At 72.3% G+C, this 48,562-nt stretch carries 49 protein-coding genes and 1 tRNA gene (1 of these 50 running past the window's edge); 26 read left to right on the top strand and 24 right to left on the bottom strand.

What is annotated here, in order from left to right; all coding sequences use genetic code 11:
- On the bottom strand, positions 1-105 hold the 5' portion of the coding sequence (locus ACIBSW_RS03035; protein ID WP_354722662.1) for a hypothetical protein. The gene continues 63 nt to the left of window position 1, outside the view; 105 of the gene's 168 nt are visible here — the first part of the coding sequence; its start codon is at positions 103-105; its stop codon lies beyond the left edge, outside the window.
- Between the two features lie 125 nt (positions 106-230).
- On the opposite strand from ACIBSW_RS03035, the gene ACIBSW_RS03040 reads away from it, so the two are divergent.
- Positions 231-791: a nucleotidyltransferase domain-containing protein gene (locus tag ACIBSW_RS03040; RefSeq protein WP_354722661.1), complete on the top strand. Its 561-nt coding sequence runs from the start codon at positions 231-233 to the stop codon at positions 789-791.
- Positions 788-1,708: a chlorophyllase/cutinase-like alpha/beta fold protein gene (locus ACIBSW_RS03045; RefSeq protein ID WP_354722660.1), complete on the top strand. Its 921-nt coding sequence runs from the start codon at positions 788-790 to the stop codon at positions 1,706-1,708. The genes ACIBSW_RS03040 and ACIBSW_RS03045 overlap by 4 nt, the downstream gene beginning before the upstream one ends.
- A gap of 4 nt (positions 1,709-1,712) precedes the next feature.
- Here the strand turns inward: ACIBSW_RS03045 and ACIBSW_RS03050 are convergent, their stop codons facing one another.
- The 3 genes from ACIBSW_RS03050 to ACIBSW_RS03060 all read right to left on the bottom strand — a co-directional run bounded on the left by ACIBSW_RS03050 (position 1,713) and on the right by ACIBSW_RS03060 (position 4,486).
- Positions 1,713-2,663: a zinc-binding dehydrogenase gene (locus tag ACIBSW_RS03050; RefSeq protein WP_354722659.1), complete on the bottom strand. Its 951-nt coding sequence runs from the start codon at positions 2,661-2,663 to the stop codon at positions 1,713-1,715.
- 66 nt (positions 2,664-2,729) lie between these two features.
- Entirely contained in the window at positions 2,730-3,965 is a 1,236-nt protein-coding gene (locus ACIBSW_RS03055) for an NADP-dependent malic enzyme (RefSeq protein WP_354722707.1), read from the bottom strand.
- Between the two features lie 212 nt (positions 3,966-4,177).
- Positions 4,178-4,486 (bottom strand): S26 family signal peptidase, encoded by a 309-nt coding sequence (locus ACIBSW_RS03060; protein ID WP_354722658.1) that lies wholly within the window; start codon positions 4,484-4,486, stop codon positions 4,178-4,180.
- 84 nt (positions 4,487-4,570) lie between these two features.
- On the opposite strand from ACIBSW_RS03060, the gene sodN reads away from it, so the two are divergent.
- Genes sodN through ACIBSW_RS03075 form a run of 3 tightly spaced genes read left to right on the top strand, consistent with a single transcriptional unit; the run spans position 4,571 to position 5,911 of the window.
- Positions 4,571-4,975 (top strand): superoxide dismutase, Ni, encoded by a 405-nt coding sequence (gene sodN / locus ACIBSW_RS03065; protein WP_354722657.1) that lies wholly within the window; start codon positions 4,571-4,573, stop codon positions 4,973-4,975.
- Positions 4,972-5,472, top strand: a complete 501-nt coding sequence (locus ACIBSW_RS03070) for a GNAT family N-acetyltransferase (protein ID WP_354722656.1) — start codon at positions 4,972-4,974, stop codon at positions 5,470-5,472. The genes sodN and ACIBSW_RS03070 overlap by 4 nt, the downstream gene beginning before the upstream one ends.
- A gap of 25 nt (positions 5,473-5,497) precedes the next feature.
- A complete protein-coding gene (locus tag ACIBSW_RS03075; protein ID WP_404799203.1) occupies positions 5,498-5,911 on the top strand; it encodes an ATP-binding protein in 414 nt (137 codons plus the stop codon).
- A 16-nt stretch (positions 5,912-5,927) separates the two neighbouring features.
- Here the strand turns inward: ACIBSW_RS03075 and ACIBSW_RS03080 are convergent, their stop codons facing one another.
- Together ACIBSW_RS03080 and ACIBSW_RS03085 are read right to left on the bottom strand one after the other, a co-directional pair.
- Entirely contained in the window at positions 5,928-6,608 is a 681-nt protein-coding gene (locus ACIBSW_RS03080) for a FadR/GntR family transcriptional regulator (protein ID WP_354722655.1), read from the bottom strand.
- Positions 6,609-6,691: 83 nt separating this feature from the next.
- A complete protein-coding gene (locus ACIBSW_RS03085) occupies positions 6,692-7,081 on the bottom strand; it encodes a hypothetical protein (RefSeq protein ID WP_354722654.1) in 390 nt (129 codons plus the stop codon).
- A gap of 54 nt (positions 7,082-7,135) precedes the next feature.
- On the opposite strand from ACIBSW_RS03085, the gene ACIBSW_RS03090 reads away from it, so the two are divergent.
- Both ACIBSW_RS03090 and ACIBSW_RS03095 read left to right on the top strand, forming a co-directional pair.
- The gene (locus tag ACIBSW_RS03090; RefSeq protein WP_354722653.1) at positions 7,136-8,086 is read left to right on the top strand and encodes a diacylglycerol kinase family protein; all 951 of its coding nucleotides are present in this window, start codon (positions 7,136-7,138) and stop codon (positions 8,084-8,086) included.
- A 413-nt stretch (positions 8,087-8,499) separates the two neighbouring features.
- Positions 8,500-8,754 (top strand): WhiB family transcriptional regulator, encoded by a 255-nt coding sequence (locus ACIBSW_RS03095; protein WP_023562201.1) that lies wholly within the window; start codon positions 8,500-8,502, stop codon positions 8,752-8,754.
- A gap of 913 nt (positions 8,755-9,667) precedes the next feature.
- Here ACIBSW_RS03095 and ACIBSW_RS03100 read toward each other — a convergent pair.
- The 5 genes from ACIBSW_RS03100 to ACIBSW_RS03120 all read right to left on the bottom strand — a co-directional run bounded on the left by ACIBSW_RS03100 (position 9,668) and on the right by ACIBSW_RS03120 (position 15,958).
- On the bottom strand, positions 9,668-10,447 hold the full coding sequence (locus ACIBSW_RS03100; RefSeq protein WP_354722652.1) for a CbiX/SirB N-terminal domain-containing protein: 780 nt from the start codon (positions 10,445-10,447) through the stop codon (positions 9,668-9,670).
- Positions 10,429-11,193 carry a phosphoadenylyl-sulfate reductase gene (locus tag ACIBSW_RS03105; protein WP_354722651.1) on the bottom strand — a complete coding sequence of 255 codons (765 nt, stop codon included), beginning with the start codon at positions 11,191-11,193 and terminating at the stop codon, positions 10,429-10,431. The genes ACIBSW_RS03100 and ACIBSW_RS03105 overlap by 19 nt, the downstream gene beginning before the upstream one ends.
- Positions 11,194-11,344: 151 nt before the next feature.
- Positions 11,345-13,039: a nitrite/sulfite reductase gene (locus ACIBSW_RS03110; protein WP_354722650.1), complete on the bottom strand. Its 1,695-nt coding sequence runs from the start codon at positions 13,037-13,039 to the stop codon at positions 11,345-11,347.
- Positions 13,040-13,336: 297 nt separating this feature from the next.
- Positions 13,337-14,884, bottom strand: a complete 1,548-nt coding sequence (locus ACIBSW_RS03115; RefSeq protein ID WP_354722649.1) for a histidine kinase N-terminal domain-containing protein — start codon at positions 14,882-14,884, stop codon at positions 13,337-13,339.
- A gap of 39 nt (positions 14,885-14,923) precedes the next feature.
- Positions 14,924-15,958: an SIS domain-containing protein gene (locus ACIBSW_RS03120; protein WP_354722705.1), complete on the bottom strand. Its 1,035-nt coding sequence runs from the start codon at positions 15,956-15,958 to the stop codon at positions 14,924-14,926.
- A gap of 196 nt (positions 15,959-16,154) precedes the next feature.
- On the opposite strand from ACIBSW_RS03120, the gene ACIBSW_RS03125 reads away from it, so the two are divergent.
- On the top strand, positions 16,155-17,783 hold the full coding sequence (locus ACIBSW_RS03125) for a tetratricopeptide repeat protein (RefSeq protein WP_354722648.1): 1,629 nt from the start codon (positions 16,155-16,157) through the stop codon (positions 17,781-17,783).
- Here the strand turns inward: ACIBSW_RS03125 and ACIBSW_RS03130 are convergent.
- Entirely contained in the window at positions 17,773-17,988 is a 216-nt protein-coding gene (locus ACIBSW_RS03130; protein ID WP_184989578.1) for a biotin/lipoyl-binding carrier protein, read from the bottom strand. The two genes, ACIBSW_RS03125 and ACIBSW_RS03130, sit on opposite strands and share 11 nt — an antisense overlap.
- A 142-nt stretch (positions 17,989-18,130) precedes the next feature.
- Between ACIBSW_RS03130 and ACIBSW_RS03135 the strand changes: the two genes are divergently transcribed.
- Positions 18,131-18,205: a 50S ribosomal protein bL37 gene (locus tag ACIBSW_RS03135; RefSeq protein WP_369814844.1), complete on the top strand. Its 75-nt coding sequence runs from the start codon at positions 18,131-18,133 to the stop codon at positions 18,203-18,205.
- A 70-nt stretch (positions 18,206-18,275) separates the two neighbouring features.
- Here the strand turns inward: ACIBSW_RS03135 and rsrA are convergent, their stop codons facing one another.
- The 5 genes from rsrA to ACIBSW_RS03160 form a co-directional block, all read right to left on the bottom strand.
- On the bottom strand, positions 18,276-18,554 hold the full coding sequence (gene rsrA, locus ACIBSW_RS03140) for a mycothiol system anti-sigma-R factor (RefSeq protein ID WP_354727624.1): 279 nt from the start codon (positions 18,552-18,554) through the stop codon (positions 18,276-18,278).
- A 5-nt stretch (positions 18,555-18,559) separates the two neighbouring features.
- Entirely contained in the window at positions 18,560-19,342 is a 783-nt protein-coding gene (locus ACIBSW_RS03145; protein WP_354727623.1) for a sigma-70 family RNA polymerase sigma factor, read from the bottom strand.
- A 121-nt stretch (positions 19,343-19,463) separates the two neighbouring features.
- Positions 19,464-20,066 (bottom strand): alpha/beta family hydrolase, encoded by a 603-nt coding sequence (locus ACIBSW_RS03150; protein WP_354727617.1) that lies wholly within the window; start codon positions 20,064-20,066, stop codon positions 19,464-19,466.
- 11 nt (positions 20,067-20,077) lie between these two features.
- On the bottom strand, positions 20,078-20,473 hold the full coding sequence (locus ACIBSW_RS03155; protein WP_354727616.1) for a WhiB family transcriptional regulator: 396 nt from the start codon (positions 20,471-20,473) through the stop codon (positions 20,078-20,080).
- A gap of 228 nt (positions 20,474-20,701) precedes the next feature.
- Positions 20,702-21,391 carry an SOS response-associated peptidase gene (locus ACIBSW_RS03160; protein WP_354727614.1) on the bottom strand — a complete coding sequence of 230 codons (690 nt, stop codon included), beginning with the start codon at positions 21,389-21,391 and terminating at the stop codon, positions 20,702-20,704.
- Positions 21,392-21,467: 76 nt separating this feature from the next.
- Between ACIBSW_RS03160 and aroA the strand changes: the two genes are divergently transcribed.
- From aroA to ACIBSW_RS03190, 6 genes are all read left to right on the top strand, one after another.
- Positions 21,468-22,751 (top strand): 3-phosphoshikimate 1-carboxyvinyltransferase, encoded by a 1,284-nt coding sequence (gene aroA / locus ACIBSW_RS03165; RefSeq protein ID WP_354727612.1) that lies wholly within the window; start codon positions 21,468-21,470, stop codon positions 22,749-22,751.
- Positions 22,724-23,806, top strand: coding sequence for a ribosome small subunit-dependent GTPase A (gene rsgA / locus ACIBSW_RS03170; protein ID WP_404799248.1), 1,083 nt, complete (start codon positions 22,724-22,726; stop codon positions 23,804-23,806). Before aroA ends, rsgA begins: the two co-directional genes overlap by 28 nt.
- Positions 23,807-23,843: 37 nt before the next feature.
- Positions 23,844-24,647, top strand: coding sequence for a histidinol-phosphatase (hisN, locus tag ACIBSW_RS03175; RefSeq protein WP_354727610.1), 804 nt, complete (start codon positions 23,844-23,846; stop codon positions 24,645-24,647).
- A 48-nt stretch (positions 24,648-24,695) separates the two neighbouring features.
- Positions 24,696-25,595 (top strand): hypothetical protein, encoded by a 900-nt coding sequence (locus ACIBSW_RS03180; RefSeq protein ID WP_354727608.1) that lies wholly within the window; start codon positions 24,696-24,698, stop codon positions 25,593-25,595.
- A 140-nt stretch (positions 25,596-25,735) separates the two neighbouring features.
- A complete protein-coding gene (locus ACIBSW_RS03185) occupies positions 25,736-26,509 on the top strand; it encodes an ATP-binding protein (protein WP_354727606.1) in 774 nt (257 codons plus the stop codon).
- Positions 26,510-26,519: 10 nt separating this feature from the next.
- Positions 26,520-27,077, top strand: coding sequence for a DUF5709 domain-containing protein (locus ACIBSW_RS03190; RefSeq protein WP_354727604.1), 558 nt, complete (start codon positions 26,520-26,522; stop codon positions 27,075-27,077).
- On the opposite strand, the gene ACIBSW_RS03195 is transcribed toward ACIBSW_RS03190, so the two are convergent.
- Both ACIBSW_RS03195 and macS read right to left on the bottom strand, forming a co-directional pair.
- The gene (locus tag ACIBSW_RS03195; RefSeq protein ID WP_354727619.1) at positions 27,074-27,703 is read right to left on the bottom strand and encodes a response regulator transcription factor; all 630 of its coding nucleotides are present in this window, start codon (positions 27,701-27,703) and stop codon (positions 27,074-27,076) included. The two genes, ACIBSW_RS03190 and ACIBSW_RS03195, sit on opposite strands and share 4 nt — an antisense overlap.
- A gap of 36 nt (positions 27,704-27,739) precedes the next feature.
- Positions 27,740-28,861 (bottom strand): MacS family sensor histidine kinase, encoded by a 1,122-nt coding sequence (macS, locus tag ACIBSW_RS03200; protein WP_354727602.1) that lies wholly within the window; start codon positions 28,859-28,861, stop codon positions 27,740-27,742.
- Between the two features lie 195 nt (positions 28,862-29,056).
- On the opposite strand from macS, the gene ACIBSW_RS03205 reads away from it, so the two are divergent.
- The 4 genes from ACIBSW_RS03205 (at position 29,057) to ACIBSW_RS03220 (ending at position 35,360) form a co-directional block, all read left to right on the top strand.
- On the top strand, positions 29,057-30,124 hold the full coding sequence (locus ACIBSW_RS03205) for a carbohydrate-binding protein (RefSeq protein WP_354727600.1): 1,068 nt from the start codon (positions 29,057-29,059) through the stop codon (positions 30,122-30,124).
- Between the two features lie 20 nt (positions 30,125-30,144).
- The gene (gene tnpB / locus ACIBSW_RS03210) at positions 30,145-31,524 is read left to right on the top strand and encodes an IS607 family element RNA-guided endonuclease TnpB (RefSeq protein WP_354727598.1); all 1,380 of its coding nucleotides are present in this window, start codon (positions 30,145-30,147) and stop codon (positions 31,522-31,524) included.
- 100 nt (positions 31,525-31,624) lie between these two features.
- Entirely contained in the window at positions 31,625-32,860 is a 1,236-nt protein-coding gene (locus ACIBSW_RS03215; protein ID WP_354727596.1) for a family 16 glycosylhydrolase, read from the top strand.
- A 130-nt stretch (positions 32,861-32,990) separates the two neighbouring features.
- On the top strand, positions 32,991-35,360 hold the full coding sequence (locus ACIBSW_RS03220; protein ID WP_354727595.1) for a transglycosylase domain-containing protein: 2,370 nt from the start codon (positions 32,991-32,993) through the stop codon (positions 35,358-35,360).
- Here ACIBSW_RS03220 and ACIBSW_RS03225 read toward each other — a convergent pair.
- Positions 35,357-36,607 carry a chitosanase gene (locus ACIBSW_RS03225; protein ID WP_354727593.1) on the bottom strand — a complete coding sequence of 417 codons (1,251 nt, stop codon included), beginning with the start codon at positions 36,605-36,607 and terminating at the stop codon, positions 35,357-35,359. The genes ACIBSW_RS03220 and ACIBSW_RS03225 overlap by 4 nt on opposite strands.
- A 23-nt stretch (positions 36,608-36,630) precedes the next feature.
- The gene (locus ACIBSW_RS03230) at positions 36,631-36,882 is read right to left on the bottom strand and encodes a hypothetical protein (RefSeq protein ID WP_354727591.1); all 252 of its coding nucleotides are present in this window, start codon (positions 36,880-36,882) and stop codon (positions 36,631-36,633) included.
- Positions 36,883-36,976: 94 nt separating this feature from the next.
- Here ACIBSW_RS03230 and malQ point away from each other — a divergent pair, with 94 nt between their 5' ends.
- The gene (gene malQ, locus ACIBSW_RS03235; RefSeq protein ID WP_354727589.1) at positions 36,977-38,923 is read left to right on the top strand and encodes a 4-alpha-glucanotransferase; all 1,947 of its coding nucleotides are present in this window, start codon (positions 36,977-36,979) and stop codon (positions 38,921-38,923) included.
- Positions 38,924-38,935: 12 nt separating this feature from the next.
- Here the strand turns inward: malQ and ACIBSW_RS03240 are convergent, their stop codons facing one another.
- The gene (locus tag ACIBSW_RS03240) at positions 38,936-39,325 is read right to left on the bottom strand and encodes a hypothetical protein (protein ID WP_354727587.1); all 390 of its coding nucleotides are present in this window, start codon (positions 39,323-39,325) and stop codon (positions 38,936-38,938) included.
- Positions 39,326-39,531: 206 nt separating this feature from the next.
- On the opposite strand from ACIBSW_RS03240, the gene ACIBSW_RS03245 reads away from it, so the two are divergent.
- From ACIBSW_RS03245 to ACIBSW_RS03255, 3 genes are all read left to right on the top strand, one after another.
- Positions 39,532-41,877 (top strand): polyketide synthase dehydratase domain-containing protein, encoded by a 2,346-nt coding sequence (locus tag ACIBSW_RS03245; RefSeq protein ID WP_354727585.1) that lies wholly within the window; start codon positions 39,532-39,534, stop codon positions 41,875-41,877.
- A 58-nt stretch (positions 41,878-41,935) separates the two neighbouring features.
- Positions 41,936-42,787 carry a fused MFS/spermidine synthase gene (locus tag ACIBSW_RS03250; protein ID WP_354727583.1) on the top strand — a complete coding sequence of 284 codons (852 nt, stop codon included), beginning with the start codon at positions 41,936-41,938 and terminating at the stop codon, positions 42,785-42,787.
- 146 nt (positions 42,788-42,933) lie between these two features.
- On the top strand, positions 42,934-43,875 hold the full coding sequence (locus tag ACIBSW_RS03255) for a translation initiation factor 2 (RefSeq protein WP_354727581.1): 942 nt from the start codon (positions 42,934-42,936) through the stop codon (positions 43,873-43,875).
- 12 nt (positions 43,876-43,887) lie between these two features.
- Here the strand turns inward: ACIBSW_RS03255 and ACIBSW_RS03260 are convergent, their stop codons facing one another.
- Both ACIBSW_RS03260 and ACIBSW_RS03265 read right to left on the bottom strand, forming a co-directional pair.
- Positions 43,888-45,093, bottom strand: coding sequence for a TerC family protein (locus ACIBSW_RS03260; RefSeq protein WP_354727579.1), 1,206 nt, complete (start codon positions 45,091-45,093; stop codon positions 43,888-43,890).
- Positions 45,094-45,167: 74 nt separating this feature from the next.
- A complete protein-coding gene (locus tag ACIBSW_RS03265; RefSeq protein WP_354727577.1) occupies positions 45,168-45,932 on the bottom strand; it encodes a pentapeptide repeat-containing protein in 765 nt (254 codons plus the stop codon).
- 183 nt (positions 45,933-46,115) lie between these two features.
- On the opposite strand from ACIBSW_RS03265, the gene ACIBSW_RS03270 reads away from it, so the two are divergent.
- The 3 genes from ACIBSW_RS03270 (at position 46,116) to ACIBSW_RS03280 (ending at position 48,289) form a co-directional block, all read left to right on the top strand.
- Positions 46,116-47,261 carry a lamin tail domain-containing protein gene (locus ACIBSW_RS03270; RefSeq protein WP_354727575.1) on the top strand — a complete coding sequence of 382 codons (1,146 nt, stop codon included), beginning with the start codon at positions 46,116-46,118 and terminating at the stop codon, positions 47,259-47,261.
- 30 nt (positions 47,262-47,291) lie between these two features.
- Positions 47,292-48,182, top strand: coding sequence for a DUF2199 domain-containing protein (locus ACIBSW_RS03275; protein WP_354727574.1), 891 nt, complete (start codon positions 47,292-47,294; stop codon positions 48,180-48,182).
- A gap of 33 nt (positions 48,183-48,215) precedes the next feature.
- Positions 48,216-48,289 (top strand) — tRNA-Met (locus tag ACIBSW_RS03280).
- Positions 48,290-48,562 lie beyond the last annotated feature (273 nt).

Raw genomic sequence — 48,562 nt, forward strand, 5'->3', positions numbered from 1 at the left:
GATCAGCGGGGTTTTGGACGGGGCTGGCGACTCCTGCGGAGTCTTCTGCGTGAAGGCGCGGAACGCCTCGGTGTTGCCGCTCGGGTCGACGGTGTTGTCAGGCATGCGCACGACCATAGCGAAGCCGGGCCCGCCCGCGACAGGCCGTCCTGCCCTTTAGCAGGGCGTTAGCGCTTCGGCCGGAGAATTCACCCGTCCGTGGGAGTGTCCCGGCTGCCTACGCTGACCGGATGGACGCCGAGCTTCAGCTGCACGCGATCGCCGAGATCGTCCGGGTCGCCGGGGCCGGGCTGTGGTTGCGGGGCGGCTGGGCGATGGACTTCTACCTCGGTGAGGTCACCCGGCCACACCTGGACATCGACTTCTTCTGCCGGGACACGGACGCGGACCGCATCGTCGCCGCCCTGCGCGGGCTCGGCTACCGCGAGGTTCCGGGCGGCGCCCCGGCAGGCCTCCAGCATGATCTGGAAACGCCGACCGGGCTGGACGTACAGGTCGCGCTGTTCGGCGAGGACGCCGACCGCTGCCCGACGGTGCCCGCCGGGCCCTATGCGGGTACCCGGTGGCCGGCGGATCTGCTGGCCGGACCGCCGGGCCGGATCGGGGCCGTGAGCTGCCCGATCGTCAGCCCGCGGGCGCAGATCGAGATCAAGGAGATGATGCCGGTCTGGGTTCCCGGTCTCGCCCGCCGGGAGAAGGACCGGCGGGACGTCGCCGTGCTCCGGGCCGCGATGGCGGCGCGCGAGATCACAGCGGGCCAGGGTTCGAACCCGGGCACAATGGGCGCATGAATCGCCGGACAGTCGCGCTGCTGATCGCAGTCGCGGCGCTGACCTCCTGCTCGGCCGAGTCGGTTCCGCCGCCTGCGGGCACCGCGCCGACCACCATCGCATCCGCGGCCGCGGAGACACCGGCGACCGGCGCACCGGCTGCGTCGGCCACGGCGGCAGCCGCCGGGAAGGCGCCGAGCGGAACCCTCCCGGTCAAGGTCAGGAAGCTGCGGCTCAGCCGCGGCGCAGACCGTCCGCTGCCGACCACCGTCTGGTATCCAGCAACCGGCAAAGGCCCGTTCCCGGTGATCGTGTTCAGCCACGGGCTCACCGCCCGGCCGGGCGACTACGAGCGGCTCCTCACCCGCTGGGCCGGTGCGGGCTTCGTCGTCGCCGCCCCGGCCTACCCGCACACCTCGGCCGGGGTCGCCGAATTCAATGCGATCGATGTGATCAACCAGCCCGCCGACGCCTCGCACGTGCTCACCAAAGTGCTCGCCCTCGACACCCGGGCCGGCGACGCGCTGCGCGGCCGCCTCGACGAGGCGCACGTCGCGGCGGCCGGGCACTCCGCCGGCGGCATCACCACGATCGGCATGCTCACCGGCGACCGCGACGACCGCCTCGACGCCGCCGCCGTCCTGGCCGCCCGCCAGGTCCTGCCGGTGCCGTTCTCCGGACCGCCCGTCTCCGTCCTCTTCGTGCACGGCAAACTCGACCGGACCATCCGGTACGCCGACGGCCTCGCCGCCTTCGAGGCCGTGCCGTGGCCCAAGGCGATGCTGACCATCCCGAACGGCGGCCACGTCACCACCGACGGCGGAGACTTCAACGTCGTCGCCACCGCCACCACCGACTTCTGGCGCTGGAGTCTCTACGGCGACCCCGCCGCCAAGCGCCGGCTCGAAGCCCGCAGAAACGTCGAGAGCGACCTTTAACTCGTCAGTGGAGGTGGTCGATGGCTACCTTGCCGAAGGCCTCGCCCGAGTTGAGCCGGGCGAACGCGTCACCGACCGCCGAGAAGCCGTACGTGGAGTCGATCACCGGGCGGATGTCGCGGTCCACGCAGAGCTCGAGCAGCGCGGCCAGCTCCTCCGCCGTGCCCATCGTGCTGCCGAGGATCTCGAGCTGCATCATGAAGACTCGGCGCAGGTCGACCTTGGGGAACGGTCCGCCGGTGGCGCCACAGACCACGATCCGGGCGCCGGGCGCCGAGCACTTCAGCGAGTGCTCGAACGTCGGTGCGCCCACCGACTCGATCACCACGCCCACCCGCTCCGGCAGCCGGGCGCCGGGTTCGACCGCCACGGCGCCGAGCTCGGCGACCTTCTCGCGCTTGGCGGCGTCGCGGCTGGTCGCGTACACGCGCTTGCCGAGCGCGACGCCGAGCACGACCGCCGCGGTCGACACCCCGCCGCCGGCGCCCTGCACCAGCACCGACTCGGCGTCGGCGACGCGGCCGCGGCTCATCAGCATGTGGTAGGCGGTCAGCCACGCCGTCGGCAGGCACGCCGCCTCGAGGAACGAGATGCCCGCGGGCTTGGGCACGAGGTTTCCCGCCGGCACGGCCACCCGCTCGGCCAGGGTCCCGGGCCAGCGCTCGGAGAGCAGCGAGAAGCGGCGCGGGTCCTGCGGGTCCTCGATCACCGGGTAGACGACGACCTCGTTGCCGTCGGCGTCCACTCCGGACGCGTCGCAGCCGAGGATCATCGGCAGCCGGTCGGGCGGCAGGCCGACACCGCGCAGCGACCAGATGTCGTGGTGGTTGAGCGAGCTTGCGCGGACGTCGACCGTCGCCCAGCCCTCGGGCGGGGACGGCTCGGGCAGGTCGCCGACCGTCAACGCGGCAAGTGGCTCGTCGGGCTTCGTCGCAGTGGCATAAGCGGCTCGCATACCGGCAGCTTAAGGCGAAGGCGGGCCGAGGCGCATCGAACGCCTCGGCCCGCCCTTTGCGGCCTGCTACAGCGAGGACGCCACGACCTCGGGTGAGATCAGCGACGCGGCGACGGACGGGCCGGCGGAGGGCGCCGGCGGGGGCGCCGCGGCGGCGGACGTCGCCGGCGGGGGCGGTGTGGTGGCCAGCCGTGCGACGCCGTCACGCTCGGCGGCGAGCGCGACCGCCTTCGCCACGGCGGGCGCGACCCGCGGGTCGAGCGCCGACGGGACGATCGCGTCCGGCCGCAGCTCGTCCGCGACGACGCCGGCGATCGCCTCGGCCGCCGCGACCCGCATCCCCTCGGTGATCCGGGTGGCGCGGGCGTCCAGCGCGCCCCGGAAGATGCCCGGGAACGCCAGCACGTTGTTGATCTGGTTGGGGAAGTCGCTGCGCCCGGTCGCGACGATCGCCGCGTACCGGTGCGCCAGGGCCGGCGGAACCTCCGGCGTCGGGTTGGCCAGCGCGAAGATGATGCCGCCCGGAGCCATCCCGGTCAGCGCGCTCTCCTCGATCTGCCCGCCGGAGACCCCGATCAGGACGTCGGCGCCGATCAGCGCCTCCTTGATTCCACCGCTACGCCCGGAGTAGTTCGTCGACCGCGCCAGCGTGATCTTCGTACCGGACAGCTCGGGACGCTCGGCGTGGATGATGCCCTGCGAGTCGCAGACGATGACGTTCGCGCCCTGGATGCCGGCCGCGATCAGCGTGTTCGTGATCGCAACGCCGGCCGCACCCGCACCGCTGATGACCACCCGCAGGTCGGCGAAGCGCCGGCTCAGCAGGGTCGCCGCGTTGCGCAGCGCGGCGAGCACGACGACCGCGGTGCCGTGCTGGTCGTCGTGGAAGACCGGGATGTCCAGCGCCTCGTCGAGGCGGCGCTCGATCTCGAAGCAGCGCGGCGCGCTGATGTCCTCGAGGTTGATGCCGCCGAACGACGGGCCGAGCGCCTTGACCACGGCGATGATGCCCTCGACGTCCTGGGTGTCGAGGCAGATCGGCACGGCGTTGACGCCGCCGAACTGCTTGAACAGCACGGCCTTGCCCTCCATGACCGGCATCGCCGCCTTCGGGCCGATGTTGCCGAGGCCCAGGACGGCAGAACCGTCCGTAACCACGGCGACCGTGTTACCGGTCCAGGTGTAGTCGGCGGCGAGTTCGGGGGAATCGGCGATCGCCTCGCAGACCCGGGCGACGCCCGGGGTGTACGCCAGCGACAGGTCGTCGCGGCTGGACAGCGGGACGGTGCACGAGATCTCCATCTTGCCCTGCTTGTGCAGGTCGAAGACGGGATCCGCGGCCAGGGCAGGGTCAAGCTCAAAACTGAAATAAGACACGAGGGCTCCAGACAACGCATCAGAACGTCGGTGTGCCAGCCGGTCGAAAGCGCGAGTCTGCGCGGACCGACGTGCGATGCGGGGGTCGCCCGGGATGTAGCAACCGCAAGACTTCGGTGTGCTGCGGTTACTGGAGGTTAACTTAGCCGACCGGGTCGCGGCCAGTAACGAAACACCACCAGACCGATGACATCCGCCACCCCGTACGCTCGCGAGTCGTCCGTGACGAACTCGTTGTCACCGCGTACCCACCATCCGCCGTCCTGCTGGTGCGTCGCGCGCTTCACGACCAGCAGGTCCGGCCGGGCCCGGAACCGGGCGACGACGACGTCACCCGGACGTGCCCGGGCCGAGCGCCACACCAGCAGGGCGTCGCCGGAGCGCAGGGTCGGGGCCATCGAGGGCCCACGCACCTGTGCTGCGAAGACCGGTAACTGCCAACTCATGGCATGACTCCCGCGTCGAGTGTGGGCAGATCGGAAAGGGGTAATGTCAGCATCGGATCATCGCAAACGTATGAAGGGGTCCTGATGCGACTTCCGCGTATTTTCACGCCGCGCACGACAGTCAGCGCGCACTGCGACCTGCCCTGTGGGGTGTACGACCCGGCGCAGGCACGCATCGAGGCGGAGTCGGTGAAGGCCATCGCTGAGAAGTACCAGGCGAACACCGACCCCGAGTTCCGCACCCGCGCCATCCTGATCAAGGAGCAGCGCGCCGAGCTGGTCAAGCACCACCTGTGGGTGCTGTGGACCGACTACTTCAAGGCGCCGCACTTCGAGAAGTACCCGAACCTGAACCAGCTCTTCAACGAGGCCACCAAGCTCGCGGGCGCCGGCGGCGCCAAGGGCTCGATGGACCCGGCGGTCGCCGAGCAGCTGCTTGGCAAGATCGAGGAGATCTCCAAGATCTTCTGGGAGACCAAGCAGGCGTGAGCTCCGCAACGATCCGGCCGGTACGTCGTGACGACGTGCCGGCCGTTGTCGCAATGGTGCACGAACTAGCCGAATTCGAACGCGCCGCCGACTCCTGCCACCTCACCGAGGAGCAGCTCACGGCCGCCCTGTTCGGCCCGCAACCGGCCCTGTTCGGGCACGTCGCGGTCGACGCCGACGACGTCCCGCATGGCATGGCGCTGTGGTACCTCAACTTCTCGACCTGGGAGGGAACCCACGGCATCCACCTGGAGGACGTCTACGTCCGCCCGCAGGCGCGGGGCACCGGCTCGGGTGGCGCCCTGCTCGCCGCGCTCGCCGCGGAGTGCGTGGCGCGCGGCTACCGGCGCCTGGAGTGGGTGATGCTGGACTGGAACCCGGCCGCGGAGTTCTACGCCGCGATCGGGGCGAAGGTGGTCGACGACTGGCTGCCGTACCGGCTGACCGGCTCCGCACTTCAGCGCCTCGCCGAGCGCTCCGCCCCCGTCAGGGGCTAGAGTTCCGGTCGGGAGGATGGGCTCGGTGACTCAGCTGCAGACAACGCATCCGGAGCCGGCGTTCGGTGACGACGTCGTGCTGCTGACCGTGCCCGCCGACGGCGGGTACCTCGGCGTGCTCCGAACGGCGACGGCCGGCCTCGCCGCGCGCCTGCACTTCGCGCTCGACGAGATCGAGGACCTGCGGATCGCGGTCGACGAGGCCTGCGCGATGCTGCTGGCCATCGCCACCCGCGGCGCGGAGCTCGAGTGCCGCTTCGCGGTCACCGACGACGCACTCACCGTCGAGGTCACGGTGTCGACGGTGCGCGGCGCGCGACTGCCGTCCGAGTCCTCGTTCGCCTGGAAGGTGCTGACCGCGCTGACGACGTCGGCCTCCGCGGAGGCGAACGGCCGGCACGCGACCATCCGCCTGCTCACCCGCCGCACGGAAGTCTGAACCCGCCGGGCCTGGCTCAGCGGGCGTTGGCCATCGCGATGAAGTCGAGGTGGCGGCGGCCCACGTCCATCGCGGCGTCCGAGTCGCGGCCCTTCACGCAGTTCAGCAGCTCGCGGTGGTCGGCGTCGACCCGGGCCCAGTAGCCGTCGGGCAGGCTCTCGACGACCTCCTCGCCGTACGTGACGTGGTAGAGCGGGCGGGTGACCAGCTCGAAGAGCGGGTTGCCGGTCGCCGACGCCACCGCGGAATGGAACGCGGCGTGCGCGGACAGCATGGTGGTGAGCTCGTCCAGGTCGGGGTCGAACATCGCCGCGCGCAGCTCGGCCAGGTTCGCGTCGGTGCGCCGCATCGCCGCCAGTCCGGCGGCCGGGACCTCCAGCGCCCTGCGCAGCTCGAGCAGATCGGCCAGGCCGACCTCGGCGGAGTTGCTCAGCAGCGTCAGCCCGGTGGACAGCGCCTCGGACAGCTGGTCGGCGTCGGGGTGCGCGACGAAACTACCGCCGGTGACCCCCCGGGTCGTGACGATGAGGTGCTGGCTGGCCAGCAGGCGTAGCGCCTCGCGTACGGTGCTGCGGCTCACGCCGGAGCGCACGCAGAGCTCGGGCTCGGGTGGCAGGCGCTCGCCCGGCTGCAACCGCCCCGACGTGATCTCCTCGCGGAGCTCGTCCGCGAGCAGCTGGTACGCCGGTGGACGCACGGTCGATCCCGCCACTACCCTCACACCCCCCTCGTGATCCGCCCACTCAGAGTAGGCCTTGAAACGCGAGCGGGTAGTGGCGTTCAGTCGAGTCCGAGAGCGCGGGTGGTCGGCGGAAGGACGCAGAGCAGGCCGACCGCGGCGCCGAGGGCCATCATCGGTGCGCCGATCCACGCGGTCCCGGTCTGCAGCAGGAAGCCGCCGGCGGCGATGACGAAGAGCTGCACCACGATCGCGGGGCCGCGGGCGTGCGACGAGCGGCGGGCGAGAGCCCGGGCGACGAGGAACACCGCGACCGCGCCGACGGCGGTGAATCCGGTCAGCGCCACCGCGACGGCCACGCTGGTGGAGTCCGCCGTGAAGTCCAGCACCAACAGGTACGCGGTGAGCAGCACGAGCGCGGCGGCCTCGGCGAAAAGCAGGCGTACCGCCCAGAGCAGCGTCGCCGGGGATTCCAGTTGGCGGGGAGTCACCCGCTGTACGATACCGGCCAGTTCGGGGGTCCTCCGAGAGGTACAGTGCCGCCCATGCGAGCGTTACTGGTGGTAAATCCCAAAGCCACCACGACGAATGAGCGCAGCCGCGACGTGCTGGTGCGGGCCCTGCGCAGCGAGGTCGACCTGACGGTCGAGTACACCCGCAAGCGCGGCCACGCGGCGACGCTGGCCAGGGCGGCGGCCGAGAGCGGCGTCGATCTGGTGGTGACGCTCGGCGGCGACGGCACGGTCAACGAGGCCGTGAACGGGCTGATGACCGCGGACGCCGGCCTCTCCACCGGCGGCACGTCCCCGGCGTTCCGGCTGCCGGCGCTGGCGGTGGTGCCGGGCGGCTCGACCAACGTCTTCGCCCGGGCGCTCGGCCTGCCCCGCGACTGGGTCGAGGGCACCTCGGTGATCCTCGACGGGCTGCGCTCCGGCCGGCACCGGGTCATCGGGCTCGGCCGGGCCGACGACCGGTACTTCACGTTCACCGCCGGGGTGGGCCTGGACGCCGCGGTGACCCGCCGGGTCGAGCAGGCGCGGCTGCGCGGGCGCAAGTCGACCCCTTCGCTCTACGTCCGCTCGATGGTCGGCCTGATCTTCTCCGGCGAGGACCGGCGGTCGCCGCCGCTCTCGATCGAGCGTCCCGGCGAGGAGCCGGAGACCGGGCTGGGCACGGTCATCGTCCAGAACACCGCACCGTGGACATACGTCGGCGACCGCGCGATCAACCCCAACCCCGACGCCTCGTTCGATCGAGGGCTCGACCTGCTGGCCGTCCGTAACCTGCACATCACCAGCACCGCACGGACAGTGACCCAGATGGCGTCCCGCAACTCCGAGCCACACGGCAAGCACGTGCTGCGACTCCACGACCAGTCCGAGTTCACGGTGATCGCCAGCCGCCCGCAGGCGTTCCAGCTGGACGGTGACTACCTGGGCGAGCGGCAGAAGGTGCACTTCTTGTCCGTCCCCGAGGCCCTGCGTGTGATCTGCTGAGGGATCTGGCAGGCCGTCCCCGGGCCGTCCTCACGATCCGTTACAGAAAGACGGGCAAAAGGTCGGCAAGGGGCCGCGTACCGTACTACATTGATGGGAGCGTTCGTCCGCGGGTCCTGGGACATGCCCCAGAACCGGACAAAGGGGTCGTGAGTTAGCTCACGCGCTCGGAGAATTTCCGAGCGCTACCCTTGACATCGCGGGAGTTCGTGAAAGCATTCACAAGCGATAAGAAGTAACCCGATGCCGCTCGCGCACGTTCCTAATCCAGAAGGCGCGGAACGGCTTCACGAACAAAGCTTGCTCACGCACCGGTAGTCAGGCGGACGCTCTCCGTCGGTCCAGTGCGGACGCAGATAAAAGTAAGCTGCACCATTTTCTCTACCCAATCCGAAACAAGGAGTGTTGCCGCCATGGACTGGCGTCACCATGCGATCTGCCGCGACGAGGACCCGGAGCTGTTCTTCCCGATCGGGACGTCAGGCCCCGCGCTCCTGCAGGTCGAGCAGGCCAAGGCCGTGTGCCGGCGATGCACCGTGACCGAGTCGTGCCTCTCTTGGGCGCTCGAGTCCGGTCAGGACGCCGGCGTCTGGGGCGGCATGAGCGAGGACGAGCGGCGCGCCGTGAAGCGTCGTGGCGGCCTTCGAGTCAGCGCCCCTACCGCCTGAACAATCCCTCACAGCATTCACGCCCCAGGCCAGGTCCGGCGCTGGGGCGTCGTGCTGTCCGGGGGCGGGTTCATGTCCGAGTCCGATCATGCGCTGTTTCGGATCGATTACCCCGCGCAATGGTTACGCACGGCATGAATAAGATCACGGCTTCGCGAAATGATCTCGAAATCACGGTTATCGACGACACCATTAGTGGGCCCGCTCACCGCCGCCGTGACAGCAGTCTCCGAAGGGGTCACTCTGCGTCGCCGGTCTATCGCGGCGGCCCACGCCGTCAGCGCTCAGCCGGATCCGGCAAGGGATGACACGCTGTAACGCCGCGATACACCCGACAAGGGGACCGGCGCCGCAGCGAGCAGCCTCACACCGACCGCCGGGATCCTTGTCACAAGTCCCGGACCAGGCCAGACGGTTGTGGCAGCTCGCGCGCCCGTCAGGATCCACGTCACACCCCCGGACCGGACCAGGGAGCTCGGCCCCACCCCAAGCCCATGCGGACCGTCAGAATCCACGTCACACGACCGCGCCGGGCCAAAGGGCGCAGCCCCACCCCAGCCCACGCGGACCGCTCAGGATCCACGTCACACCACGTTGGGCGTTCTCGGGCCGGACTCGGACGACGGTGAGCACCCGGACCGGATCAGGCAGAGCCGGTAGCAACGGACTCGGACGACGACCAGCGAGCCGCTACCGCCGAATTGCATCGGGGCCGGCACGGCGCCAAGACCGGCGTCACAGACCGCAGGACCCACGACCAGGCTGAGCGAACGCCGCAGAGCGGACCGCCACGGCCCGAATCCGGCCGGCCGGCCGCGCGACGTCTCGCCGGAGTCGGGGGCGGCGTCGGCAGTCGGCAGTCGGCCAGGCACGGCACGGCCGTCAGGGCCGCTTCACGGGCCGTAGGAACGGATCAGGCGGAGCGGGCGGCGGCGGAGCCGACGACGGCACAGCGGCCCGCTGCGGCCCGGATCCGGCCGGCCACGAGCCGCACCAGGTCCGGCACGTCCGTCAGCGGCTCCGCAACGACCGTGACCCCGGCCGCACGGGCCGACCGAACCGTGTTGTCGTAAAGCAGCCCCGGAGCCAGGAAGTAGGACGCGAGCCCCACCCGCCGGTGGCCCTGCGCCCGCAGCACCGCCACCACCTCCCCCGACACCGGCGAGGCGGCCGACGCGTAGGCGACCCGGCACGGCACACCCAGCCGCTCACCCAGCGCCGCCGCGGCCCGGCTGACCGTCGCCCGCGCCGCCGAGTCCCGGGTACCGGCCGCGGCAAGCACCACGGCATCGAGACCACCGCCAGGTGCAGCCTCGCCCAGGCGCTGCTCCAGCCCACCCAGCAGCAACGGCGAGACATGCCCGTCGAACGGCCCCAGGACGTCCGCCACTTCCACGTCCATACCGAGACCGTCCGCCCGGGCCGCCGCGATCTCACCCGGCACGTCCACCCGGCCGTGATAGGCCGCCGTCAGCAGCAACGGCACCAGCACCGCACGCCCGTGACCCCGGCCCTCGAAATCGGCCAGGACCTGCCGAGGCCGCGGCACGCTGTGATCGAGGTAGGCCGCCCGGACGTCCCACAACGGGTACGCCGCACCGACCGCCCGCGCCAGCGACTCGGTCGCCGCGGCCGCCCGCGGATCCCTGCTGCCGTGCGCGACCAGAACGACCGCTAGACGTGCAGGCCGCATTCGGTCTTCTCGAACATCGCCCAGCGGCCCGCGCGCGGGTCCTCCCCGGCCTTGGTGCGCCGGGTGCACGGCCAGCAGCCGATCGAGGAGTACCCCTTCTTGAAGAGCTCGTTGACCGGCACGTTCCACCGCGCGATGTAGCGGTCGACGTCCGCCTGCGTCCACGCCGCGATGGGGTTGACCTTGACCTTGCCCTTCTTCGCGTCGAACGCCACCACGGGGGTGTTCGCGCGGGTCGGCGACTCGTCGCGACGCAGGCCGGTGGCCCAGGAGTCGTAGTCGGACAGAGCGCGCTCCAGCGGCTCGACCTTGCGCAGGAAGCAGCACTCGTCGGGGCTGCGGGCGAAGAGCCGGGGCCCGAACTCGCCGTCCTGCTGGCCGACCGTCATCCGCGGGCGGATCGAGCGGACGTTGACGTTCATCGTGCGGGCGACCGTGTCGCGGATCTTGAGGGTCTCCGGGAAGTGCAGGCCGGTGTCGAGGAAGACGACGTCGACGCCCGGCGCGACCCGGGAGAAGAGGTGCGCGACGACGGCATCGGCCATCGAGCTGGTGACACAGAAGCGGTCGCCGAACGTGTCGGTCGCCCAGCGCGCGATCTCCTCGGCGGGCGCGCCCTCGAGCGCCTGGCCGGCGGCGTCGGCGAGCTCCTTGAGCTCGGCGGCGGGGCGTCGGGTCGGGTCGGCGGGTGCGGCGGGCGCACCGAGGGACACCAGTCCCAGGCCGACAGCGGTCACGACAGTCATCGGTTCACTCCCTTGGCGAGCAGTCCGTTGAGCTTGACCGTGAAAACTCGGGCGCAGGAGTGGCACTCCCACGCGCCGTGTGAAGCCTCGTTGGGGCGCAGGTCCTCTTCCCCGCAGTAGGGGCAGTACAGCGGGGCTGATCTGGCGTCGCTCACTTCAGCAGCTCCTCATCAGCGCGGATCACCCAGTCGGCGAAGGACTCGCCGTCGCCGCGGGCGGCGAGGTAGTTGCGGGCGAGACGCTCCACATAGCCCGGAAGCTCCTCGGCGGTCGCCTTGAGGCCGCGCAGCTTGCGGCCGAACCCGGCGGTCTGGCCCTGCGCCATGCCGAGCCCGCCACCGAGGTGCACCTGGAAGCCCTCGACCTGCTCGCCGTGCGCGTTCATGACCAACATGCCCTTGAGGCCGATGTCGGCGACCTGGGTCCGGGCGCAGGCGTTCGGACAGCCGTTGATGTGGATCGAGATGTCGGTGTCGAAGTCGCGCAGGCGCTCCTCGAGCCGGGCGACCAGCTCCTCGCCGCGGGCCTTGGTCTCGACGATCGCGAGCTTGCAGTACTCGATGCCGGTGCAGGCCATCGTGCCGCGGCGCCAGGCCGACGGCCGGGCCTCAAGCCCGATCCCGCGCAGGCCCTCGACCAGGGATTCCACCTGGTCGTCGGCGACATCCAGGACCAGGAGCTTCTGGTACGGCGTGAGCCGCACCCGGTCCGAGCCGTGCGCCGCCACGAGGTCGGCGAGCCCGCTCAGCTGCGTACCGGAGGAGCGGCCGACGACCGGGGCCGCGCCGACGTAGTTCCGGCCGTCGAGCTGCTTGTGCACTCCGATGTGGTCGATCGGCTTCGCCGGCAGGTCGGCCGACGGGCCGTCGACGAGCGCCCGGCCCAGGTACTCCTTCTCCAGGATCTCCCGGAACTTGGCGACGCCCCAGTCGGCGAGCAGGAACTTCAGCCGGGCCCGGGTGCGCAGCCGCCGGTACCCGTAGTCGCGGAAGATCCCGACGACGCCCTCCCAGACGTCCGGGATCTCGTCCAGCGGCACCCAGACGCCGAGGCGCTCGGCGAGCCGCGGGTTGGTGGAGAGGCCGCCGCCGACCCAGAGGTCGAAGCCGGGCCCGTGCACCGGGTGCCGCACGCCGATGAAGGAGATGTCGTTGATCTCGTACGGCGTGTCCGCCAGCCAGGAGATCGACGACTTGAACTTGCGCGGCAGGTTGGAGTAGCGCGGGTCGCCGATGAAGCGCTCGATGATCTCGTCGATCGCCGAGGTGGGGTCGATGACCTCCTCGGTCGAGACGCCGGCGACCGGGCTGCCCAGCACGATGCGCGGGCAGTCGCCGCACGCCTCGGTGGTCTGCAGGCCGACCGCGTCGAGCCGGCGCCAGATCTCCGGCATGTCCTCGACCCGGATCCAGTGCAGCTGGATGTTCTGCCGGTCGGTGATGTCCGCGGTGCCGCGGCCGAACTCGGTGGAGATGTCCGCGATCGTGCGCAGCTGCGCGAGGTTCAGCGCACCGCCGTCGACGCGTACGCGGAGCATGAAGTACTCGTCCTCGAGCTCGTGCGGCTCGAGCACCGCCGTGCGGCCGCCGTCGATGCCGGCCTTGCGCTGGGTGTAGAGGCCCCACCAGCGGAAACGCCCGCGCAGGTCCTGCGGGTCGATGCCGGCGAACCCGGTGCGGGCGTAGATGTTCTCGATCCGTGCCCGGACGTTCAGCGGGTTGTCGTCCTTCTTGATCCGCTCGTTCGGGTTCAGCGGCTCACGGTGTCCGAGCGCCCACTGGCCCTCGCCGCGCGCCTTGCGGGGGCGGGCGGCGGGCTTGGTGGCCGGGGTGCTGTCCAGCGCCATGTCGGCGGTCCTCCAGATATTTCAGCCGTGGTGAGCGCGCTGAACGCGATCGGCCACCTGGGAAGGCTCGCGACATCAGTGTCTGGAGAAGGCCGGCGCGTCTTGCGCGCCCGAAACAGAAGGTCGGGCGGCGTCAGGAAGCCGGACACATCGCGCTGCGGACACGGCCGTAATCCACGTGGCGGCGGGCCACGAAGCGGCGGTCAACTGCAGCGGTCATGCCGGTAAGCCTCTCACGCGCCGCCCTTCTCGGCCAGCCCGGTCCAGATTGCGGGAGTGTGGCGACGGACACCGCGGTCAGCGCTTGCCGAGCGGCACCACCAGGACCGCCTCGGTGCCGCCGCCGGCCCGGTTGCGCAGCTCGATGCTGCCGCGCAGCTCGCCGGTGGCCAGCGCCCGGACGATCTGCAGGCCGAGGCGCCCGCTGTCGTCGGCCGCGAAGTCGTCGGGCAGTCCCCGGCCGTTGTCGGCGACCGTGACGTGCAGCTGCTTGCGGAACCGGTGCGCGGAGACCACGACCTCGCCGTTCGGCGCCGGCGGGGTCAGCGAGGGCGCGGCGGCCGGCGCGTCCTCGTCCGGCGCCGGGAAGCCGTGCTCGACCGCGTTGATCAGCAGCTCGTTGAGGACCATCACCAGCGAGGTGGCGATCTCGGCCGGCAGCACGCCGAACGTGCCCTCGCGGCGCATCTTCACGGTGACCTCGGTGCCGGCCACCTCGGTCGCGGCGGTGGCGACCCGGTCGACGATGCCGTCGAAATCGACCGCCTCGTCGCTGGACATCGACAGCGTCTCGTGCACCAGGGCGATCGACGCGACCCGGCGTACGGATTCCTCCAGGGCCACCCGGGCCTCCGGGGCGTCCACCCGGCGGGCCTGCAGGCGCAGCAGCGCCGCGACCGTCTGCAGGTTGTTCTTGACCCGGTGGTGGATCTCGCGGATCGTCGCGTCCTTGGTCATCAGCGCGCGATCGCGGCGGCGCACCTCGGTGACGTCGCGGGCCAGCACCAGCGCGCCGATCGGCACCCCGGCGGGCATCAGCGGCAGCGCCCGGATCAGCACTGTCGCGCCCCGGGCCTCGATCTCCTTGCGCGCCGGCGCCTCGCCGCGCAGGGCGCTGAGGATGCGCTCGGCGGCGTCGGTGCCCTCGAGCGGGTCCGCGGCGAGCCGGCTGGAGAGCGCCGAGAGCTCCTCGCCGACCAGGTGCGCGTTGAAACCGAGCCGGCGGTACGCGGACTGCGCGTTCGGGCTCGCGTAGGTGACCTTGCCGCCCGCGTCGAGCCGGATCAGGCCGTCGCCGACGCGCGGCGCCGAGGTGGTCTCGCCCTTGTTCGCCGGCGGCGGGAAGGTGCCGTCGGCGACCATCTGCGCCAGGTCGTCGGCGGTGGTCAGGTAGTTGAGCTCGAGCTGGCTGGGTGTCCGCGCGGTGGACAGGTTGGTGTCGCGGCCGATGACCGCGATCACCTCGATGTTCTCGTCCGGGCCGCGCAGCCGCACCGGGATCGCCTCGTGCCGGGCCGGGGTGTCGCCGTACCAGACCGGGTCGCCCTCGCGCCAGATCCGGCCCTGCGCGTACGCGATGCCGAGGTGTGCGACCTCCGCGCCGCCCACGATCTTGCCGACCTGGTCGTCCTGGTACGCGGTCGAGGAGGTGTTCGGGCGTACCTGCGCCACGCAGAGGAACGTGCGCGGCCCGCCCTCCTCGGACCGGATCGGTACCCAGAGCAGCAGGTCGGCGAAGGACAGGTCGGACAGCAGCTGCCAGTCGCCGGCGAGCCGGGTGAGGTGGTCGATGTCGGGTGTGCCGAGGTCGGTGTGCTCCTCGGCGAGATCGCGCAGCGTGGACACGGCACAAGCGTGCCATGCCGACGCCGCGTACTCCCATGATCAGAGCGTCGAGGTGACCTTCTTGAGGCCGCGCGGCGCGTCCGGGTCCTCGCCGCGGGCCAGCGCGAGGGCGAGCGCGAGCCGCTGCAGCGGCAGGATGTCGAGCAGCGGGGCGTACCGCTCGTCGACGGCCGGCACGGCCAGCCGGCCGGCGGCGCCGGGGATGTCGGCGGCGCCGACCGTGACCACGTCGGCGCGCCGCTCGCCGAGGCGGGCGACCACGTCGGCCATCGACCGCCCGCCGGGGCCGGCGCCGACGACGGCCAGCACGGGCACGTCGGGGTCGGCCATGGCGAGCGGGCCGTGCAGCAGGTCCGCGCCGGAGAAGGCCAGCGCCGGCAGGTACGAGGTCTCCATGAGCTTGAGCGCGGTCTCCCGCGCGGTCGGGTACGCGTAGCCCCGGCCGGTGGTGACCAGGCGCGACGCGAACCGGTAGCGCTGGGCGAGCTCGTCCGTGCCGTGGTCGGCGAGCACGTCGGCGGCCAGCCGCGGCAGCTTCTCCAGCGCGGCGCGCTCGTCGGCGGGCAGCGTGCCGTCGCCGTTGCGGACGCCCTCGACGAGCAGGAGCAGCGCGAGCAGCTCGGCCGTGTAGGTCTTGGTGGCGGCGACGGCACGCTCGTGCGCCGCGCCGACGTCGATGGCGAGCTCGGCGGTCTGCGCGAGGGTCGAGGCGGGGTTGTTGGTCACCGCGAGGGTCAGCGCGCCGCTCTCGCGGGCGACCTTGAGCACCTCGGTGAGGTCCGGCGAGCCGCCGCTCTGGCTGACGCCGACGACCAGGGCGCCGGCGAGGTCGGGCCGCGCGCCGTAGAGGGTGATCGCGCTGGGCGAGGCGAGGCCGACCGGGATGCCCAGCCGGATCTCGGTCAGGTAGGCGGCGTAGAGGGCCGCGTGATCGGACGTGCCCCGCCCGACGAAGACCGCGTGCCGGGGGCGCCGCTCGGCCACCCGGGCCGCGACCTCCGCGATCGCCTTGGCGGGCTCCCCCTCCAGCAGCCGCGCGTAGCCCTCCGGCTGCTCTGCGATGTCGTCCGCCATTCCCTGGCCGCGCTGAGTCACTGAACCGTCCTCTCGTGCGCACTACCGCTCATTTGGTGCGCAGTCTTGCACGGTAGAGCCTTTAATCGCAACGTTTCGAGCATAGGTGGGTGCAATTTGCGGCCTGACATATCGAGATTCGTCGCCTAGGCTCGCGTCGGTGGCACACGGCGTGCCACCCAGGAAAGGCGTGGTCATGGATGATTCCCGGCGCTCCGCCGACCGCGACCTCGAGCAGGCCCGCGCGGCGCTCGAACGCGGTGAGATGCACCACGCCGCCGATCACCTGGCGGGCGCGATCGCGCACGCGCCGACCCTGCCGGAGACCCACGAACTGCTCAGCCGCCTCGCCGCCCGCGCCGACGGCGGCCTGGAGCTCTTCCCGCTCGAGCAGCACGCGTTCGTCGGCACCGTCGTCGCCCGGGCGCACCTGCTCGCCGCCGCGGGCCGGCCCGAGGACGGCCTGCCCCTGCTGGTCGCGGCGAGCGGGCACACGCCCGGCGTCGACTGGGCGGGTGTGCCGTGGGTCATCGCCCCCGAACTGGGCGCCCGGATGGAGCCCGGGCTGCTGGCCCAGATCGTCATGCAGCTCTGCACCGCCGTCGGCGACCCCGCGCCCGAGGCCGGGCGCGACGCCCTGCGGCCCTACCTGACGCTGGTGCGGCACGCCGTCGACGCCCACCCCGACCAGGCCATGCTGCTCGGCGCGGGCTCCGCGCTGGCCCGCCGGCTCGGCGAGTCGAAGGTGGCCGTGGAGTGGGCGGTGCGCGGCGCCCGGATCCGGCCGTCGAAGCTGGCGGAGATCTGGCTGGGCTACGCCTACCGCAGCGCCGACCGCATCCCCGAGTGCCTCGCCGCCCTGCGCCGCGCGGTCATGTACGACCCCGAGGACCTCTCCGTCTACGCGGACATCGCCGGCACCCTGGCCGACCACGGCCGGCTCGACGACGCGCTGGCCTGGGCCGACCGGGCGCTGGCCAAGGACCCGGAGTTCGACTGCGCGGTGCACACCGCGCACCGGCTGCGGTACCGCGCCGACGGCGACCTGGCGCACCTGGTCCGGCTCGCCGACTTCCAGCGCGACCACCCCGACGCCACCCACGAGCACACCGACCTGGCCGACTGCTGCGCCGACCAGCCCTGGCTGAGCCGGGTGCCGACCGCGGCGGCCACGACCACCGATCCGGCCCGGGAGCCGTTCGTCGCCGGACGGCCGACCGAGGCCGCCGTGCAGCGGCTGCACCGGCTCGCGCACCCGCTGTGGCCGCACCCGCCGGCGGCCTACGACGCGGCGCTGGGGCTCGTGCTGGTCGAGCCGGAGGATCTGCTGGCGCTCATCGCCTGCCCGCCGCCGGCGCCGGACAACGAGGTCGGGCGGGCGCTGGCCACGCACGACCCGGAGCTCTGGGCGCGCTGCGCGCAGGTCTGGGCCTGCCTGGGACTACTGCACCACCGCACGGACGAGCCGTGGGCGACCTCCGCCCGGCGCCGGATGCTCGTCGAGCTGGCCGGCGGCGGCACCGATCAGATCACCGAGGCCGCGCTCTTCGCCCTGGTCACCAGCGCCTGGGTCGAGCCGGACGCGCGGGCCGACGTCGCGGAGCTGGTGACGCGGCGGCTCGACGAGGTCGCGGGCACGCACCACCCGATCGCCTGGTCGGTGGCGCACCTGGCGCTGGCGACCCCGGGTCTCGAGCCGGACGTCCGGGAGCGGGCCTCGGCTCTCATGCTGGAGGAGGAGGATTTCACCGTGCCGCTGATGCCGCGCCAGCGCCGATTCGGCGTCCGCCTCCGGCGCTGGCTGTCGGGCCGCACTACTCGATGACGGCGATCAGGTCGCCTTCCTGCACCACGTCACCCTCGTTGACCGCGAGCTGAGCCACGACGCCGTCGGACTCGGCGAGCACGGGGATCTCCATCTTCATCGACTCGAGGATCACCAGGGTGTCCCCCTCCTCGACATCGGCACCCGCGGCGGCGACGACCTTCCACACGTTGGCCACCATCTCGGCTCGGATCTCATCGGCCATGGTGAAGTCCTCCTAGTCGGCGCTACTCGGGTGAACGGTATCCAATCATGGTGCTGCCGTGCGGGCATATGGGGCGTGCCGGGGCGCCGTTCCGCCGCCGACTACCATCGGCGAGTTGGCGTGCGGACGAATGGAGATCGACATGGCGAAGAAGTCTCGCAAGAAGAAGGCCAGGAAGAAGAGCGCGGCGAACCACGGCAAGCGCCCCAACTCCTGAGCCGTGGACGACGGGAAGGGCCGGCAGCGATCGCTGCCGGCCCTTCTTCGTCGCCGCTACCGCCGCGGTCTCAGGGGAGGTACTCGCGCGTCTCCACCTCGACCACGTACTCGCTGAGCTTGATCCGGAGCCGCTCCCGCAGCTCCTGCGGTGCCGTCTCGTCGCCGCAGCAGCGCGCCACCAGGGCCTTGACCTCGTGCTCGATGCCGTACTCCCGTAGGCAGTCCGAGCAGTCGTCGAGGTGCTTGTGGATCAGCTGTCGCCGGTCGTCGCTGCACTCCAGGTCGAGGTACAGGTAGACCTCGCTGATCACTACGCTGCAGTCGGTCTTGTGCTCGTCGTCGTTCACGTCGCTCACGCCTCCTGTGCGGCGCTCGCGCCGGAGCTGCGGGTGATGCCCCGGTCGATGGCGTACTGCTCGAGCATCTTGCGCAGGTTGCGCCGCCCCCGGTGCAGGCGGGACATCACCGTGCCGATCGGCGTGTTCATGATGTCGGCGATCTCCTTGTACGAGAAACCCTCGACATCAGCGAGGTAGACGGCCAGCCGGAAGTCCTCGGGCAGCTGCTGCAGCGCGTCCTTGATGTCGCTGTCGGGCAGCTTGTCCAGCGCCTCGGTCTCGGCCGAGCGCAGGCCCGCGGAGGTGTGCGACTCGGACGAGGCGAGCTGCCGGTCCGAGATCTCCTCGGTCGGCGCCTGCACGGGCTGACGCTGCCGGCGCCGATAGGAGTTGATGTAGGTGTTGGTGAGGATGCGGTAGAGCCAGGCCTTGAGGTTCGTACCCTCCTCGAACTGGTGGAAGGCCGAGAACGCCTTGAGGAAGGTCTCCTGCACGAGATCCTCGGCGTCGGCGGGGTTGCGCGTCATCCGCAGGCCCGCCGCGTACAGCTGGTCGACGAACGGCAGCGCGTCGCGTTCGAAGCGCGCGCGGCGCGCCTCGGCCTTCTCGCTGCGTTCGGTCCGTTCGGTCCGCTCTGCTGGCGTCACCCGCAAATCTCCCCTCGACCGCCACGCCGAGGATACGGGTTGTCCCCCGCTCGCCGATTCGAAAACCGCCGGTGTGCGGACTCTCACCGATGAACGGACGCCCGCCGGGGCGGTCGCGGGCCACTCGGGCGAGCGCAGCAGGCCGTTCATCTGGCGGGTCCGCAGACCGTCGCGCTCCACGAATCCGGTTTCGGCTCGCACTTTGGGGTACCCCTTCCGACACACTGCCTTCCGGGTGGTGCAACGGCGGCGGGGTGGCCCGCATTCCGGCTCATCGGGCCCAGCTGTTGGCCGCCAGCCAGGCGGCCACGATCTCGGCGGTTCCGGGCAGGTCACGGCGCAGATCATGCACCGCTCCCGGGCGTACGGCGACCTGCACCGGGCCGCCCGGCTCCGGCACGCCGAACGGGTCCCGGTCGCCGTTGACCACCAGGGTGGGCAGGTCCGCCGGCAGCTCGCCGGCGCGGCTGCGCTCGGGCCGGCCCGGCGGGTGCAGCGGAAAGGCCAGGGCCAGCACGCCGGCCGCGCCGAGCGCCGGCGCCGTGCGGCAGGCCACCCGGGCGCCGCTCGAGCGGCCGCCCAGGACGAGCGGTAGGCCGTCCATCCGGATCTCGGACACCACCGCGGTCCAGGCCTCGTCGAGCTGGCCGGCCGGGGCGGGCGCGCGACGGCCGGCGACCCGGTACGGCTGGGTCACCAGCGCCACCCGGACCCCCGCGGCGACGGCCACGTCGTGCACCGCCGTCAGGTCGGGCGCGTCGACGCCGCCGCCGGCGCCGTGGCCGAGGACGAGCAGGCTGACGGGCGGGCCGGCCGGGTCCGTGATCCGGATCCCCGCCGGCCCGCGCGGCGTTTCGATGAAGGAGCTGTCCACGACTCCTATGTCTAGCGGCTTATCGGCACCAGCGTGAGCAGCCGGCGGTCTTCCTCGTCCGTGCCGTCGTCGACCTCCGCCCCGTCGGGCTGCACCCGTTCGCGCCAGGCGACCAGCATCGCCCGCCGCTCCCTGGGTGTCGTCCCGCCCCAGACGCCGTGGCAGTCGCCGACCTGCAACGCCCAGGCCAGGCACGGCCCCTGCACGTCGCAGCCCCCGCAGAGCGCGACAGCGCTCTCGGAGGGTTCGTTCGGAGCCGGAAAGAACGTCTCAGGGTCGACCGTGCGGCAGTTGCCGCGGGTACGCCAGGCCTCGTCGGACCTGCGTTCGTCGATCGCACTGAGCAGCCGCGGGTCGCGCCTTGCAATGGCGACCTCATGTGGACGCGGCATTCGAGCACGTGTCATCAGCCCACCTCCCCCGTGGGTGCCGGTAGGGCCGTGACGGACGGTCCGCACCGTGCGGACCGGCATCACACCGGCCCTGGTTTCTATCGCACGGAAGAAGATCAGAACAAGGGGCTTGTCGATCTCCTAACAAAGCTGGCTGATAAAAGTGCCTGCATTTGCGGCAAAAGTCGGCCGCTTTTCGTCACGAAGCGGCAATTCAGACACGCGAATGAACACCGGATTCAATCAGAAGAGGGTCGCCTCCGCCTCGATCACCGGCTCGGGCGCCGTCAGCAGGTGCGGGCCGTTGTTGCGCACGTTGCCCACGTCCGGGCGGACCGGGCGGACCTCGATCGCCGCCAGCTCGGCGGGCGACATCGGCCGCAGCAGGTCCGGCGCGTCGCCGCCGCCGGCCAGCCACTCGGGCCAGCGCTCCCGCGGCAGGATCAGCGGCATCCGGTCGTGCACGGCGGCGAGGCCGCCCAGCGCGGCGGTGGTCAGCACGCTGCAGGTCAGGGACTGCTCGCGCCACATCGTCCAGATGCCCGCGAAGGCGAGCACGGACGAATCGGCCGGCGTCATGTAGAAGGCCTGGCGCTTCCTGCCGTCGCGGACCCACTCGAACCAGCCGTCGGCCGGCACCAGGCAGCGGCGGCGCTGGAACGAGGGCGCGAACGCCGGCGACGTCGCCACGGTCTCGGCGCGGGCATTGATCATCCGTGCGCCGGCCCGCGGATCGTCCGCCCAGGGCGGGATCAGGCCCCAGCGCGCCGTGTCGACGACCCGGGCGTCGTGGCGCCGCGACATCCGGACCACCGGCACCGGATCGGTCGGTGCGACGTTCCAGCTCGGCGCCAGCTCCTCGGCGACGGTCACCGCGTCGAAGAGCAGGCCGAGATCGGCCTCGCTCCGCGTCGTCGCGTACCGCCCGCACATGCCAGGGACCCTACGCCGCTCGCCGCTTTCGTGTTGCCCCGCGCAGGCTGTCGTAGCCGACCGGCAGAATGGGGGCGTGACTACTCAAGCGCGTCCCTGGACGGCTCCCGTCGCCGGCGGCCCGGTCGCCACCACGGTGCGGCTGCCCGGGTCGAAATCGATGACCGCGCGGGCGCTGGTGCTCAGCGCGCTCGCCGACGGGCCGTCCGAGATCCGCCGCCCGCTGCGCGCCCGCGACACCACGCTGATGGCCGCGGGCCTGCGCGCGCTGGGCGTCACGCTCGACACCGGCGCCGACGAGCTGTGGCGGGTCGAGCCGGGCGACCTGCGCGGGCCGGCCCGCATCGACGTCGGCCTGGCCGGCACGATCATGCGCTTCGCGCCGCCGGTCGCCGCGCTGGCCGACGGCACGGTGACCTTCGACGGCGACCCGCACGCGCGCAACCGACCGCTGCGGCCGATCGTCGAGGCGCTGCGCGCGCTCGGCGCCGACATCGACGCGTCGCCGACCGGCGGGCTGCCCCTGGTCGTGCGCGGCACCGGACTGCTCGCGGGCGGCGAGGCGGTCATCGACGCCTCCGGCTCCAGCCAGTTCGTCTCCGGGCTGCTGCTCTCCGCGCCCCGCTTCGCCAAGGGCCTGATCCTGCGCCACGAGGGCCCGCCGGTGCCCTCCGCGCCGCACCTGCGGATGACCACGCACATGCTGCGCGCCGCCGGCGCGACGGTGGACGAGAGCGTGCCCGACGTGTGGGCGGTCGAGCCGGGCGGGCTGCGGGGCCGCACCTGGGACATCGAGCCGGACCTGTCCGGCGCGGCGCCGTTCTTCGCCGCGGCAATGGTCACCGGCGGCACCGTCACGCTGGCCGGCTGGCCGCGCGACAGCTGGCAGCCGGTGCGCCGGCTGACCGAGCTGCTCACCGCGCTCGGCGCCGAGGTCGGCCAGGACGACGAGGGGCTCACCGTGCGCGGCACCGGCGCGCTGCACGGCATCGAGGCCGACCTGTCCGAGGTCAGCGAGCTGACCCCGGTGATAGCGGCGCTCGCGGCCCTGGCCGACTCGCCGTCCGAGCTGCGCGGCGTGGCGCACATCCGCGGCCACGAGACCGACCGGCTCGCGGCGCTCGCCACCGAGCTGGGCAAGGTCGGCGCCGGCATCGTCGAGCACCCCGACGGGCTGGAGATCACCCCCGGCCCGCTGCGCCCGGCCGATTTCGAGACCTACGCCGACCACCGCATGGCGCACGCGGCGGCGGTGATCGGCCTCGCCGTCGAGGGAGTGCGCCTCACCGACGTAGCGTGTACCTCCAAGACCCTGCCCGAGTTCCCCGAGCTCTGGGCGCACCTCGTGACGGGGAGCTGAAGCTGCCGGCCAGAAAGCGTGAGTACGACGAGGACGACGTACGGATCAGGCCCGGCCGTTCCTCGCGCCCACGCACCCGGACCAGGCCCAAGCACGAGGACGCCGTCGACGCCCTCGTGATCACCGTGGACCGGGGCCGCTACGGCTGCGTGCGCGAGGACGCCGAGCACCTGGACGAGCTGATCACCGCCATGCGCGCCCGCGAGCTGGGCCGCAAGTCCGTCGTGGTCGGCGACCGGGTCGCGCTGGTCGGCGACACGTCCGGTGCGCCGGGCGCGCTGGCCCGGATCGTGCGGATCGCCGAGCGCAGCTCGGTGCTGCGCCGCACCGCGGACGACGACGACACCACCCCCGAGGGCCGGCTCGAGCGGGTCGTGGTCGCCAACGCCGACCAGCTGGTCATCGTCAGCGCGCTGGCCGACCCGCCGCCGCGGACCGGCTTCATCGACCGCTGCCTGGTGGCGGCCTACGACGCGGACATCGAGCCGCTGCTGTGCTTCACCAAGGCCGACCTGGCGGGCCCCGAGGCGGTGCTGGACTACTACACCGAGCTGGACCTGCCGTACGTGCTGGTCAAGCCCGACAGCGACCTGACCGAGGTGCGGGACCGGCTGGCCGGCCGGATCTCGGTCCTGGTCGGCCACTCCGGCGTCGGCAAGTCCACGCTGGTCAACCGGCTGGTCCCCGACGCGCTGCGGGCGGTCGGCGTGGTCAGCGCGATCGGCAAGGGCCGGCACACCTCGACCAGCGCGGTGGCGCTGCGCCTGCCCCGGGTCCGCCGCAAAGGCGACCCCGGCTGGATCATCGACACGCCCGGCATCCGGAGCTTCGGGCTCGCGCACGTGAGCGCCGAAAGCCTGCTGCACGGCTTCCCGGACCTGGTCGAGGGCACGGTCGACTGCCCGCCCAACTGCGGACACGCCGCCGGCGACGTGGACTGCGCCCTGGACGCCTGGATCACCGCGGGCAAGGCCGACGCGCGGCGCCTGGCCTCGTACCGCAGGCTGCTGACCTCGCGCGCCGGCGAGCCGGACCCGCGCGATCAGATCGAGTGACGCCAAGGGTGCGACCGGATCGGCTAGCGTGCCCGGCATGGCCTCGTATGCCGATGACCTCGCCCTTGCCCACATGCTCGCCGACACGGCCGACTCGATCTCCATGGCCCGGTTCCGCGCACTGGACCTGCACGTCGAGGCCAAGCCCGACCTGACGCCGGTCTCCGATGCGGACACCGCCGTCGAGAAGGCGATCCGCGGGACGCTGTCGCGGGCCCGGCCCCGCGACGGCGTGCTCGGCGAGGAGTTCGGCATGTCGACCCCGCCCGCCGGGCAGGGCAACCGGCACTGGGTGATCGACCCGATCGACGGCACCAAGAACTTCATCCGCGGCGTGCCGGTCTGGGGCACCCTGATCGCCCTGATGGAGGGCGAGCGCCCGGTCGCCGGCCTGGTGTCCGCGCCCGCGCTGGGCCGGCGCTGGTGGGGTGCGGTGGGGCACGGCGCCTACGCAGGCCGGCACCAGCGCGCCGCCACCAAGATCTCCGTCTCCGCCGTGCGCAAGCTCGGCGACGCCAGCTTCTGCTACGCGAGCCTGCCGGCCTGGGAGGAGGCCGGCCGGCTCGAGCCGATGCTGGACATCATGCGCGACTCCTGGCGTAGCCGGGCGTACGGCGACTTCTACGGCTACATGCTGCTCGCCGAGGGCGCCCTGGACGTCATGGTCGAGCCCGAGCTGTCGCTCTGGGACGTGGCGGCGCTGATCCCGATCGTCACCGAGGCCGGCGGCGAGTTCACCGACCTCGACGGGCAGCGCGCGCCGGGCGACGGTAGCGCCATCGCCACCAACGGTCACCTGCACGCCGAAATCCTCGGACGGCTGGCCCGTGCGACGGCGTGACGCACCGATAGTCCTGAGGGGTTGCCGGAGCTGGTCTATTCTCGCCGGGTGATGTCGTCGGGCTGGTTCTATCTCGCCGCGATGATCGCCGCGTACGGCGTCGCCAATCTTCTGCAGTCCGTGGCGGCCGCGCGCACGACCGTGCATCACACCTTCGACCCGCAGCTGCTGGTCCGGCTCGCCTGTCACCGTACGTACCTGCTCGGCCTGTTGTGCCAGGTCCTGGGCTTCGTGCTGGCCTTCCTCGCGCGCCGCGACCTACCGCTGTTCCTCGTGCAGGCCAGCGTCGCCGCCGGGCTCGGCGTGACCGCCCTGCTCGGCGTACTGGTGCTGAAGTGGACCCTGCCCGTCGCGGAGGTGGCGCTGCTCGCCCTGCTGCTCGGCGGGATCACGGCGCTGGTGCTCTCCGCGCAGCCGGCGCAGTCCCGGCAGCTGGGCGCCGCGGGGATGTTCGGGCTGGCCGGCGCGCTCCTGGCCATCGCGGTGCTCGGCTTCTTCGCGGTACGACTACACGGCGCCCTCGGCTCCGTCGCGCTCGGTTCCCTGGCCGGCATCGCGTTCTCGGCGGCGGCCATCGCGGCCCGCCCGCTCGCCAGCGAGCAGACGCTCGGCGACTTCTGCGCCAATCCGCTGCTCTATCTGCTGGTCGCGCACTCGCTCGTCGGCCAGCTGCTGCTCGGCCTCGCCATGCAGCGCGGCTCGACGACCGCCGCGGTGGCCGCGATGGACGCCGCCGGCGCCGTTCCGGCGGCCGTCGTCGGCCTGCTCTGGCTCGGCGACAAGATCCACCCGGGCCGGGAGTGGATGGCCGCGGTCGGCTTCGTGGTCACCCTGGCCTCGGTGATCGCCATGACCCGGTACGCCGAGCCGCAGCACCACCACGCGACGGCGCATCCGCGCACGGACCGGCCGAAGGGCAATACGCGTTTGCACCCCGCACGGCGCTGAGTGCATGAGACTCAGGCCACGGGGTACCACCTACACAGGCTATTCAGTCGTTAATAGGGCATACGGCTAGAACGCCTCACAACGGGACCACCACTCCCCGAAATGCGGGGCCGACCCGCGTTACGCACAATGGAGCGATCATGTCGAGCGAGGTCCGGCACCTGGTGGACAGCGGGCAGACCTATCCGGTCGTCCGGCTGACCGGGATCCTCGACGCCGTCACCGCCCCGCTCGTGCGATCCATGCTGCTCGACTTCCTGGCCGGCCAGCCCGAGGCGGTCGTCGTCGACGTGGCCGAACTGAGCATCCGCGACCCGGCGGCGGTCGCCGTGCTGAGCGAGCTCGCCGCGGAGGTCGCCGACTGGCCCGGCAGCCGCCTGATGATCTGCGCGGTCACTGAGGGCGAGGCCTGGCACGGCACCGGGCTGCCGGTGTGGCCGACCGCGACCGAGGCGTTCACCGCGCTCGGCGCCCCGGCACCGGGACACTTCCTCGACCTGACCATGGAGCCGCAGGTCGGCGCGGCCCGGCGCTCGCGCCAGCTGGTCACCGAGGCGTGCGGCCGCTGGGAGCTGCCCGGGCTGGCCGGGCCCGCCTGCACGGTGGTCACCGAGATGGTCAACAACGTCGTCGTGCATGCCAGGACCCCGATGACGGTGCTGCTCGGGCTGCGCGGCGACACGGTGACGGTGGCCGTCCGCGACCACTCGGCGGTCGTGCCGAGCTTCTCCGGCGACCCGGTGCCGGTCACCTCGTACGGCGGCCGCGGCCTGCTGTTGATCGACTCGGTGGCCAGCCGCTGGGGCAGCCTGGCGCTGACCGGCGGCAAGGTCGTCTGGGCGGTGCTCGACGGTGAGCAGGTACGGCCGACGGAAGTCCCAAGCGTAGGTATGGCGGGGCACTCACGCGGGTAGATTGCGGAACATGCGAGACAACGACTACCCGACCGAAGTCTCGGACCCGCAAGCGTCGGGCCTGCCCGAGACCGCGGACCCTGATTCGAACGCGTACGACTCGGTGGACAGCACCCGATGGGCCGACGGCCTCGATCCGGCCGCGCTGCCGGGCGTCGGGCCGGGCGGCTCGAACCGCTTCGGCGACACCCCGGCGGAGGCTCTGCAGGGCGAGTCACTCGCGTACCACCTGCGCCAGGAGGAGCCCGACTACGGCGCCGACGACCCGGATCCGGACACCGACCACGCGTACGACGAGACCGTCGAGGACTCCGAGCAGCTCCGCTTCGACGCGGACGTGTGGGGGCCGGGCCCGACCTCGGACCCGAACTCGGCGGTGTCCCTCTACGACGACGGCCAGCTGGACGAGGAGTCGCCGGAGCCGGTGGGCCGCCTGGTCGCCACGGACGAGGGCTACGGCTTCGACGACGAGGCGGACAGCATCGCCTACGACGCCGGCGCGGCGGGCGGCGGAGCCAGCGCGGAAGAGCTGGCCATGCACGAGACGAACGCGCCGGACTACCGCTAGTCCAGGCCCTGCTCGATCGCGTAGCGGGTCAGCTCGACCCGGTTGTGCAGCTGCAGCTTGCCCAGCGTGTTCTGCACGTGGTTCTGCACGGTGCGGTGGCTCAGCACCAGCCGCTCGGCGATCTGCCGGTAGGACAGGCCCTTCGCCACCAGGCGCAGCACCTCGGTCTCGCGCTCGGTCAGCTTGGGGGTCAGGGCGTCCGGGGCGGCCGGCTCGACGGCCAGCCGGCGGAACTCGCCGAGCACCAGGCCCGCCAGGCCCGGCGTGAAGACGGTGTCGCCGGCGGCGGTGCGGCCCACCGCGTCCAGGAACTCCGCCTGCGCGGCTGACTTCAGCAGGTAGCCGCTCGCGCCCGCCTTGACCGCGTCGAGCACGCTCTGCTGCTCGCCGCTGGCGGAGAGCATCAGGACCCGGACGCCCGGCACCGCCTCGAGCAGGCCGTTGATCACCTCGACCCCGGAGACGTCCGGCAGCTGCAGGTCGAGCACCACGACGTCGGGCCGCGCGGCCGCGGCGATGCGGACCGCCTGCCGGCCCTCGCCGGTCGTGGCCACCACGTCGTAGCCGGCGGCCGTCAGGTCGCGGCTCACGCCCTCGCGCCACATCGGGTGATCGTCGACGACCATGACCCGCGTTCTGGGTGCGTCTGTCACCGGCTCAGCCTATCGGCGCGGCAGCGCGAGCTCGACCTCCGTGCCCTGCCCCGGCGCCGAGATGATCCGGACCGTGCCGCCGAGATCGGCGAGCCGGCCGCGGATCGACTGTGCCACGCCGAGCCGGCCCTGCTCCTCGGCCTCGTCGAGCCGCGCGGGCGCGATGCCGGGGCCCTCGTCACGCACGCTGACCGTCACCTCGGCCGGCTCGTCCTCGACCAGCACCCAGGCCTTCGTGCCGGGCTCGCAGTGCCGCACCACGTTGTCCAGGGCCGCCGCGACGGCCGCGGCGAGCTCCGCGGCGACGCGGGCAGGCAGCCGGACCGCACCGGCCGGACCCGCGACCGACACCGTCGCCGACGCGTACGGCTCGAGCAACGCCATCAGGTCCGCCTCGGCGTGCTCGTCCGGTCGTTCGGCGGTGCGGCCCGTGACCAGGGTGCGCAGCGCTGCCTCCTGCTCGCCGGCCAGCCGCGCCAGCTCGCCGGCCTCGCCGTCCAGCCCGGCGCCGCGGCGCTTGACCAGGGCCAGCACCTGTAGCACCGAGTCGTGGATGTCGCGGGCGAGCCGCTCCCGTTCCCGGGTCGTCGCCTCCAGCTGGACGGCGCGTTCGAGCCGCTGCTGCGACACCTCGGCGACCCCGACCAGGTAGCCGACCGCGGTCGCGGCCAGCACCATCAGCACCGTTCCGGTGAACGCGGCCTGGTCGTAGTGCGCGCGGACGGTCAGGTCGGTGATGCCCATGGCCAGGGCGGCGACGATGCCCCAGCGCCGGCCGCCCGCGACGGCCCACGCGAGCACCGGGGCGACGTGCCAGGCCACCGCGAGCGTCGGCCGGCCCTCCTCCAGCGCGACCCGCCCGATCACCCAGACGCTGGCGGCCAGCACGGCCATGGTGATGAGCAGGTCGGCGATGAGCAGCGGTGGCCGGCGCCGGGCCGGCACGGCGTACGCGTACGTGGTGAAGACCGTCCAGCCCGCCATCACCGCGAGCACCGGCCAGGCGAGCATCGGCCGCTCGTACGCGCCGACGTTGCGGACCACCAGCACGGCGACGTAGAGCAGCGCGGCGATCCGGAACACGGCGATCGCCCGCCAGAGCGGGGTCTGCAGCCCACTCGATTCCGCCATGCGGGAACGATCCCACACCTGGCCGGGAGCCGCCCGCCCGCGGCGATCAAAAACGGACTCCGAGGTCATTTCGCGCCGCCCGGCGACCTGGATTCTGAATCTTCGTTTAATTTCATCCCCTCGGCTTGACGTTTCGACGCAGATCTTCTTAGGTCTCTGCTGACGCATCAGCACCTTTGGCCTCGGAGGTTTCCCGTGCCGCGACACAGCCTGCCGCCGCAACCCACCTGGCTGCGGCCCCGACTCGTCGTCGCATTCGTGGTCGCGACCGCCGGACTGGCCACCGCCATCTGGCTGCCGACCCGCAACGACAGCGCGGACGCCGCGGAACGGGACCGCGCCGGGAACAACGACCGCCGGGACCGCGACCGGAGCCCGTCGCTGACGGCGTTCGCCGACGACTTCGACGGCAAGCGCGGCAGCACGGTCGACCCGACCAAGTGGTCGCTGAACACGGACCGGGCCGACAACGGGCTGCAGTTCCGCGAGAGCACCCGCAACGCGCGCCTGGACGGCGACGGCAACCTGACGATCGTCCTGCGCCGGGAGGACGAGGGCGGGTTCTCCTCGGCCCGGCTGCTGACCAAGGACCGGCTGCGCGCCACCGCCGGCCACGCCGAGGCCCGGATCAAGACGCCCGAGGGCGACGCGAGGCCGGTCTTCGAGCTGATCGGCGCCGGCCGGCAGAGCTTCGCCTCGTTCGAGGTGCTGACTGAGTCGCTCTCCGACGACTTCCACACGTACGCGGTGGACTGGGCGCCCGGCGAGGCGGTCCTCTCGGTGGACGGCCAGGAGGTCTCCCGGGTCACGCCCGAGGGCGGCCTGGGCACCGACCAGTCGTTCCGGCTGGCGCTGAGCCTGGCCACCGGCGACGACCGTTCGGGCAACGGCCTCCCGGCGCGGATGCAGGTCGACTCGGTCAGCTTCGCGGCCGCGGGCGCGACCGAGCCGCCGGCCACCGAGCCGCCGGCGACCGAGCCGCCCACCGAGCCGCCGGCCACCGCACCGACGACCGAGCCGCCGGCGACCGCGCCGACCGAGGCTCCCACCACCGAGCCGCCGACCACGGCGCCGACGACGGAGCCGCCCACGACTCCGCCGACGACCGCTCCCCCGGCCACGCCCGAGTGGGCGCCGTTCACCGACTACGTGGCCGGCCAGCCCGTGAAGTTCAAGGGCGTCGAGTACCAGGTGCTGGAGACACACACGTCGCTGCCGGGCTGGGAGCCGACCGCACTGCCGAGTCTCTTCAAGAAGTTGTAACAACGGGCGGACGGTCCGCGGTGAAGACGATCCAGGCGTACCGGTACGCGCTGGACCTCACTGCGGGCCAGGAACGGGCGGTGCTCGCGCACGCCGGTGCTGCCCGCGTCGCGCACAACTGGGCGCTCGCTCGGGTCAAGGCGGTCATGGACCAGCGCACCGCGGAACGCACCTACGGCGTGCCAGACGAGCACCTCACGCCGTCGCTGTCGTGGTCACTTGCCGGGCTGCGCAAGGCGTGGAACGCCACCAAGGCCGACGTCGCGCCGTGGTGGGGCCAAGTGTCGAAAGAGGCGTTCAACACCGGCCTGGACGCCCTTGCCCGCGCGCTGAAGAACTGGTCGGACGCCCGCAGCGGGAAACGGGCCGGACGCCCGGTCGGCTTTCCACGGTTCAAGTCTCGCCGGCGCACCGTTCCGTCGGTGCGGTTCACCACCGGCGCGATCCGGGTCGAGCCGGACCGTATGCACGTCGTCTTGCCGAGGCTGGGCCGGTTGAAGCTGCACGAGTGCGCCCGCAAACTCGCTCGCCGCATCGACAACGGCACGGCCCGGATCATGTCCGCCACACTGCGCCGTGACGGTGGCCGGTGGCACGTCGCGTTCTGCGTCGAGGTGGAACGCAGGCAGCGGATGCCGGCCCGGCCCGGCAGCGTGGTCGGCGTGGACGTCGGCATCAAACACCTCGCCGTGCTGTCCACCGGCGAACTCGTCGACAACCCGCGCCACCTGGCCGTCGCGCGGGCCCGGCTGCGTTTGCTGGGCCGGGCGCTGTCCCGCAAGCAAGGCCCGGACCGGCGTGCCGGACGGCGGCCGTCGAAGCGGTGGCAACGCGCCGCGGCCCGGCTCGGCCGCGCCCACGCCCGCGTGGCGAACCTGCGCTGCGACGGCCTGCACAAGCTCACCAGCCGGCTGACGGCCGAGCACGCCACGGTCGTGGTCGAGGACCTCAACGTCATCGGCATGCTGGCCAACCGGCGCCTGGCACGACACGTCGCCGACGCCGGATTCGCCGAAATCCGCCGGCAGTTGGCGTACAAGACCGTGTGGAACGGTGGACGGCTGCTGGTCGCCGACCGCTGGTATCCGTCCTCGAAGACCTGCTCGGGTTGCGGCGCGGTGAAAGCCAAGCTCGCCCTCTCCGAGCGCGAGTACCACTGCGAGGTATGCGGACTGGTCATCGACCGCGACCGCAACGCCGCGTTGAACCTGGCCGCCCTCGCGGCCGAGTTCGACACCGCCGGGAGTGGCCCGGTGGCAGCACGTGGAGCCGCCCGTAAGACCCGCGTACGCGGGCAGGCGGCCGTGAAACGTGAACCCGGCACCGCGCCCGCGGGTCAGACCGGGACCGTCCCACCGCAAGGCGGGACTACCGATCGCGTGCTCACCAGAGCGCGCTGAAAGGCAACGGTTCCGGAACCAGTCTCTATTGACTGAGGCTGGTCGATCTGTAAACACTATTTAAAGTGTTAACACCTCTTCCCCCGGAGGTTCCATCCCCATGCGTAATATCCGTAAACTACTCGCCGCGACCTTGGTCGCGGCGAGCCTCACGACAGGCCTCGTCGCCACCTCCCGCAACGACACCGCCGAGGCCGCCATCGGCCCCATCACCTGGCAGGACGAGTTCAACGGCCCGGCCGGCGCCTCGATCGACTCCGCGAAGTGGAAGTTCGACATCGGCGGCAGCGGCTGGGGCAACAACGAGCAGCAGTACTACACCAACTCGACCGGCAACGTCTCGCAGAACGGCCAGGGCCAACTGGCGATCACGGCGCGCCGGGAGAACCCGGCGAACTACCAGTGCCACTACGGCACCTGCCAGTACACGTCGGGCCGGATCCTGACCGCGGACAAGTTCACCCAGCGGTACGGCCGCTTCGAGGCCTCCATCAAGGTCCCGAAGGGTCAGGGCATCTGGCCCGCGTTCTGGATGCTCGGCGGCAACAACTGGCCCACCACGGGCGAGATCGACATCATGGAGAACATCGGCCGGGAGCCGAACACGCTCTACGGCACCGTCCACGGACCCGGCTACTCCGGCGCCGAGGGCATCGGTGGCAGCCGCAACATCGGCACCCCGCTGAGCAACGCGTTCCACAACTACGCGGTGGAGTGGTCGCCCAACCTGATCGTCTGGTACCTGGACGGCAGCGAGTACTTCCGGGTCACCCCGGCCAGCCTCGGCGGCGACCAGTGGGTCTTCGACCACCCGTTCTTCATGATCCTGAACGTGGCCGTCGGCGGTTACTGGCCCGGCTACCCGGACGGGACCACGGTGTTTCCGCAGACCATGCTCGTCGACTACGTCCGCGTCTCGGCCTGGACCGACGGCACCACGCCGCCGCCGAGCGGCAGCACCGCGCTGCGGTCGAACTTCAGCAACCGCTGCATCGACATCCCGTCGGGCAACCCGGTCGACGGGGCCCGCCTGCAGATGTGGGACTGCAACGGCACCGCCGCGCAGAAGTGGTCGTTCGCGAGCGACGGCACCGTGCGGGGGCTGGGCAAGTGCATGGATCCGGCCGGCGGTGCGCTGGCCAACGGCACGCCGATCCAGCTGGTCACCTGCAACGGCAACCCGGTGCAGCGCTTCACCCTCTCGGCCGCCGGCGACCTGGTGAACGTCTCCGCCAACAGGTGCGTCGACATCAAGGAGTGGAACAGCGCGAACGGCGCACAACTCCAGCTCTGGGACTGCGGCGGCACTTCGAACCAGAAGTGGACGAAGGCCTGACCCAGGCCGTACGAGCCGGACGGACCGGCGGCACACCGATGCCGCCGGTCCTTCGTTTGCGCATGATCGCTAAAGTCCACCGCGGTCGCCGCCCCCGCGGCGCGCCGAGGCCTGCGAAACGGACACCCTGATGCGCGGACGCGATCACCACTTCGTCACGAACGTGACTTCGCTGCTGATCTGTGGCCTGTTGGCCGGTATCGCCGTCGCCGCGGCCGCCTTCCCCGCCGTCGCCATGTCCGGTCTGGCGGCCAAGGCCGGCAGCGAAGGCTTCGCGAGCCTGCCCAGCGAGCTCAAGCAGGCGACCGCGCCGCAGCTGACCCGGGTCTTCGCCGCCGACAACAAGACGCCCATCGCGGTGTTCTACGACGAGTTCCGCAGCGAGGTGCCGCTCAAGGACATCTCGATCAACATGCAGAACGCGATCGTCGCGGCCGAGGACCACGAGTTCTACACGCACAACGGCGTCGACCTCAAGGGCGCCGCCCGCGCGATGGTCAACAACTCCGGCAAGCAGAACTCCAAGCAGGGCGCGTCGACGCTGACGATGCAGCTGGTCCGCATGTCGCTGTCGTACACGGCGACCTCGCCGCAGGAGGTGGTCGACGCCACCAAGGACACCCCGGCCCGCAAGATCGCCGAGATGAAGTACGCGATGCAGATCGAGAAGAAGCTGACCAAGCAGCAGATCCTGGAGCGCTACCTCAACGCGGCGCCCTTCGGAAACGGCGCGTACGGCGTCTTCGCGGCCAGCCAGGTCTACTTCCGCAAGCCACCCAAGGACCTCACCATCGCCGAGGCCGCGCTGCTGGCCGGCATGGTCAAGGCGCCGACCGGCTTCGACCCGACCACGACGATCGGCTATCCCAAGGCGCTGGACCGGCGCAACTGGGTCATCGGCAACATGCGCGACCTCGGCCACATCACGCCGCAGCAGGCGACCGAGGCCATCGCCGTCAAGCTCGGCCGGACCACCCAGCGCGCCGGCAACGGCTGCGCCGCGGTGAAGACAAACAGCTGGGGCTTCTTCTGCGACTACTTCTACCGCTGGTGGCTCAGCCGGCCCGAGTTCGGCCGCAACCCGTACGACCGCGAGCGGCGGCTGAAGAGCGGCGGCTACACGATCCAGAGCTCGCTCGACATCAAGGCGCAGGCGTCGGCGCGGGACAACATCGCCGACCGGATCGGCGTCAAGAGCCGCGACGCGCTGCTGCTCGCCGCGGTCCAGCCGGGCACCGGCCGGGTACGCGCCCTGGCCGCCAACCGCCGCTTCAAGCTGGACGACGGGCACAACAAGCTGTCCTCGGACCCGGCCAAGGCGGACAAGAACATCCGCGGTAGCTACCCGAACACGACGAACCCGCTGCTCACCGGCGGCGGTGACATCACCGGCTACCAGGCCGGCTCGGTCTTCAAGATGTTCACCATGGTCGCCGCGCTGGAGAACGGCTACCCGCTGGCGTACCCGATCAACACGACGTACCGCTACAAGTCGAGCTACCGCGACTCACCCGGCTGCGGCGGCGGCTTCTACTGCCCGAGCAACGCCTCGAAGAGCGAGAAGGGCCCGTACAACATGTGGACGGGCTTCGGCAGCTCGGTCAACACCTACTTCGTCCCGCTGGAGGAGCGCGTCGGCGCCGACAAGGTCGTCGACGTGGCGCAGCGCTTCGGCGTCCAGTTCCGGGCGCCGGAGGACGAGGACATGGCGACGAAGAACGCCAAGGACTGGGGCGCGTTCACCCTCGGCGTCTCGGCGTCGACCCCGCTGGACATGGCGAACGCGTACGCCACGCTGGCCGGCGACGGCAAGTACTGCACGCCGACGCCCGTTCAGCAGATCACCACGCTGACCGGCGAGAAGCTGGACGTCGGCAAGCCGAGCTGCCGGCAGGTCACCAAGCCGGACGTGGCCCGCGCGGCCCTCGACGCGGCGCGCTGCCCGGTCGGCGACTCGGCCCAGCTGGGCGGCTGCCGCGGCTCGACCGCCGGCGGCGCGCGCGGCATCGTCGGCCATCCGGTCTTCGGCAAGACCGGCACCACCGACAACGACAAGACGGCCTCGCTGATCGTCGGCACCAGCTCGATGGTCGTCGCCGGGTACCTGGTGAACCCGGACTACCAGAACCACCCGTACCGGCTGAGCCACGACGTGGTGAACCCGGCGGTCGAGTACACCCTGCGCGACATCATGAAGGGCAAGCCGCGGGTCCAGTTCAAGCGGCCGTCCGGCAACAAGATCGCCCAGGGCGAGCAGCGCTCGATCCCGGGCTTCGGCTGCATCAGCGTGGCGGACGCGATCGCCAAGGTGGAGGGCGCCGGCTTCACCGCGACGCCGGGCACCGAGGTCGAGTCGGACTGCCCGGAGGGTCAGGCGGCCGGCACGGAACCGTCCGGCCGGACCATCAAGAACGGCTTCGTCAGCATCCAGATCAGCAAGGGCAAGCCGAAGCCGAAGGGCCCCAAGCCGGGGCCGAGCGCGCCGCCCGGCCCGCGCTAGCGGATCGTGTACGTCTCGCCGTAGACCTTCCAGGTCAGCGGCGTGTTCAGGTCGAGGTTGGTGTCGCGCAGGAAGGTGCGCTGCGCGGTCTCGACCCGGGAGACGTCGCGGTGCGCCGGCTCGGTCCGCATCTCCGCGACCCGGGCGTTCAGGAAGGCGTTCAGCCAGACGATCTCGTCGCCGGCCTGGTCCTTCGGCACCTGCGCCTTGCGCAGCGCGGCGGCGCGGATCTCGCGCAGGCCGGTCATGCCGTGCATGACGGCCGCGTCGTAGTAGGCGAACTGCCCGAGCGCGCGCAGCCCGTCGGCCGTGGCGAGGGCGACGGCGGGGTCGAAGTACATCCGGTCCCGCTCGTCCTCCTGCGTCTTCTTGAAGACCGGGTCCGCGGCGGCCGCCTTCCAGGCGGCCGGGTAGCCCGGGTCGAGGCCGGCATGCGAGTCCGACCCGTCGACCGCCCGCAGCGCCGGCAGGTACGGCGCCAGCTTGTTGCCCGGCGACCGCCTCGTGTACTCGGTCACCAGGGCCAGCATGTCCGAGGTGCCGGAGGTGAAGCCGACGATGCCGCCGGTGTAGCCGCGGCCGTCCTTCAGGTCCTCGAGGTAGTCGTACTCGCCGCGCCAGTCCAGCGTGGAGTTCTCCGCGCTGGAGACCAGCGCCAGCGCGGACGCCTTCTTCTTCGGATCGTGCAGCCCCGCGGCGAGCTGCGCCGCCGCGGCGGCGGATCCGGCGACGGTCGCCTCGGCGACCGGCGCGGCCGGGCCGGCGCCGTACGCCTGCACCTCGTACAGCGAGTAGGCCTGCGGGGTGCCCCGCTGCGTGCCGAGCACCCGCAGGTAGCGGCCGGCGCCGGTGAGCTTCTTGAGGTCGTCGGTTCCGCCGTCGCCGTTCGTGGCGGCGTAGAGGTCACGCCAGGCGGAGACGTCGTCGGAGACCTGGACCCGGTACGCCTTCGCGTACCCGGCCGCCCAGTGCAGCCTCACCCGGCTGACGTCCTGCCTCTCGCCCAGGTCGACGAGCAGCCACTGGCTCGCCGGCCCGAGGGTGGCCGTCCACGACGTACTCCCGAAGCCGTCGACGGCCTTCGCGGCGTCGTGCGCGGCGTCGATCACGGTCGACGCGGCGACCGGGCGTCCCTTCGAGAGCAGCACATCGGGAGCCGCGTCGGCGGTGACCGAGATGACCAGCGGCACCGTGCACACCGCGGCGATCCCGGTGCCCAGCGCGATCGCCTTGGCACGGAAGCTCACCCTACAAACCTATGCGGGTGCGCTCAGCGACGCTTACGGTTCCTTGAAATCAGGACGATGGCCAGGATTGTGCCGCCGACGACCACCAGGCAGCACAGGCCGCTGAGGATGCCGAAGAAGCCGACGCCGCCGCGCCGCCGGGATCTGGCCGCCTCGACGGCCAGGTCCGAAACGCCGTTGCTCGCCGCCCAGGCGTGCACGGGCACCACCAGGGTCAGGACGGCTCCGGTCACCACCGCGCCGATCCGGGACCACCACTTCACTGCTGAGGACATGCCGTCCATCTTGGCGGACCCGCGCAAGACACGCTTGACCTTCAAACCCCCCTTCAGGGCAAGGTTGGAGCAGCTGACGAGCGAAGGGGCCGATATGGACGCAGATCTCATTGCTCTTGCCGAGGCGCACGGTGTGGCCACCTGGTACGAGGACTGGCACCGCGAGCGGTGCGACGTTGCGGCGGAGTCGGTGATCGGCGTGCTGGGTCTGCTCGGCGTCGACGCGACCTCGCCGACGGCGATCGCCGCGGAGCTGGCCGCGATCCGTACCGCCGGGGAGCGGCACCGACTGCCCGGCACGGTGATCGTCCGGCAGGGCGGCACCCCGCCGCTGACCGGCACGATCCACCTGGAGGACGGGTCGCTGGTGCGGGCCGACGGCGCGTTGCCGGCCGGCCTGCCGCTCGGCTGGCACCGGCTCGTCACCGACGACCAGGACGTGGCCCTGGTCGTGGTGCCGACCGAGCTGCCCGAGCCGCCGGAGACCTGGGGCTGGATGCTCCAGCTCTACGCCCTGCACTCGGCCGCGTCCTGGGGCGTCGGCGACCTCGGCGACCTGCGCGCCTTCGTCGAGGGCGGCCGGGGCGCCGGGCTGGTCCTGCTGAACCCCCTGCATGCCATCACCCCGACGCTGCCGGTGCCGCCGTCGCCGTACTCGCCGTCGAGCCGGCGCTTCGCGAACCCGCTCTACCTGCGGGTGGCCGACACCGCCGCGTACCGGCGGGCGGACCAGCCGCTGCGGGATCAGGTCGACGCGCTGCGCCCGGCGCCCGCCGCCGACGGGCTCATCGACTACACCGCCGCCTGGCAGGCCAAGCGCGCCGCCCTGCGGCTGCTCTGGCCGCTGGCCGGCGAGGTGGACCTGGACGCCGATCCCGGCCTCACCGACTTCGCGACGTTCTGCGCCCTCGCCGAGGTGCACGGGCCGAACTGGCGGGAGTGGCCGGCCGAGCTGCGGCGCCCGGACTCGCCGGCGGTGCTCGCGGCCCGCGCCGGTGACCGGGTCGCCTTCCACGTCTGGCTGCAGCGGCTGCTCGACGAGCAGCTCGCCGCCGCCAACACCGCCGCCCGGGACGCGGGGATGCCGGTCGGCATCGTGCACGATCTCGCCGTCGGCATCGACCCGAACGGCGCGGACGGCTGGCTGCTGCAGGACGTGCTCGCCGCCGGGGTGCACACGGGCGCGCCGCCGGACGCGTTCAACCAGTTCGGCCAGGACTGGGGGCTCGCCGCCTGGCGGCCGGACCGGCTGATCGAGACCGGCTACGCCGCGTACCGGGACATGCTCCAGCGGATCTTCCGGCGGGCCGGCGGCCTGCGGGTGGACCACGTCGCCGGCCTCTGGCGGCTCTGGTGGGTGCCGCCGGGCCGCGGCGCCGCCGAGGGCACGTACGTGAGCTACGACCCGGAGGCGATGCTGGGCATCCTGGCGCTCGAGGCGCACCGGGCCGGCGCCGTCGTGATCGGCGAGGACCTGGGCACGGTCCAGCCGTTGGTCACCCGGACGCTGGAGCGGATGAACATGCTCGGCTCGGCCGTTCTGTGGTTCACCCGCGACTACCGCAACGACCCGACCGAGCAGTACCTGCCGGCGGCGGACTATCCGCGCAACGCCCTCGCGTCGATCTCCACCCATGATCTGCCGACCGCCGCCGGCTTCCTGGTCGGCGAGCAGGTCCGGGTCCGCGCCGGGCTGGGACAGCTGACCGGGACGCTCGAGGAGGAGCACGATCACGCCGACAAGGACCGGGCCAAGCTGCTGTTCCGGCTCACCGAGGAGGGCCTGATCACCCCCGACACCCCGGCCGACGAGATCATCGTGGCGATGCACCGGTTCCTCGCCCGTACCCCGTGCCGGTTCGTCACCGCGTCGCTGTACGACGTGCTGGGCGAGCTGCGCCAGCCCAACCTGCCCGGCACCTCGGACGAGTATCCGAACTGGCGGATCCCGCTGGCGGCCGGGCTGGAGGAGATCCTGGCGGATCCGCGGCTGGACCGGATCGCCGAGGTGCTGAGCGCGCGGAAGGGCGCGGCCGGCTGAGCCGGCCGCTGCTCAGAGCGCGAAAGGGCGCGGCGGCGGGTCGTCGTCCACGGCGAAGAGCATCGGGTGTACGGCGAGCCGCTGGTCCGGCTCGCGGCAGAGCGGCGGCGGCAGCAGGGACGAGCGGTGCTCCGGGTGCTCCTTGCAGTGCCGCTCGGCCCGGCTGATCGCGTCGGCGTGGTGCCGGCCGCCGCCGTACTCGCCGCAGCTGTCGCAGTCCCATCGCCAGTACGGCGGCCCGGCGTCCGGCGACCGGTGCCGGCGGATCTTCAGCAGCGGCCCGGCCCGGTGCTGGGCCGCGACGAGGATCGCCGCCATGTCGTCGGCCGGCGGCAGCCCGGCGGTCCACACCGGCCCGGGATCGAAGATCTCGGGCAGCGCGCTGGTACCCGTACCCGACACCGCTCACCTCCACGTTGGTCTGCTGGGCTCAGTGTGAACCGGACACGCGGGCCCGGACGGGTGGTTTCACGTATGAGGGCGGCGTCGTTCACCCGTACCGGTAGATGATGGTCGATCCGCGCGTGCGTGCCGTCCGTTATGTCCAGATTGGGGTGGCCGGGCGGGCGCCTCCCGCCCGGCGTTCGCGCCGATCGAGGAGAGCATCCGTGCCGTCCAGCCCGCACCTCCCCCAGTCCGACAACCCGCCGACGGCGGCCGACCCGCCGGGTTGGGAGGTGCTCGAGCTGGCGCGGCGCAGCGCCGAGGCGCACGCGACCTTCCAACGGCTGATGACCGAGGCGCACCTGGAGTACCTGCGCGTCACCGAGACGATCCTGACCGGGCACCTCACGCCGCCACCCACGGGCCCGGCCGCGCCGCACGTGACCGCGCCACAGACGACGGCGCCGCACGTGGCCGCGTCGCACACGGCCGCGCCGACCGTCCCGGCGCAGCCGGACCGGCAGGGGTCGCCCGCCTCCCCACCGGCGGCCGGCGCGGTCCCGCAGTCGCCGGGCGGTGACCTGTCCGGGGCCGGCGTGCTGGTGCGGCCGGCACCGTCCTGGGTGGAGACCGATCTGTGCGGGCGCCCGCTCGCCGGCCTGGACGCCGGCCGGGTGCACGTCGTCGACGGCGGCAGCGGCCTCGGCGCCGCGGTCGCCGCCGAACTCACCGAGCGCGGCGTCGCCGCGACGGTGGCCGACGGCCGCGGACCGGGCGGCGTCATCCTGCTGGCCGGCATGGCCGGCCCGGCCACCCCCGAGGACGCGATCGACACCCAGCTCGCTGGCCTCCGGCTGGCCCGCGAGGGCGGCCGGCGCGGGGTACTCGTGATCGTCGCGGACACCGCCGCCCGGCCCGCCGGCGCCTGGCTCGGCGGCCTGAGCGGCCTGGCCACCGCGGACGACGGGGAACGGCCGCCGGTGTACATCGAGTGCGAGCGCGGCGACCGGGGGCCCGCCGCCCTGGCCGGGGTGATCGCCGACGAGCTCACCCGCGGCGGCGGCGCGCAGCGCGTCCGCCTGGCCGCGGACGGCACCCGCGGCGTCGGCCGGCCGGCCGAGCCCGAGCCCGCGGCCTGGCCCGGTCTCCTGCTCGGACCGCAGCCCCGGATCGGCGCGGACTCGGTGCTCCTGGCCCGCGACTGCGGCATGGCCCTGGTCGACCTGGCCCGCGAGACCCCCTGCCGGCTGGTCCTGCTCGGGGACACGCCACTCGCCGAGGAGCCACCCGGCCTGGCCGACGCACCCGACGAGCGGGCCATCCTGCGCAGGTTCGCGGCCGGCACCGGCGGGCCCGACGGCCTCGCCGGCATGCGGGCCCGGGCCCGCGCGCTGCTGACCGTGCGCGAGGTCCGCGCCACGATCGAGGCCTGCGAGGCGGCCGGGGCGTCGGTCCGCTACCTCTGCGTCGAGAGCGCGGAGACCCTGCCGGCCGCGCTGGACCGCGTCCGGGCCGACTGGGGCCCGATCACCGGCCTCCTGTACGGGCCGGTGCCGACCCCGGCGGCGAAGTCCGACGCCGCGGCCGGCACCCAGCTCACCGGCCTGGCGGCGGCGCTCGCGGCGACCGCGCGGGATCCGCTCGACACGATCGTCCTCTTCTCCGGCACGGCGGATCACCCCGTGGTCCACGCCGCGCTCGACCGGGTCGCCGAGGCCGAGCGGGAGCGCCGCCCCGCCTGCCTCGTACGCTCGCTGACCTGGACCTCCCGGCGTACCGGCGAGGCACGGCCGGAGGAACCGCGGCCCGGCACCGTCGCGGTGAGCGCGACCAGGTATCCCTGGATCGGCGACCACCGGCCGCAGGACGTGCCGATCCTGCCGCCCGCCGCCGGCCTGTGCTGGATGGCCGCGGCCGTCCGGGAGCGCGAGCCCGGCGCCGTGCTCACCGGCTTCCGGGTGCTGCGCCCGGTGGCGACCGCGGAGCCGCAGACGATCTCGATCACCATCTCCGGCCGCGAGGTGTCGCTGATCAACGGCGCCGGCGAGCCGTGCTTCCGGGCCCGGTCCGGCGCGCCCGGCCGGGACCGCGAGTGGCGGCCGACCGGCGACCCGGCGCGGTTCCCGGGCAGCTCGGTCTACGCCGGCCGGCCGCTGTTCCACGGGCCGCTGCTGCGGACGGTCCGCTCGCTGGGCGAGATCGGCCCGACCGGGGTCGTCGGTACGGTGCTCGGCGCCGGCGCGATGAGCTGGGCGGACGACGACCTGCCGGTGGACCTCGCGGCGCTGGACGGCGCCGTGCAGCTCGGCGGGGTCTGGGCGATGGACGAACACCGCCCGGTGCTGCCGATGGGCGTGGCCGAGTGCCGGATCCACCGGTGGGGCCGGCTGCCCGGCCCCGCCCTGTGCGTGGTGGCCGACGGGCGGCGCGACCAGTTCGGCGCGCACTGCGACGCCGCCCTGGTCGGCCCGGACGGCGAGCTGTGGATGGAGCTGCTCGGCATCGAGTTCATCGCCCTCCCCGCGGACGCACCCGCGCTGAGCGCGCCGAACCCGGTGAGCTGGACGTAGGGCCCCGGCCGGGTTCCCCGCCACCCCGCCGCCGCACGGCAGGCGACATACTGCTGCCGTGGCACAGCGCAGGCGGGGTGAGCGGCGGGTCGAGAGCGTCGGCTCGGGCGTCGCCGAGCTGGTCGGTGACCCGGACCGGCCGTCGGGCTGGACGCTGCTGCTGGACGGCGCGCCGCAGTCGCACGTCGACCTGGCCGACCCGACCTACCTCGAGTTCGAGTACATCCGGCGGATGGCCGCCGCGATCGACCTGATCGCGCCGCCCGGCACGCCGCTGCGGGCGCTGCACCTGGGCGGCGGCGCGCTGACCCTGCCGCGCTACGTCGCCGCGACCCGGCCCGGCTCGCCGCAGCGGGTGGTGGAGATCGACGGTCCGCTGGTCGACCTCGTGCGCCAGGCGCTGCCCTGGGACCCGAAGGCCAAGCTGCGGGTCCGGGTCGGCGACGCCCGCGAGGCCGTCACCGGGATGCGCGACGCCGGGTACGACCTGGTGGTCATCGACGTCTTCGCGGGCTCGCGCACGCCGGCACACCTGGCGTCGGTGGAGTTCGTCCGGGAGGTGGCCCGGGTGCTGGCGCCGGGTGGATGGCTGATCGCCAACGTCGCCGACGGGCCGCCGCTGCGCTACGCGCGCAGCCAGGTCGCGACGATCCGGGACGTACTGCCGCAGGCCTGCCTGATCGCGGACGCCGCCGTGCTGCGCCGCCGGCGGTTCGGCAACCTGGTCGTGCTCGCCGGGCGGACGCCGCCGCCGGTGCCGGAGCTGAGCCGGCGGGTCGCCGGCGACTGGTTCCCCGGCCGGGTCGAAACCGACCTCGATCGATTCACCTCGGGGCAGCCGGTGACGACAGACATCGACGCAGTTCCCTCTCCGGCCCCTCCCGACGGACTGTTCAGCTCTCGGCCCTAGCCTGGCAGACGAACCCGTTCGGCCGAAGGTTCAGGTTCATCCGGTGCACAAAACATTCAGCGCCTGCCGACTTGTCACTGTGGACGCAATCCCGTTCTAATCGATGGATGCTGGACCGGAACTTCCTGTCTTTTTCAGGATCACCGTTGCCCACGACCGACGTGTTCGGGCCCCTGCAGGGCGGCGAGCGCGAGCTGTGGCGAGGCCGCTGCGCCGTCGCCGAGTATGCGTTCGACAAGGCCGCCTCGCTACCGCGCTGGGCGCTGCCCGAGACGACCGAGGTCCTCGTCACCGACCACCGCGTGGCGTACGCGTACACGTCGTCCGAGTCACCGGACGATGTCGAGATCACCTCCGGCGAGCTGCGCTGGCTCTGGCCGCAGCACCTGCGGGTGCAGCCCGGCGACCGGGCGCCGGGCCGGGCATCGGACCGGGCCGCCTCGGCCGCGCAGGTCCAGCTGGTGTGCGCCGCGTCCGACGGCACGTTCCCCGCGCTGGTCCTGGCGGGCGGCGACCTGACGGAGGCCGGCGACGCCGACCGGATGGCGAACCTGATCCGGCACGCGATCGCCCGCTTCCGGGTGGACAACGCGGAGAAGCTGGGCCTGTCGACGCCGCAGGCCCGCATGCTGTCGCGCCTGCTCATCGGCCCGGAGTTCAACAACCGCCGCGGCGGCGAGGGCCTGACGGTGACGCTGCTCGGCGCGCTGACGCTGACCCGCCCCGCCCCGGCCGCCGAGCCCGCGGGCGACGGCACCGCGCGACAGCGCGGAAGTCGTCCCGGCCAGGCCGCCGACGACGCCCGCGCGTTGCGGGCCGCCGCGGCGGACGCGGCCGACCAACTCGCCGAGCCCGGCCTCGCGACCCGCGCGGCCGAGCTGGCCGCCCGGGTGGCCGACCTGGTCTCGGGATCGCCGGCCCCGCGGACGCCGCGCGACGACCAACCGACCACCGACCTCGCGGCCCGTGCGGCGCACGTGCGCCGCGCGGAGGCCCGCTTCGTGGCGAACTCGGCGCGGGGCAAGGCCGCCGCGCGCCGGCCCGGGCGCGAGATCGGCTCGGGCTCGCGGGGCAACCGCATCACCTGAGCCGGCGGCCGGTCAGGGCCCGACGCTGAAGCACGTCCCGGCGTCGACCCGCCGCTCGTGCAGCGCGTGCGCCCGGCGCAGCAGGTCCATCAGCTCGGACTCCTGGCGGATCCGGGCCCGGTAGCGCTCCGGCAGGCTCTTCAGGTGCGCCTCCTCGTTGAGGAGCCGGTGGTAGATCTCGTCGCAGTACTTCGGGTCGGTCTCGATGTCGAGGAACGCCGTGGCGTGCCGGCGCGCCGCGGCGACGTACGTCTGCGCCCGGCCCTTCGGGCTCAGCAGCGAGGCGACCACCGTGATGACCAGCGCGCCGATGATGAAGGCCAGCGACGCGACGGTGCTGATCTCCACCACGTCGATGGGCTCGCCGCCGTTGATGAACGGGACGTTGTTCTCGTGCATGGCGTGCAGGATCAGCTTCACCCCGATGAAGGCCAGGATCGCGGCCAGCCCGTAGGACAGGTAGATGAGCCGGTCCAGCAGCCCGTCGAGCAGGAAGTAGAGCTGGCGCAGGCCGAGCAGCGAGAGCACGGTCGCGGTGAAGACCAGGTAGACGCTCTGGGTGAGGCCGAATACCGCCGGTATCGAGTCCAGCGCGAACAGGATGTCAGTGCCGCCGATCGCGATCATGACCAGCAGCATCGGGGTCAGCACCCGCTTGCCGTCCCGGACGGTGAAGAGCTTGTCGCCGTCGTACTCCTCGGAGGTGCGCACGAACCGCCGGGCCAGCCGGATGATCACGTTGTCCGCCGCACGGTCGTCGCCGTCGTCGCCCTTGAGCAGGCTGCCGGCCGTGACCAGCAGGATCAGGCCGAACAGATAGAAGATCCAGGCGAACGAGTTGATCAGCGCGGCCCCGAGGAAGATGAAGCCGGTCCTGGCGATCAGCGAGAACACGATGCCGAAGAGCAGCACCTTCTGCTGTTCGGCGCGCGGCACCTTGAAGCTGTTGAGCAGCACCAGGAACACGAAGAGGTTGTCGACCGACAGCGCCTTCTCGGTCAGCCAGGCGGCGAAGAACTCGGCGCCGACGTCGGGACCGCCGAACGCGAACACGGCGAGGCCGAACAGGACGGCGACGCCGACGTAGCCGGCGGACCAGGCCGCCGCCTCCCGCAGCGAGGGTATGTGCGCGCGCCGGACGTGGAAGTAGAAGTCGAAGGCGATCAGTCCGATGACGCCGACGATCGTCAGCGACCAGACCAGGCCGGACACCTGCATGACAACACGCTCCCGGGTTGGCCTCGGTCCTCGCCGAGATCCATCCTAGGTCCTGTTCGGACCGGGCGCCGGGCTCACCGCTTGGTTGTCCCGTCGGTTACCGCGGCCGTCACCTGCGAATCGGTGAGGAACAGCGCGCCGGTCAGGTCGGCGCCCCGCAGGTCGGCACCCCGCAGATCCGCTCCGGTGAAGTCCGCCGTGCGCAGGTCGGCACCGCGCAGGTCGGCACCGATCAGCACGGCGCCGCGCAGGCTCGCACCGCGCAGGTCGGCGCCCCGCATCCGGCGCCCCATCAGGTTCGCGCCGCGGTGGTCGGCGCGCCGGCTGCCGGCCCGGGCCAGCTCGCTCGCCTTCACCAGCAACGGGTTGACCTTGCCCCGGAACTCGGCGACGTCGAGGGCCAGCAGCTCGTCGGGGGTCCCGCCGGCGAGCGCGGTGGCCTCCTGCTGCGCCGCCTGCAGGCGCGGCCGCAGCCGGCGCGCCGCCGGCAGCTCCAGCGCCTGGCTCACGTACCAGAGGATCTCGTGGAGCTGCCGCATGATCGGCAGCACCGCGAACATCTGCCCGGCGGCGCCGGGCGCGCCCCGCCAGTCCCGGCCACCGAACGTCACCTGGGTGACCTGCTGGCCGGCGCCGAAGCAGTCGAAGACGACGCAGCCGCGGAAGCCCTTCTCGGGCAGCCGCTCGTGGATGCCGCACCGGAAGTCCTCGGCGAGGTTGGGGCAGGGCCGCCCCGCGGGCTTGTCGATGGCGAAGTCGGCCGACTTGGCGAAGGCGGGCGCGACGCAGCACAGCCCGGCGCACCGGCCGCAGTCCGCGCGCAGCTCGAGGGTGACCACCTGACGACGGTATACCGGCAGCTTTTCAGGCCCGGAGTCCGAGATGCCGATAACGTCCCGTCACCATCCATCGTGACTGTATGTGACTTCACGTGTGAAATTCCCCGCCCGTCCAGGGGGGTGACTACTTTCCGTAACTCTGACTACGCTGCGCTGGCCACAAACCATGAGGAGAACCAGCAAATGCGTGCACGTAAGACGGCGATATTCGCGACGATCGGCTGTGCGACCGCTCTCGGCCTGGCCGCCCCCACGGCGGCCGCCGAGGCGGCGCCGACCATCTCCGCGCCGGCGAGCCGCATCGGCTTCGGTGAGATCACCATCACCGGTACGGCGCCCGCGGGCGCGACGGTCGAGCTGTACGAGTCGGCGTACATCTGGAACGACTTCTACCCCTCGCCCGACTTCGGCAACGGCGGCGTCGTCACCACGACGGCGAGCGGCGCGGGCAAGTACACGCTGACCCGGCTCGTCGACTCCGGCTTCCGCTTCTACGTGAAGGCGAACGGCGTCGAGTCGAGGCGCATCACGGTCGCGGTGGGGATCATCCCGACCATGACGATGACCGCCTCGAACGGCACCGTCGACGTCAAGGTCGCGGCCGACCCGGGCCAGCCGGGCCTCCAGGTGCACGTCCAGCGCAACGACGGCGGCGCCTGGACCGACATCGCGGGCGGCCTCACCTCCAACCCGGAGGCCGTCTTCACGACGGCCCTGAACGGGCAGGGCTCGGGCACGAAGACCTACCGCGCCGTGATCGACCCCGACGCGGAGAACAACCTGCTGGCCGGCCGGACCACGCCGGTCTCGATCAACGTCGGCAGCGGAAGCGGCGGCGGCACCGGCGACGGGACCGACCCGGCCCCGACGACCCCCACGCCCAAGCCGACCCCGACTCCGACCCCCACGCCCAAGCCGACTACGCCTGCGCCGACTACGCCTGCGCCGAAGGCCGGCGACGTGCTGCTCTCGAAGATCGTCTACAACTCGCCGGGCAAGGACACGGGCAGCAACACCAGCCTGAACGCCGAGTACGTCCGCCTGCTCAACCGCACCAAGGCGACGATCAACCTCAAGGGCTGGACGGTCCGCGACGCGGCCGGGCACGTCTACACGGTCAGCACCGACCAGCGCGTCGCCGCCGGCGCCTACGTCTACCTGCACACCGGCAAGGGCACCAACGGCAGGCCCGACTCGCGGCACCGCTACTGGAACCGCACCGGCTACGTGTGGAACAACGGCGGCGACACCGCGTACCTGCGTACCCCGAACGGCAAGTCGATCGACACCTGCAAGTGGACCAGCGACAAGGGCAAGACCTACTGCTGAGGGGCCGTACCAGGTGGGTAGGGTGCCCGGGTGCCCGAACACCTGCCTGACTGCCCGTGCTGCGGCGGCGCCCTGTCCCCGGTCGACCTCGCGATCCGCTCGGCCTGGCCGGACGCCATGCTGGCGCTCTCCGAGCCGGAGCGGGAGGCCACCTGGGGCAACCACCACCTGCGCCAGGCGGACGGCATCGGCGCGTTCGTCCGCTGCCTGATGCCGGTCCGCCTGACCGGCGGCGGCAGCATCGAGTTCTCCGTCTGGCTCCGCGTCGACCCGGACTCGCTGCGGCACGCACACGAGGTCTGGGAGACCCCCGCGTACGCGGACCTACGGCTCGAGGGCACCGTCTCGAACGGCATCCAGCCCTGGAACGACCTGCTCGGCGCGCCGGGCCGGGCCGAGGTCCGCGAACTCGAGTCGATCCCGTACCTGGTGGCCGACGAGGGCACCACGCTGCACCGCATCCTGCACGAGGAGTGGGACCGCGACCTGGTGCTGAGCCGCCTCACCCCCGCCCTGCCGACCCCGGTGCGCCAGCGCATCACCGAACGCTGGTCACTGGAGCGCTCGGCCGGCCTGGAACTCAGATGGCACGAGAACCGGCTCTACTTCGCCGGCCCCGGCCGCACGGTCCACCTCGACTCGCTGGGCCCCCCACCCGGCCTCTCCACCGCCGACGTGATCACCGCCCTGACCGAGGACGCACCCCGGGACCGCGACGGCGAACTCACCGAGGAAGACGGCGACCTCCGCCGCCACGCCTTCTGGCGCCCGGCCCTCGACGACGGCCACATCGTCCACAACCTGCACGGCTTCGTCGCCGTCCCAGGCGCAGTCCTACACCTGGTCTGCGTCTACGACGACCCGACCTCGCTCGACTGGGCCCAACGCGTGTGGCGCTCCGTCCGCCCCGAGAAGCCCTGACCACCACCCCCGTGCTAGCGTTGCACTTGCCGACGCGGGGTGGAGCAGCTCGGTAGCTCGCTGGGCTCATAACCCAGAGGTCGCAGGTTCAAATCCTGTCCCCGCTACGAGGGGAAGAGGGGTTCTGTCCGCAGAAAGCGCGGACAGGACCCCTCTTCGCATTTCTGCTCCGGGGCCGAGCCCCGGAAACCCCACGGCGCGATGGGCGCGGTGAGCGATCCGGCACGGCGCGGTGGACGCGGTGAGCAATCCGGCGCGGCGCGGTGAGCGATCCGGCGCGGCGCGATGGGCGCGGTGAGCAATCCGGCACGGCGCGATGGGCGCGGTGAGCAATCCGGCACGGCGCGATGGGCGCGGTGAGCAATCCGGCACGGCGCGTT

The sequence above is a fragment of the Actinoplanes sp. NPDC049668 genome (assembly GCF_044465445.1).
Lineage (GTDB): Bacteria > Actinomycetota > Actinomycetes > Mycobacteriales > Micromonosporaceae > Actinoplanes.

Excerpts from the sequence above, each read along its gene's own strand:
- ACIBSW_RS03040 (WP_354722661.1), top strand. The coding sequence starts at position 231 with ATGGACGCCGAGCTTCAGCTGCACGCGATCGCCGAGATCGTCCGGGTC.
- ACIBSW_RS03045 (WP_354722660.1), top strand. The coding sequence starts at position 788 with ATGAATCGCCGGACAGTCGCGCTGCTGATCGCAGTCGCGGCGCTGACC.
- ACIBSW_RS03050 (WP_354722659.1), bottom strand. The coding sequence starts at position 2,663 with ATGCGAGCCGCTTATGCCACTGCGACGAAGCCCGACGAGCCACTTGCC.
- ACIBSW_RS03055 (WP_354722707.1), bottom strand. The coding sequence starts at position 3,965 with ATGGAGATCTCGTGCACCGTCCCGCTGTCCAGCCGCGACGACCTGTCG.
- ACIBSW_RS03060 (WP_354722658.1), bottom strand. The coding sequence starts at position 4,486 with ATGAGTTGGCAGTTACCGGTCTTCGCAGCACAGGTGCGTGGGCCCTCG.
- sodN (WP_354722657.1), top strand. The coding sequence starts at position 4,571 with ATGCGACTTCCGCGTATTTTCACGCCGCGCACGACAGTCAGCGCGCAC.
- ACIBSW_RS03090 (WP_354722653.1), top strand. The coding sequence starts at position 7,136 with ATGCGAGCGTTACTGGTGGTAAATCCCAAAGCCACCACGACGAATGAG.
- ACIBSW_RS03095 (WP_023562201.1), top strand. The coding sequence starts at position 8,500 with ATGGACTGGCGTCACCATGCGATCTGCCGCGACGAGGACCCGGAGCTG.
- ACIBSW_RS03100 (WP_354722652.1), bottom strand. The coding sequence starts at position 10,447 with ATGCGGCCTGCACGTCTAGCGGTCGTTCTGGTCGCGCACGGCAGCAGG.
- ACIBSW_RS03105 (WP_354722651.1), bottom strand. The coding sequence starts at position 11,193 with ATGACTGTCGTGACCGCTGTCGGCCTGGGACTGGTGTCCCTCGGTGCG.
- ACIBSW_RS03110 (WP_354722650.1), bottom strand. The coding sequence starts at position 13,039 with ATGGCGCTGGACAGCACCCCGGCCACCAAGCCCGCCGCCCGCCCCCGC.
- ACIBSW_RS03120 (WP_354722705.1), bottom strand. The coding sequence starts at position 15,958 with ATGGCGGACGACATCGCAGAGCAGCCGGAGGGCTACGCGCGGCTGCTG.
- ACIBSW_RS03125 (WP_354722648.1), top strand. The coding sequence starts at position 16,155 with ATGGATGATTCCCGGCGCTCCGCCGACCGCGACCTCGAGCAGGCCCGC.
- ACIBSW_RS03130 (WP_184989578.1), bottom strand. The coding sequence starts at position 17,988 with ATGGCCGATGAGATCCGAGCCGAGATGGTGGCCAACGTGTGGAAGGTC.
- ACIBSW_RS03145 (WP_354727623.1), bottom strand. The coding sequence starts at position 19,342 with ATGAACGGCCTGCTGCGCTCGCCCGAGTGGCCCGCGACCGCCCCGGCG.
- ACIBSW_RS03155 (WP_354727616.1), bottom strand. The coding sequence starts at position 20,473 with ATGACACGTGCTCGAATGCCGCGTCCACATGAGGTCGCCATTGCAAGG.
- ACIBSW_RS03160 (WP_354727614.1), bottom strand. The coding sequence starts at position 21,391 with ATGTGCGGGCGGTACGCGACGACGCGGAGCGAGGCCGATCTCGGCCTG.
- hisN (WP_354727610.1), top strand. The coding sequence starts at position 23,844 with ATGGCCTCGTATGCCGATGACCTCGCCCTTGCCCACATGCTCGCCGAC.
- ACIBSW_RS03185 (WP_354727606.1), top strand. The coding sequence starts at position 25,736 with ATGTCGAGCGAGGTCCGGCACCTGGTGGACAGCGGGCAGACCTATCCG.
- ACIBSW_RS03190 (WP_354727604.1), top strand. The coding sequence starts at position 26,520 with ATGCGAGACAACGACTACCCGACCGAAGTCTCGGACCCGCAAGCGTCG.
- ACIBSW_RS03195 (WP_354727619.1), bottom strand. The coding sequence starts at position 27,703 with ATGGTCGTCGACGATCACCCGATGTGGCGCGAGGGCGTGAGCCGCGAC.
- macS (WP_354727602.1), bottom strand. The coding sequence starts at position 28,861 with ATGGCGGAATCGAGTGGGCTGCAGACCCCGCTCTGGCGGGCGATCGCC.
- ACIBSW_RS03215 (WP_354727596.1), top strand. The coding sequence starts at position 31,625 with ATGCGTAATATCCGTAAACTACTCGCCGCGACCTTGGTCGCGGCGAGC.
- ACIBSW_RS03220 (WP_354727595.1), top strand. The coding sequence starts at position 32,991 with ATGCGCGGACGCGATCACCACTTCGTCACGAACGTGACTTCGCTGCTG.
- ACIBSW_RS03230 (WP_354727591.1), bottom strand. The coding sequence starts at position 36,882 with ATGTCCTCAGCAGTGAAGTGGTGGTCCCGGATCGGCGCGGTGGTGACC.
- malQ (WP_354727589.1), top strand. The coding sequence starts at position 36,977 with ATGGACGCAGATCTCATTGCTCTTGCCGAGGCGCACGGTGTGGCCACC.
- ACIBSW_RS03260 (WP_354727579.1), bottom strand. The coding sequence starts at position 45,093 with ATGCAGGTGTCCGGCCTGGTCTGGTCGCTGACGATCGTCGGCGTCATC.
- ACIBSW_RS03270 (WP_354727575.1), top strand. The coding sequence starts at position 46,116 with ATGCGTGCACGTAAGACGGCGATATTCGCGACGATCGGCTGTGCGACC.